The organism is Pseudoclavibacter sp. AY1H1 (assembly GCF_002931055.1).
In the GTDB taxonomy this organism is placed as follows: Bacteria; Actinomycetota; Actinomycetes; order Actinomycetales; family Microbacteriaceae; genus Pseudoclavibacter.
The window spans coordinates 1-57,671 of record NZ_PSXX01000018.1; the positions used below are offsets into that span (position 1 = coordinate 1).

At 67.4% G+C, this 57,671-nt stretch carries 47 protein-coding genes and 1 tRNA gene (1 of these 48 running past the window's edge); 21 read left to right on the forward strand and 27 right to left on the reverse strand.

The genetic code is table 11. From position 1 onward, the window contains the following. Nucleotides 1–157: 157 nt before the first annotated feature. Nucleotides 158–1,627: an NAD-dependent succinate-semialdehyde dehydrogenase gene (locus tag C5E05_RS18760; protein ID WP_104242822.1), complete on the reverse strand. Its 1,470-nt coding sequence runs from the start codon at nt 1,625–1,627 to the stop codon at nt 158–160. Nucleotides 1,628–1,780: 153 nt separating this feature from the next. Next, a complete protein-coding gene (locus C5E05_RS18765; protein WP_104342786.1) occupies nt 1,781–2,815 on the reverse strand; it encodes an LLM class flavin-dependent oxidoreductase in 1,035 nt (344 codons plus the stop codon). A 341-nt stretch (nt 2,816–3,156) separates the two neighbouring features. Between C5E05_RS18765 and C5E05_RS18770 the strand changes: the two genes are divergently transcribed. Beyond that, nucleotides 3,157–3,822 carry a GntR family transcriptional regulator gene (locus tag C5E05_RS18770; RefSeq protein WP_181059744.1) on the forward strand — a complete coding sequence of 222 codons (666 nt, stop codon included), beginning with the start codon at nt 3,157–3,159 and terminating at the stop codon, nt 3,820–3,822. Here C5E05_RS18770 and C5E05_RS18775 read toward each other — a convergent pair. Beyond that, nucleotides 3,819–4,757, reverse strand: a complete 939-nt coding sequence (locus C5E05_RS18775; protein WP_104342787.1) for an NAD(P)/FAD-dependent oxidoreductase — start codon at nt 4,755–4,757, stop codon at nt 3,819–3,821. The genes C5E05_RS18770 and C5E05_RS18775 overlap by 4 nt on opposite strands. 58 nt (nt 4,758–4,815) lie before the next feature. On the opposite strand from C5E05_RS18775, the gene C5E05_RS18780 reads away from it, so the two are divergent. The 3 genes from C5E05_RS18780 (at nt 4,816) to C5E05_RS18790 (ending at nt 8,898) form a co-directional block, all read left to right on the forward strand. Beyond that, a complete protein-coding gene (locus tag C5E05_RS18780; RefSeq protein WP_104242830.1) occupies nt 4,816–5,457 on the forward strand; it encodes a helix-turn-helix domain-containing protein in 642 nt (213 codons plus the stop codon). A gap of 166 nt (nt 5,458–5,623) precedes the next feature. Next, nucleotides 5,624–6,400, forward strand: a complete 777-nt coding sequence (locus tag C5E05_RS18785) for an HAD family phosphatase (protein ID WP_104242832.1) — start codon at nt 5,624–5,626, stop codon at nt 6,398–6,400. Beyond that, nucleotides 6,397–8,898: a glycoside hydrolase family 65 protein gene (locus C5E05_RS18790; RefSeq protein WP_104299604.1), complete on the forward strand. Its 2,502-nt coding sequence runs from the start codon at nt 6,397–6,399 to the stop codon at nt 8,896–8,898. Before C5E05_RS18785 ends, C5E05_RS18790 begins: the two co-directional genes overlap by 4 nt. A 941-nt stretch (nt 8,899–9,839) precedes the next feature. Here the strand turns inward: C5E05_RS18790 and C5E05_RS18795 are convergent. Continuing rightward, nucleotides 9,840–10,682 (reverse strand): CPBP family intramembrane glutamic endopeptidase, encoded by an 843-nt coding sequence (locus tag C5E05_RS18795; protein WP_104242837.1) that lies wholly within the window; start codon nt 10,680–10,682, stop codon nt 9,840–9,842. 461 nt (nt 10,683–11,143) lie between these two features. Here C5E05_RS18795 and C5E05_RS18800 point away from each other — a divergent pair, with 461 nt between their 5' ends. Genes C5E05_RS18800 through C5E05_RS18810 form a run of 3 tightly spaced genes read left to right on the forward strand, consistent with a single transcriptional unit; the run spans nt 11,144 to nt 14,326 of the window. Continuing rightward, a complete protein-coding gene (locus C5E05_RS18800; RefSeq protein ID WP_104299607.1) occupies nt 11,144–12,412 on the forward strand; it encodes a glycine betaine/L-proline ABC transporter ATP-binding protein in 1,269 nt (422 codons plus the stop codon). Then, nucleotides 12,409–13,386, forward strand: a complete 978-nt coding sequence (locus C5E05_RS18805) for a proline/glycine betaine ABC transporter permease (protein WP_104242840.1) — start codon at nt 12,409–12,411, stop codon at nt 13,384–13,386. The genes C5E05_RS18800 and C5E05_RS18805 overlap by 4 nt, the downstream gene beginning before the upstream one ends. A 43-nt stretch (nt 13,387–13,429) precedes the next feature. Further along, complete coding sequence (locus C5E05_RS18810) at nt 13,430–14,326, forward strand: glycine betaine ABC transporter substrate-binding protein (protein WP_104242842.1); 897 nt, start codon at nt 13,430–13,432, stop codon at nt 14,324–14,326. Between the two features lie 120 nt (nt 14,327–14,446). On the opposite strand, the gene C5E05_RS18815 is transcribed toward C5E05_RS18810, so the two are convergent. Both C5E05_RS18815 and C5E05_RS18820 read right to left on the reverse strand, forming a co-directional pair. Further along, nucleotides 14,447–15,118: an HAD family phosphatase gene (locus tag C5E05_RS18815; protein ID WP_104242844.1), complete on the reverse strand. Its 672-nt coding sequence runs from the start codon at nt 15,116–15,118 to the stop codon at nt 14,447–14,449. Further along, a complete protein-coding gene (locus C5E05_RS18820; RefSeq protein WP_104242846.1) occupies nt 15,115–16,551 on the reverse strand; it encodes a GH1 family beta-glucosidase in 1,437 nt (478 codons plus the stop codon). Before C5E05_RS18820 ends, C5E05_RS18815 begins: the two co-directional genes overlap by 4 nt. A 268-nt stretch (nt 16,552–16,819) precedes the next feature. Between C5E05_RS18820 and C5E05_RS18825 the strand changes: the two genes are divergently transcribed. After that, complete coding sequence (locus tag C5E05_RS18825) at nt 16,820–18,856, forward strand: Ig-like domain-containing protein (protein ID WP_181059746.1); 2,037 nt, start codon at nt 16,820–16,822, stop codon at nt 18,854–18,856. A gap of 183 nt (nt 18,857–19,039) precedes the next feature. On the opposite strand, the gene C5E05_RS18830 is transcribed toward C5E05_RS18825, so the two are convergent. Both C5E05_RS18830 and C5E05_RS18835 read right to left on the reverse strand, forming a co-directional pair. After that, on the reverse strand, nt 19,040–20,860 hold the full coding sequence (locus C5E05_RS18830) for a DEAD/DEAH box helicase (RefSeq protein ID WP_104242849.1): 1,821 nt from the start codon (nt 20,858–20,860) through the stop codon (nt 19,040–19,042). Next, nucleotides 20,850–21,485, reverse strand: a complete 636-nt coding sequence (locus C5E05_RS18835) for a TetR/AcrR family transcriptional regulator (protein WP_104342789.1) — start codon at nt 21,483–21,485, stop codon at nt 20,850–20,852. Before C5E05_RS18835 ends, C5E05_RS18830 begins: the two co-directional genes overlap by 11 nt. Before the next feature lie 82 nt (nt 21,486–21,567). On the opposite strand from C5E05_RS18835, the gene C5E05_RS18840 reads away from it, so the two are divergent. Both C5E05_RS18840 and C5E05_RS18845 read left to right on the forward strand, forming a co-directional pair. Next, a complete protein-coding gene (locus tag C5E05_RS18840) occupies nt 21,568–22,608 on the forward strand; it encodes an agmatine/peptidylarginine deiminase (protein WP_104342790.1) in 1,041 nt (346 codons plus the stop codon). Further along, nucleotides 22,605–24,320 carry an amidase gene (locus C5E05_RS18845; protein ID WP_104342791.1) on the forward strand — a complete coding sequence of 572 codons (1,716 nt, stop codon included), beginning with the start codon at nt 22,605–22,607 and terminating at the stop codon, nt 24,318–24,320. The genes C5E05_RS18840 and C5E05_RS18845 overlap by 4 nt, the downstream gene beginning before the upstream one ends. A gap of 118 nt (nt 24,321–24,438) precedes the next feature. Here the strand turns inward: C5E05_RS18845 and putP are convergent, their stop codons facing one another. After that, nucleotides 24,439–25,956, reverse strand: a complete 1,518-nt coding sequence (putP, locus tag C5E05_RS18850; RefSeq protein ID WP_104342792.1) for a sodium/proline symporter PutP — start codon at nt 25,954–25,956, stop codon at nt 24,439–24,441. A gap of 136 nt (nt 25,957–26,092) precedes the next feature. On the opposite strand from putP, the gene C5E05_RS18855 reads away from it, so the two are divergent. Then, entirely contained in the window at nt 26,093–27,013 is a 921-nt protein-coding gene (locus C5E05_RS18855; protein ID WP_104342793.1) for a LysR substrate-binding domain-containing protein, read from the forward strand. A 28-nt stretch (nt 27,014–27,041) separates the two neighbouring features. On the opposite strand, the gene C5E05_RS18860 is transcribed toward C5E05_RS18855, so the two are convergent. The 5 genes from C5E05_RS18860 to C5E05_RS18880 form a co-directional block, all read right to left on the reverse strand. After that, nucleotides 27,042–27,959 (reverse strand): DUF808 domain-containing protein, encoded by a 918-nt coding sequence (locus C5E05_RS18860; protein WP_104242861.1) that lies wholly within the window; start codon nt 27,957–27,959, stop codon nt 27,042–27,044. Nucleotides 27,960–28,036: 77 nt separating this feature from the next. After that, nucleotides 28,037–29,653 carry an ABC transporter ATP-binding protein gene (locus tag C5E05_RS18865; protein WP_104342794.1) on the reverse strand — a complete coding sequence of 539 codons (1,617 nt, stop codon included), beginning with the start codon at nt 29,651–29,653 and terminating at the stop codon, nt 28,037–28,039. Continuing rightward, the gene (locus tag C5E05_RS18870; RefSeq protein ID WP_104242864.1) at nt 29,650–30,573 is read right to left on the reverse strand and encodes an ABC transporter permease; all 924 of its coding nucleotides are present in this window, start codon (nt 30,571–30,573) and stop codon (nt 29,650–29,652) included. Before C5E05_RS18870 ends, C5E05_RS18865 begins: the two co-directional genes overlap by 4 nt. Further along, a complete protein-coding gene (locus C5E05_RS18875; RefSeq protein WP_104242866.1) occupies nt 30,570–31,535 on the reverse strand; it encodes an ABC transporter permease in 966 nt (321 codons plus the stop codon). The genes C5E05_RS18870 and C5E05_RS18875 overlap by 4 nt, the downstream gene beginning before the upstream one ends. An 82-nt stretch (nt 31,536–31,617) precedes the next feature. Continuing rightward, the gene (locus C5E05_RS18880; protein ID WP_104342811.1) at nt 31,618–33,147 is read right to left on the reverse strand and encodes an ABC transporter substrate-binding protein; all 1,530 of its coding nucleotides are present in this window, start codon (nt 33,145–33,147) and stop codon (nt 31,618–31,620) included. A 157-nt stretch (nt 33,148–33,304) separates the two neighbouring features. Between C5E05_RS18880 and C5E05_RS18885 the strand changes: the two genes are divergently transcribed. After that, nucleotides 33,305–34,048 carry a DUF1028 domain-containing protein gene (locus tag C5E05_RS18885; protein WP_104299619.1) on the forward strand — a complete coding sequence of 248 codons (744 nt, stop codon included), beginning with the start codon at nt 33,305–33,307 and terminating at the stop codon, nt 34,046–34,048. On the opposite strand, the gene C5E05_RS18890 is transcribed toward C5E05_RS18885, so the two are convergent. Continuing rightward, nucleotides 34,045–34,644: a helix-turn-helix domain-containing protein gene (locus tag C5E05_RS18890; RefSeq protein WP_104342795.1), complete on the reverse strand. Its 600-nt coding sequence runs from the start codon at nt 34,642–34,644 to the stop codon at nt 34,045–34,047. The two genes, C5E05_RS18885 and C5E05_RS18890, sit on opposite strands and share 4 nt — an antisense overlap. 113 nt (nt 34,645–34,757) lie before the next feature. Between C5E05_RS18890 and C5E05_RS18895 the strand changes: the two genes are divergently transcribed. The 3 genes from C5E05_RS18895 to C5E05_RS18905 all read left to right on the forward strand — a co-directional run bounded on the left by C5E05_RS18895 (nt 34,758) and on the right by C5E05_RS18905 (nt 37,703). Then, nucleotides 34,758–35,120, forward strand: a complete 363-nt coding sequence (locus tag C5E05_RS18895; protein ID WP_258064926.1) for a hypothetical protein — start codon at nt 34,758–34,760, stop codon at nt 35,118–35,120. 140 nt (nt 35,121–35,260) lie between these two features. Next, nucleotides 35,261–36,109, forward strand: a complete 849-nt coding sequence (locus C5E05_RS18900) for a CPBP family intramembrane glutamic endopeptidase (RefSeq protein ID WP_104342796.1) — start codon at nt 35,261–35,263, stop codon at nt 36,107–36,109. Between the two features lie 91 nt (nt 36,110–36,200). Beyond that, a complete protein-coding gene (locus C5E05_RS18905) occupies nt 36,201–37,703 on the forward strand; it encodes an FAD-dependent oxidoreductase (RefSeq protein WP_104342797.1) in 1,503 nt (500 codons plus the stop codon). Here C5E05_RS18905 and C5E05_RS18910 read toward each other — a convergent pair. Then, nucleotides 37,700–39,001 (reverse strand): dicarboxylate/amino acid:cation symporter, encoded by a 1,302-nt coding sequence (locus tag C5E05_RS18910; RefSeq protein ID WP_104342798.1) that lies wholly within the window; start codon nt 38,999–39,001, stop codon nt 37,700–37,702. The genes C5E05_RS18905 and C5E05_RS18910 overlap by 4 nt on opposite strands. A 245-nt stretch (nt 39,002–39,246) precedes the next feature. Here C5E05_RS18910 and C5E05_RS18915 point away from each other — a divergent pair, with 245 nt between their 5' ends. Next, on the forward strand, nt 39,247–39,987 hold the full coding sequence (locus tag C5E05_RS18915) for a FadR/GntR family transcriptional regulator (protein WP_104242878.1): 741 nt from the start codon (nt 39,247–39,249) through the stop codon (nt 39,985–39,987). 1,192 nt (nt 39,988–41,179) lie between these two features. Further along, nucleotides 41,180–41,539 carry a hypothetical protein gene (locus C5E05_RS18930; RefSeq protein WP_104242882.1) on the forward strand — a complete coding sequence of 120 codons (360 nt, stop codon included), beginning with the start codon at nt 41,180–41,182 and terminating at the stop codon, nt 41,537–41,539. Between the two features lie 208 nt (nt 41,540–41,747). Here the strand turns inward: C5E05_RS18930 and C5E05_RS18935 are convergent, their stop codons facing one another. Next, nucleotides 41,748–42,683: a helix-turn-helix domain-containing protein gene (locus tag C5E05_RS18935; RefSeq protein ID WP_104342799.1), complete on the reverse strand. Its 936-nt coding sequence runs from the start codon at nt 42,681–42,683 to the stop codon at nt 41,748–41,750. Nucleotides 42,684–43,177: 494 nt separating this feature from the next. On the opposite strand from C5E05_RS18935, the gene C5E05_RS18940 reads away from it, so the two are divergent. Next, nucleotides 43,178–44,023, forward strand: a complete 846-nt coding sequence (locus C5E05_RS18940; protein ID WP_104342800.1) for a hypothetical protein — start codon at nt 43,178–43,180, stop codon at nt 44,021–44,023. Between the two features lie 159 nt (nt 44,024–44,182). Here C5E05_RS18940 and C5E05_RS18945 read toward each other — a convergent pair whose 3' ends face one another. Beyond that, nucleotides 44,183–45,112 carry a helix-turn-helix domain-containing protein gene (locus C5E05_RS18945; protein WP_104242888.1) on the reverse strand — a complete coding sequence of 310 codons (930 nt, stop codon included), beginning with the start codon at nt 45,110–45,112 and terminating at the stop codon, nt 44,183–44,185. 602 nt (nt 45,113–45,714) lie between these two features. Here C5E05_RS18945 and C5E05_RS18950 point away from each other — a divergent pair. Further along, entirely contained in the window at nt 45,715–46,371 is a 657-nt protein-coding gene (locus C5E05_RS18950; RefSeq protein WP_104242890.1) for a hypothetical protein, read from the forward strand. Nucleotides 46,372–46,490: 119 nt separating this feature from the next. Here C5E05_RS18950 and C5E05_RS18955 read toward each other — a convergent pair whose 3' ends face one another. Beyond that, on the reverse strand, nt 46,491–47,120 hold the full coding sequence (locus C5E05_RS18955; RefSeq protein ID WP_104342801.1) for a hypothetical protein: 630 nt from the start codon (nt 47,118–47,120) through the stop codon (nt 46,491–46,493). A 348-nt stretch (nt 47,121–47,468) separates the two neighbouring features. Beyond that, a complete protein-coding gene (locus C5E05_RS18960) occupies nt 47,469–48,494 on the reverse strand; it encodes a helix-turn-helix domain-containing protein (protein ID WP_104242894.1) in 1,026 nt (341 codons plus the stop codon). A gap of 397 nt (nt 48,495–48,891) precedes the next feature. Between C5E05_RS18960 and C5E05_RS18965 the strand changes: the two genes are divergently transcribed. Further along, entirely contained in the window at nt 48,892–50,007 is a 1,116-nt protein-coding gene (locus C5E05_RS18965) for a hypothetical protein (protein ID WP_146081186.1), read from the forward strand. 166 nt (nt 50,008–50,173) lie between these two features. Here C5E05_RS18965 and C5E05_RS18970 read toward each other — a convergent pair whose 3' ends face one another. The 4 genes from C5E05_RS18970 to C5E05_RS18985 form a co-directional block, all read right to left on the reverse strand. After that, entirely contained in the window at nt 50,174–50,725 is a 552-nt protein-coding gene (locus C5E05_RS18970) for a type IIL restriction-modification enzyme MmeI (protein WP_308471593.1), read from the reverse strand. Between the two features lie 365 nt (nt 50,726–51,090). Continuing rightward, nucleotides 51,091–51,180, reverse strand: a tRNA-Ser gene (locus C5E05_RS18975). Between the two features lie 85 nt (nt 51,181–51,265). Further along, nucleotides 51,266–51,724, reverse strand: coding sequence for a hypothetical protein (locus C5E05_RS18980; RefSeq protein WP_104342802.1), 459 nt, complete (start codon nt 51,722–51,724; stop codon nt 51,266–51,268). Between the two features lie 152 nt (nt 51,725–51,876). Further along, nucleotides 51,877–52,833, reverse strand: coding sequence for a diacylglycerol kinase family protein (locus C5E05_RS18985; protein ID WP_181059748.1), 957 nt, complete (start codon nt 52,831–52,833; stop codon nt 51,877–51,879). A 121-nt stretch (nt 52,834–52,954) separates the two neighbouring features. Here C5E05_RS18985 and radA point away from each other — a divergent pair, with 121 nt between their 5' ends. Next, the gene (gene radA / locus C5E05_RS18990; RefSeq protein ID WP_104242905.1) at nt 52,955–54,283 is read left to right on the forward strand and encodes a DNA repair protein RadA; all 1,329 of its coding nucleotides are present in this window, start codon (nt 52,955–52,957) and stop codon (nt 54,281–54,283) included. Nucleotides 54,284–54,413: 130 nt separating this feature from the next. Here the strand turns inward: radA and C5E05_RS18995 are convergent, their stop codons facing one another. The 3 genes from C5E05_RS18995 to C5E05_RS19005 form a co-directional block, all read right to left on the reverse strand. Next, nucleotides 54,414–56,720: a 5'-nucleotidase C-terminal domain-containing protein gene (locus tag C5E05_RS18995; RefSeq protein WP_104242907.1), complete on the reverse strand. Its 2,307-nt coding sequence runs from the start codon at nt 56,718–56,720 to the stop codon at nt 54,414–54,416. 124 nt (nt 56,721–56,844) lie between these two features. Further along, nucleotides 56,845–57,492: a hypothetical protein gene (locus tag C5E05_RS19000; RefSeq protein WP_104342804.1), complete on the reverse strand. Its 648-nt coding sequence runs from the start codon at nt 57,490–57,492 to the stop codon at nt 56,845–56,847. A gap of 100 nt (nt 57,493–57,592) precedes the next feature. After that, nucleotides 57,593–57,671: the final stretch of an amino-acid N-acetyltransferase gene (locus tag C5E05_RS19005; protein ID WP_104242911.1), read on the reverse strand. 425 nt of this gene lie beyond the right edge of the window; only the last 79 of its 504 coding nucleotides appear in the window; its start codon lies off the right edge, out of view; it ends in the stop codon at nt 57,593–57,595.

Below are 57,671 nucleotides of genomic sequence, written 5' to 3' on the forward strand. Positions count from 1 at the left end.
ACTCTGCGCCGGGGGCGGGGCGGGGCGGGGCGGGGCGGAGGCAGACGGCGGAGGGCGGAGGGCAGACGGCAGAGCGCAGAGCGCAGACGAAGATCCCGCCGCCAGCTCTGGGCTGGCGACGGGATCTGCGTGCTGGGTGCTGGGTGCTGCGTGCTGCTTACGCGTAGGGGTTCGGCGTGAGCGTGTACTTCGTGTACAGGTACTCCTCGATGCCCTCGAAACCGCCTTCGCGGCCGATGCCGGACATCTTCACGCCGCCGAACGGCGCCGCCGCGTTGGAGAGCACGCCGATGTTGAGGCCCATCATGCCCGTCTCGATGCGGTCGATGAGGCGCTGGCCGCGCTTGAGGTCCTCCGTGAAGACGTACGAGACGAGGCCGTACTCGGTGTCGTTGGCGAGGCGGATCGCCTCCTCCTCGTCGGCGAACGTCGTGATGGAGAGCACCGGTCCGAAGATCTCCTCGCGGAAGATGTCGCTCGACGATGGGGTGCGGTTGAGCACGGTCGGCTCGTAGAAGGAGCCGTCGCCCTCCACGCGCTTGCCTCCGTGCAGGAGCTCAGCCCCCGCCGCCACTGCGGAGTCGACCAGCGAGGCGACCTTGTCGACGGCCTTGTCCTCGACCAGTGGGCCGATGATGACGCCGTCTTCGGTGCCGCGGCCGATCTTGAACGCGGCGACCTTCTCGGTGACCCGACGCGCGAACTCGTCCGCGACATCCGTGTGCACGAGGATGCGGTTCGCAGCCGTGCAGGCCTGTCCGATGTTGCGGAACTTCGCCGCGATGACACCCTCGACGGCCTTGTCGAGGTCAGCGTCCTCGAACACGACGAACGGGGCGTTTCCGCCGAGCTCCATGGATGTGCGGAGCACGTTCTTCGTGGCCTCCTTCATGAGGCCCTGGCCGACGCCGGTCGACCCGGTGAACGAGATCTTGCGCAGGCGCGAGTCGGCGATGATCGGGGAGGAGACCGCGGCGGTGCTGCGGGTCGTGATGACGTTGACGACGCCCTTGGGCAGGCCAGCCTCTTCGAGGATCTTCACGAAGTAGAGGGTCGTGAGCGGCGTGAGCGACGCCGGCTTCACGACCGAGGTGCAGCCTGCGGCGATCGCGGGCGCGATCTTGCGAGTCGCCATGGCGAGGGGGAAGTTCCACGGCGTGATGAGGAACGCGGGACCGACGGGGTGCTTCGAGACGATCATGCGTCCCGTTCCCTCTGGCTGCGTGCCGTAGCGGCCGTGCACACGGACGGCTTCCTCGCTGAACCAGCGCAGGAACTCGCCGCCGTAGGTGACCTCGCCCTGCGCCTCAGCAAGGGGCTTGCCCATCTCGAGGGTCATGATGAGCGCCATCTCGTCGCGGCGCTCCTGCAGGATGTCGAACGCGCGTCGGAGGATCTCCCCGCGCTCGCGCGGTGCCATCCGGGCGAAGTCCTCCTGCGCGGCGACGGCGGCGTCGAGCGCCTGGATGCCCTGCTCTGGGTTCGCGTTGGCGATGTGCTTGAGCGGCTTGCCCGTCGACGGGTCGTTGACCGCGAACGGCTCATCCGCGCCGTCGACCCACTCGCCGCCGATGAACAGCTGGCCGGGGACCTTCGCAAGCAGTTCCGCTTCGTTGGGGTACGTCATTGTGCAAACTCCTCGGTTGTTGGCGAGCTCGCGCTTCCCGGGCCCCGAGTCTCGGGCGCGGTGGCGATGGATGATCCAACGCTACTCGGGCGGGCTGGGCGCTTCACGAGCATTTCGCCCAGCCCGGGGAGCCGAGGTAGTGCATCCGCACAATCAGGCCAGCAGGTCCCTGACCATCGGGATGACCTTCGTGCCGTACAGCTCGATCGCCTTCATGCTGTGCTCGTGAGGCAGCGTGCCTGCGCTGTACTTGAGGTCGAAGCGCTGCAGGCCGAGCACCTTGACCGTGGCGGCGATCTTGCGCGCGACGGTCTCTGGCGAGCCGACGTAGAGCGCCCCGCGCTCGCCGGCTTCCTGCTCGTACTGCGCGTACTGCATGGGCGACCAGCCGCGCTCCTTGCCGATGCGCATCATCATGGTGCGGTAGTTCAGCCAGTGCTCTTCACGCGCCTGCTCGTCGGTGTCCGCGATGTGGCCAGGCGAGTGCGCGCCGATCGGGCCGTTCGGGTGGCCGAACTGCTCGTTGGCCTGCCGGTAGAGCTTCGCGAACGGCGCGAAGCGCGCTGATTCGCCGCCGATGATCGCGAGCATGAGCGGCATCGAGTACTGAGCGGCCCGCACGACGGACTGGGGCGTGCCCCCGACGGCGGCCCACGTGCGCAGGCGGCCCTCCTCGAGCTGCGGATGCACGGTGACGTCGTTGAGCGCACCCCGGACGGTTCCGCTCCAGCTGACGGGCCCACCCGCCGCGATCTTCATGAAGAGGTCGAGCTTCTCGTCGAAGAGCACCTCGTAGTCCTGGAGGTTCAGCCCGAAGAGCGGGAACGACTCGGTGAACGAGCCCCGCCCGAGCATGACCTCTGCACGCCCGCTCGAGATGGCGTCGACGGTGGAGAACCGTTGGAAGACCCGTACGGGGTCATCGGAGCTGAGGACCGTGACCGCGCTGCCGAGACGGATGCGCTCGGTGCGGGCCGCGATCGCGGCGAGCACGGTCTCTGGCGTGGAGATCGCGAAGTCGTCTCGGTGGTGCTCGCCGACGGCGAAGGCGTCGATGCCGACGTGTTCAGCCAGGACGCCTTCCTCGACGACGTCGCGGATGACCTGCGCGTGCGAGCGCGGGGTGCCGTCGAGGTCGTTGGTCGCGTCTCCGAAGGTGTTGAGGCCGAACTCGATCGTGCCGGTCATGGCAGCTCCATCCATTTCAATGCGTTTACATGAACTCTAGTCGCAAGAAAAAGCGCCGCCCCGGGGGAACACGGCATCCCCGAGGCGGCGCAGCTTGTGGTCGAGTGCAACGACGGGCAACGCGGGGCCAAGGGCGGCGTTCCATGCAATCGAATGAAGTTCGATGATCGTGCCAAAAATGCCATGGCGCGTCAACTCAGGCACCCCTCCCCGCGCAGAATGATCACGTTTCGCGGTTCACTTGTCGGTGGCCAGCAGATGCACGCGAAACCGTATATCGTCGCCCGTATCCCCCACCCGAATAGCCCACCCGAGACACCGAGAGGCCGAGCATGACAGGCGTGGCGGAGACCCTTGACCCGAGCCCCTCCGGCAAGACCCAATTGGCCTACGAGTTCATCGAGCAGCGGATCTCGGACGGCACCTTCGCCCCGGGCCACCGACTTGTCCTCGGCGCGATCGCAGGCAAGATCGGCGTCAGCACGCTCCCTGTGCGCGAGGCTCTCCGAATGCTGGAGGCGGAAGGCGCAGTCACCTACGAGCGCTACGTCGGCGCGCACGTGACCGGACTCGAGCCGGAGCGCTACTGGCAGGCCCTGGAATCACTTGCCATCCTCGACGGCTACGCGACCGCGAGCGCCGCCCGTCACCTCACGGAGGACGTGCTCAGCGAGGCCCGCAGCGCGAACGCCGAGATGGGTCGGATGCTCGTCGATCCCGACGACCCGACGTGGCTGCATTCGAGATTCCACCACCTCCTCTTCCGACGGAGCCCGAACACGTATCTCGTGGACCTCGTCGAGCGAACCTGGCGACACCTCGACCGCCTGAGATCCTCGGCGCCGGAATCCGACATCCGCATCACGCCCGCCACGATCGCCGAGCACGACCACCTCCTCTCCCTCCTCGAGATCGGGGCGCCAAGCAGCGTGATCGAGCAGGCGGTCCGCGACCACCACCGGGGGACGTCGCGAGCTCACACGAGCGAGGTGCCCGAGACGGCCTAGACCCTGCCTGCTCCTGCGATCTCGTCCATGAGCAGCGCGAGGGCGATGTCACCGCCGGCCGCTGCACCCTGGCCAATCGAGACCGGCACGTTGGCGCGAGGGTCCCCCGCGTTGCCGACGACCCAGACCCTGGACTCGGGATGCTCTGGGCCGCGGACATCCACACCGTCGAGCATCCCGGTCAGCGGCACGAAGCTCGGGTTCGTGAAGATCGCCTCGAGCTCGAGCTCTCTGCCGTCAGCGAGACGGACTCCGCGAAGCCGTCCGTCGACACCTGCGAGCACCTCGTCGACCCCGGAGCGCTCGATCCTCACTCCGCGGGCGACGAGTGAGCGCGCCTCCGCCTCACCGAGCGCGAAGGAGCCGTTCACGAGGAGCACGAGGTCGCCGCTCCACTGCCGAAGCATGTGCGCCTTCAGATCCGAGTGCTCGCCGTTGGCAAGAACGGCGATGGGTCGATCGCGGTGCTCGTAGCCGTCGCAGAAGGGGCAGGCGTAGACGCCTCGCCCCCAGAGGGCGCGGAGTCCCGGCACGTTGGGCAGCTCGTCACGGAGGCCCGTCGCCACGACGACCGCTCGCGCCCGGAAGCCCCGTCCATCCTTGGTCATCACCTGCACGCGTGCGCCATCCTCGCCGGCGACAGAGGTGACGCTCGCCACTTCAGCCTCGGCGAAGACACCCTCGTGGGCTTCGACCTCGGCGCGACCCAACCGCCGCAGCTCACCGGGCGCGAGACCCTCGTGGCCGAGGACGCCGTGCATGTGGTCGGTGAATCGATTGCGGGGAACTCCGTGGTCCAGCACGAGCACCCGCCTGCGCCCCCGCGTGAGCATGAGCGCAGTGCTCAGACCGGCGGGGCCGGCGCCGATCACGATCGTGTCCCAGAGCAGGTTCTCGTTCTCTGCCGCGTGCTGCGGCACATCCAGTTGTGTCATGGGTCGAGTCTCCGGCGGGACTCTCGCGTTTCGCAACCGAGTTTGCTAGTTTCGCAACATGACGGATGCAGCGACGACGGATGCGGCGACAAGCGATCCAGACAGCCTTGACGACCCGACCACCGGAATCACCGAGGCGCTCAGCCGCGTCGCGCCCCGACTCCGAGAGATCAGACAGGCCCGCGGCATGACGCTCAGCGAAGTCGCCGAGGAGACGAGCCTCAGCGTCAGCACCCTCTCGCGGCTCGAATCAGGCGGCAGACGCCCCTCCCTCGACGTGCTCCTGCCGCTCGCGCGCTGCTACCGCGTGCCGCTCGACGACCTCGTGGGCGCACCCTCGACCGGCGACCCGCGCATCCACCCCAAGCCCGTGAAGCGCGGCGATCGCGTCTACCTCGCGCTCTCCCGCGCCACGGACGGCATGCAGGCCTTCAAGGTGCTCGTCGCGCCGCAGAAGCCCTCAGAACGAGACAAGCCGGTCACCCTGCGCGTGCACGAAGGCACCGAATGGTGCTACGTCCTCGCCGGAAGACTGCGCCTGCAGCTCGACGACGACGTCACGATCCTCGAACCAGGCGAAGCCGCGGAATTCGACACGACGCGCCCCCACTCCATGACCAACGACGGCGACACGACGCTCGAGATCCTCTCGCTCTTCAGCCGGCAGGCCGAGCGCAGCCACATCCACGAAACCGGCTGAACGGATCGTCCGAATATCGGCGCACCGAATACCCGGGAACCCCTACGATATTGAACATCGCGGTGGGGCTCTGCGGTGCGTATCGAGGGCGGAGCGCACCGGGGAATTCCGCCGTGCACCATAGAACGGCGTCACGGCGCCACCCAACGATGCAAGGTTGGATGCAATGATCGCTCCTCGTCTCCGAGACGTGACACAGCTCACCAGTTCAAAGGCCATACTCTTCGACCTCGACGGCGTCATAACGCCAACCGCCGAGGTGCACATGCGCGCATGGGCGCGGCTCTTCACCGACTACCTCGCAGCCAAGGGCGCCGGTCCCGCCTACACCGACGACGACTACCTCCGCTACGTCGACGGCAAGCCCCGCTACGACGGAGTCCGCTCGTTCCTCGCCTCCCGCGGCATCACGCTCGAGGACGGCACGCCCGAGGACTCCCCGGAGCTCGAGACCGTCTGCGGCCTCGGAAACCGCAAGAACGACACCTTCAACGCGGAACTCGCCGAGACCGGCGTGCAGGCCTACCCGGGGTCGCTCGAGTTCCTCGACGCCGCCGTCCGGCACGGCCTCCGCGTCGCCGTCGTCTCCAGCTCCCGCAACGCCGTCCCCGTGCTCACCGCGGCCGGGCTGCTCGACCGCTTCGAGACCGTCGTCGACGGCCTCGTCGCCGCCGAGAACGGCATCGCCGGCAAGCCGGCCCCAGACACCTACCTGTACGCAGCGCAGCTCCTCGGGCTCACCGCCGCCGAATGCGTGGTCGTCGAAGACGCCCACTCCGGCGTGCAAGCCGGCCGCGACGGCGACTTCGGCCTCGTCATCGGCGTCTCACGAGAAGCGAGCCACGAAGAGCTCATGTCCTCAGGCGCGGACACCGTCGTCGACGACCTCGCCGAACTCGTGCCGGTGTTCCCGCACTCAGACCTCAAGGAAGATCACGCATGAACCTCTCCACGGAAGACCCCCTGGACCGCCACCGGTTCCCCCTCGACGAGTGGGCGCTGGTCGAGCACGAATTCGACGCCAACTCGCAGGGCCTCGTCGAGACGCTCTTCGCGACCGGCAACGGCTACCTCGGCATGCGCGGCAATCTCGAGGAGAGCCGCGACGGGTACATGTACGGGACCTTCATCAACGGCTTCCACGAGACGTGGCCCATCCGCCACGCGGAGGACGCGTTCGGGTTCGCCCAGGTCGGCCAGACGATCGTCAACGTGCCGGACGCGAAGATCATCCGCCTCTTCGTCGACGACGAGCCCCTCGTCATCAGCGAGGCAGACCTGCTCTCCTACTCGCGCGTCCTCAGCTTCAAGGACGGCATCCTGACGCGCGAGCTCGACTGGCGCACGCCCTCCGGCAAGCACGTGCGCATCCGCTCGCACCGCCTCGTCTCCTTCACGGACCGCCACTACGTCCTCCTCGACTACGAGGTCGAGATGGTCGACCGCGGCGCATCCATCCTCCTCTCGAGCCAGATCATCAACCGCCAGGACGGCGGCGACGAGTTCCAGCGCGGCAAGAAGGAGACCGAGGTCGCCTTCGACCCGCGCAAGGCGGAGTCGTTCACTGACCGGGTGCTCCAGTCCCGCATCGCGCGCGAAGAGGGCCTGCGCTCGATGCTCGCCTACCGCACGACCCACTCGGGCATGACGATCGCCGTCGCGGCCGACCACGACATCATCACCGACAACGAGTGGGACGCCACCACGCGCGTCGACGCCGACTTCGCCGAGACCGCCTTCCGCGTTCGCGCCGAGCCCGGTGTCCCCGTGCGCATCATCAAGCACGTGGCCTACCACACGTCCAAGAGCGTCCCCACCCGCGAACTCGCGGACCGCGCCGACCGCACCCTCGACCGCATGCGCGAAGTGCCCGTCGAGGACGTGTACCGCTGGCAGCGCGAATGGCTCGACGACTTCTGGGACCGCAGCGACATCGTCATCCACGGCCACCCCGTGTACCAGCAGGCGACGCGCTGGAACCTGTTCCAGCTCGCCCAGGCAACGGCCCGCACCGACGGCGGCGGTGTCGCAGCGAAGGGCGTCTCGGGCTCCGGATACGGCGGGCACTACTTCTGGGACACCGAGGTCTACGTCCTCCCGTTCCTGAGCTACACGGCGCCGAACGTCGCCCGCAACGCGCTCCGCTTCCGTCACCAGATGCTCGACGCGGCACGCCAGCGCGCGCACGAGATGAACCAGAAGGGCGCCCTCTTCCCGTGGCGCACCATCAACGGCCAGGAGTCCTCCGCCTACTACGCCGCAGGCACGGCGCAGTACCACATCGACGCGGACATCTCCCACGCGCTCGTGCAGTACGTGGCGGCCACCGGTGACGACGAGCTGCTCGCGCAGGGTGCCATCGACATCCTCGTCGAGACCGCGCGGCTCTGGGCCGACCTCGGCTTCTGGCGCACGGGAGGCGACGACCACTTCCACATCCACGGCGTCACCGGCCCAGACGAGTACACGACCGTCGTCAACGACAACCTGTACACGAACGTCATGGCCAAGGCGAACCTGCGAGCGGCGTACGACGCGTGCGAGCGTCTCCGCGAGACCGACCCCGCCTCGTTCGAGCGCCTCACGATGCGCCTCCACCTTGCAGAGGAGGAGCTCGTCGAGTGGGCTGCCGCCGCCGAGGCGATGTTCCTCCCCTTCGACGAGAAGCTCGGCATCCACCCGCAGGACGCGCAGTTCCTCGAGAAGGAGCTGTGGGACCTCGAGAACACGCCCTCATCGCAGCGCCCGCTGCTGCTGCACTTCCACCCGCTCGTCATCTACCGCTTCCAGGTCCTCAAGCAGGCCGACGTGGTGCTGGCGCTGCTCCTGCAGGGCAACGAGTTCACGCCGGAGCAGAAGCGCAAGGACTTCGAGTACTACGACGCCCTCACCACGGGAGACTCGTCGCTCTCCGCGGTCGTCCAGTCGATCATCGCGGCCGAGGTCGGGTACGCGGACCTCGCCGAGCACTACTTCTCGACGGCGCTGTTCGTCGACATCGCGAACCTGCACCACAACACGAGCGACGGCATCCACATCGCGTCAACGGGCGGCATCTGGAGCGCGCTCGTCTACGGCTTCGGCGGCATGCGCGACCACGGGGGCAAGATCACCTTCGACCCGCGCCTCCCCGCCGACTGGCCGCACCTCGAGTTCCGCATCACCCTGCGGGATTCGCGCATCCGCGTCGATCTCGAGCAGGACTCCATGACGTTCACGGCGGAGACCGGCTCGGGCGCCGAGGTGTTCGTGCGCGGACGCCGCGTCGCGGTCGCCCCGGGTGAACCGACGACCGTCAAGCTGGGTGCCGTTGAGGAGCTCGCCGGCTACCCGACGCTGAGCGACATCGAGGGCTCGATCCGCGAGGACGGGTCCGTCATCACAGCCTCGATCCCGACGATCTCCGTCGACCACGCAGTGCTCGACGCCGGTCTCGACTGACGCGAGCCTCGCATCCACGAACGCCGACGCCGTCTGCTCCTGCAGGCGGCGTCGTCGTTCTCTCAGCGGCCCGCACCCCGGCCCCGCCGATCGCTGCCCGGCGTTTCCCCCTCCGGTGCGTCCTCCAGAGGGGGATTCGGCTGGCAGCGATCACGGGCGAAGACCTCGCTCCGCGAGGGCGAGGCGGATGCAGGAGCTGCGTTTCCTTCGGGGACTCCGATCCTGACCTCGAAAGCTCGAGCGCGGAACGGAGAGTCGCCGCCCCGAGGCGACCCTTCCACTGTCGCGCGGTCATGGTGAGCTCCTCGAGCGTGTGCATCGGGACGAGCTGGCTTCGACCCGGGTAGTGCTCGAACGACGTGCGGAGTGCATCCGCGAACACCACCGCCTGCCTGAGGGTGAGGCGCGCGGCAAGCTGCGCCAGGAGGGGCGCGAGGGTCGGGATGCCCGACCGGCCTGCCAGCACGAACCGCTTCGGGTCCAGGCGATATCCGCGAATCAGCTTCCAGGGCAGCGGAAGCCCCCCCAGCAACGAGCACCCGAGGCTTCGGCAAGCACTTGGCCGGGCCCGAGGCGCGCTCGAACGAAGCTCAGATCGAGGTCACGTGGCGCGAGGGTCCGAGCCGATACCCGGACGCCGTGGTGCGTGGCGACGAGGTCGCTGGCTTCGAGCCGTTTCCTCGGCACAGTGAGCGCCATCGCGGCTGATACGGAGAGCCCCTCATCCCTCGTGAGGTCATCGGGCTACGGGCAACGGGCAACGGGCGAGGCAACGGCATGCCGAGAAGATAGAAGCGCACGGCGCTCCGACCGTCAGCTGCGTCTCCGACTGTGGACGAGCGTCTCTCCACAACCCCGCCGCCTCGGGAGTCGGTGGAGCCGTCCACCGCGCACCCGCAGAGGGCGAAACGCCGGGCAGCGATGAACGGGAGGGGCGGAGGCTAGTACAGGAAGATCGGGAGCCAGGCGGGGTGATGGGCGTGGACGATGACGAGGAACACGACGAGGTCGAAGAGCAGGTGCACGCAGATGACGTACGTGAGCGACTTCGTCTTCGTGAAGATCCAGCCCTGGATGAGCGCGAACGGCAGCGTCAGGAGCGGACCCCATGACTGGTAGCCGAGCTCCCACAGGAACGACACGAACACGATCGACTGCAGCGCGTTGGCGACCCAGAACGGGAAGTGGCGGAGCAGGAGCGTGAAGACCGTGCAGATGAAGAAGAGCTCGTCCCAGATGCCGACGAACCCGACGCCGACGAAGAGCCGCCCGATCTCGGATGCCGTCGTGACGGCTGGCCAGTTCTGGTACACGCCGGAGGTGATGAAGTAGAACGGCAGGATGAGCCAGCCCAGGACCAGCACGAGGCAGAGCCAGATCTTCTCTGGTCGCGACCACGGAGTCCCTCGACGCAGCGGGAACCGCACAGCGTGGTCCTTGTAGACCCACCTCGAGATCGCGTAGGGGACGGCGACGGCGAGCGACAGCACGGTGCCCATGACGAAGATGTTGCCCCACGAGATGTCGGCTTTCATCGAGTGGAGGCTGATGATGCCCATGCCGATTCCGACGAGCAGCAGATCGCGCCCGAGGCTCCGGTCCGCGACGAACCCGAGGGCCACCCCTGCGGCGAGCGGAAGGTAGCCGAGGTCGTTCTCCAGGGCGAAGAGGACGGTTGCGCTGCAGACCACCAGCAGGGCGGCGACGAGGTGCAGGAGTCGGGTGCGCGGGGGCGCTTGTTCGGGGGTGCCAGTGACGGGCGGATCCTGCGCTCGTTCGCTCATTCACCCATCCTCGCAGGCCAACTTGGGCGGATGATTGGCCCAGATGGACCCAACGATGTAACGCTCCGGTAACTATCCCGGTTCGCGCCGCGATCCGCATGAGCGTAGGCGAGACGCCAGGTTGACACCCGGCGAATGCACCGACTTTGGCGGAAAATCAGGCCTCTCAGGCGATACCCGGGGAACCCACCTTGCTACCGTTGACTCTCGGAGCAATCGCCGCCACACCGGTTCGGCGCCGCGATTCCCCGCGAAAGACCAACCCAGAGCGCTTTATCCGCTGCCTCAGTTAGGCAATTTTGATCGGCAGCGCGCGCCTGGGGCGACATCCGCGCCCAATCGACATTCTGGCGCTGATCCGCCTGGTACTCCGCCGCCACCGCGACGACCTCCCCCATCGAGGCACCGTCGAGAAGTGCTGCGAGCTTTCGCGTCCGATCCATCTACCGCAGGGAGAACGCGTGAACGACACAGCTGTGTCTGTGAAAGGCCTCACCAAGGTCTTCGGGCGCAAGCCCAAGGAAGCCGCGAAGCGACTGAGCTCCGGAACGCCGAGATCTGAACTCGGCGCTGGAGTCACCGCGGCAGTCATCGACGCCACCTTCGACGTCAAGCAAGGCGAGATCTTCGTCGTCATGGGCCTCTCCGGCTCGGGCAAGTCCACCCTCATCCGGACCCTCAACGGACTGCTGGAGCCCACCGCCGGCAGCATCGTGATCCACGGCACCGACCTCGCGACGGCCGACGCCGCCGAGGTCCGCAGCGTGCGACAGAACCACGTCTCCATGGTGTTCCAGCACTTCGCGCTCTTCCCGCACCGCACGGTGCTCGAGAACGCCGCCTTCGGCCTCGAGGTCCAGGGTGTCCCCCGCGCAGAGCGGAACGAGCGAGCCCGCAAGGTGCTCGAGCGCGTGAGCCTCGGGCAGTGGGCCGACTCGCTGCCGTCCGAGCTGTCCGGCGGAATGCAGCAGCGCGTCGGCATCGCCCGCGCTCTGACGGCCGAGACCGACATCCTGCTCATGGACGAGGCGTTCAGCGCCCTCGACCCGCTCATCCGTCGCGAGATGCAGGAAGAGCTCGTCGAGCTGCAGGCCGAGCTCGGCAAGACCATCATCTTCATCACGCACGACCTCAACGAGGCCATGTTCCTCGGCGACCGGATCGCAGTCATGCGGGACGGCGCGATCGTGCAGATCGGGACGCCGGAGGAGATCCTCACGGACCCGGCCAACGACTACGTCGCGCAGTTCGTCCAGGATGTGGACCGGGCTCGTGTGCTCACGGCCGGCAGCGTCATGGAACCCGCGCGCGCCGTCGTCCCGCAGAGCGCGGGACCACGCGGTGCGCTTCGCGTCATGCGCGACACGCAGACCGGCGGAGCGTTCATCACGTCAACGGGCCGCAAGCTCGAGGGCGCCGTCATCGACCGCCACGTCATGCGCCTCGTGAAGGACGGCCAGCCCGACCTCGCGAGCGCCATCAAGCGCGACATCGCGATGGTCTCCCCCGAGACGCCGCTCTCCGACCTGTTCGAGCTGTCCGTCGACTCGACCCTGCCGATCGCGGTCGTCGACGAGAACCAGCGCCTCCTCGGTGTGGTTCCCCGCGTCACGATCCTCGCCTCGCTCGCCAACGTGCCGAGCACCACGGGCCTGCTCCCGATCATCGACCCCGTCACGAGCGTCAGCCCGGCGGACATCGCAGAGACTCTCGAAGGGAGCCACGCATGATCGCGGCCACCGCACTCACGACCCTGCCGGCCACGTTCCGGCTTCCTCTCGGTGACGGGGCGGAGGCGGTCGTCGACTGGCTGACGAACGCACTCTCCGGCGTCTTCACCGTCATCCGCTCGCTCTTCCAGGGCATGTACGAGGGCGTCTACTGGGTACTCGAGACGCCGCCGTTCTGGGCGATCCTCATCCTGGTCGTCGCGATCGCGTACTTCGCGAAGGGCTGGAAGCTCGCTGTCGGCAGCCTGCTCGGCTTCCTCGTCATCGTCGGCGTCAACCAGTGGGAGAACGCCATGGCGACGCTCGCGCTCGTGCTCGTCGCAAGTGCGCTCGCGATCCTCTTCAGCATCCCGCTCGGCATCTGGGCTGCGAAGTCGGATGCTGCATCGAGCGCCATCAAGCCGGTGCTCGACTTCATGCAGACCATGCCAGCCTTCGTGTACCTGATTCCCGCGCTCATCCTGTTCCGCGTTGGCGTCGTCCCCGGCATCGTGGCGACGATCATCTTCGCCATGGCACCCGGCGTGCGCATGACCGAGCTGGGCATCCGCGGAGTCGACAAGGAAGTGGTCGAGGCCGGCCGCGCGTTCGGCGCGACCCCTGGCCGCATCCTGCGTCAGATCCAGCTGCCGCTCGCGATGCCGTCCATCATGGCCGGCGTCAACCAGGTCATCATGCTCGCCCTGTCGATGGTCGTCATCGCCGGAATGGTCGGCGCTGGCGGTCTCGGCGCGCAGGTCGTGCAGAGCCTCAACCGGATCGACGTGGCCCTCGGCTTCGAGGCGGGCATCTCCGTCGTCATCCTCGCGATGTTCCTCGACCGGGTGACCGCCGCATTCGCCGGGCAGAAGCGTCGTGTGCCGTCGTTCCTCCGCTCCAAGCGCACCCAGAAGCGCGAGGCGGCCGGAGATCTCGAGCAGGTCGACACGAGCTCCACCCCGACTCAGGCGCCGGTCGCGGCCGGCACTGCCTGACCCACAGACCTCAACTCCCCCAACCAGAAACGAAAGGACGCGCATGCGTACCAAGAAACGAATCATCACCGGGATCGCGGCGGCTTCCGCCGCGGCGCTCGCCCTCACCGCATGCTCCGGCGACACCGCCGCTGAGACGCTCGAGAACGGCGACCAGAAGGACATCACGATCGCCGTGTTCAACGGCTGGGACGAGGGCATCGCCGCGTCCGAGCTGTGGAAGGCGATCCTCACCGAGCAGGGCTACGACGTCGAGCTCGAGTACGCGGACCCGGCTCCGGTCTACTCCGGCCTCTCCACGGGCGACTACGACCTGACCCTCGACACGTGGCTGCCGGTCACGCACTCCGACTACGTCGCCGAGTACGGCGACGACATCGTCGACCTGGGCGCGTGGAACGACGAGGCGTCGCTGACCATCGCGGTCAACGAGGACTCCCCGATCACCTCGCTGGAGGAGCTCGCCGGCTCGGCCGACCAGTTCGGCAACACCATCATCGGCATCGAGCCGGGTGCTGGCCTCACGCGCGTCACGCAGGAGGACGTCATTCCCGGCTACGGCCTCGAGGGGATGAACTACCAGACCTCGTCCACCGCTGCGATGCTCACCGAGCTGCAGACGGCGACGAACAACGGCGAGAACATCGTCGTCACGCTGTGGCGCCCGCACTGGGCCTACGACGCGTTCCCCGTGCGTGACCTCGAGGACCCGAAGGGTCTCCTGGGCGACGCCGAGGGCATCCACTCGTACGGCAAGGCCGACATCGTGGAGACGCACCCGACCGCGGCTGCTTGGATCCAGAACTTCAAGATGGACTCCGAGCAGCTCTACTCGCTCGAGAACCTGATGTTCAACGAGAACGAGACGGACGACTACGCGCCGATCGTCGAGCAGTGGATCTCCGAGAACCAGGAGTACGTGGACTCGCTCACGGCGTAGCCCGCACTCCGGTCTCGCGGAGCCCGCGAACCACACGAGCCCACCCCGATCTGTCGGGGTGGGCTCGTCTGCGTTCTCGGCGATATGCAGGATGCTGGCTCGAAGCGGAGCCAGCACCCTTCACGGGCGCTGCTGGCGGTCCCGGATGAGCGCCGGGAGCTCGGCCATGCGCTCGAACGTCTGGGCACCGGCATCTTCGAGCCACGCTCGCGGCGTGAGGCCGCCCGCGAAGCCGTAGGCGTGCATCCCGGCTGCCACCGCTGCCTGCACGCCGTACGCGCTGTCCTCGACGACGACGCACGTGGCGGGGTCGACGCCCATGCGGTCGGCGGCGTGGAGGAACAGGTCGGGTGCCGGCTTCCCGTTCTCGACTTCGGTGGCGCTGTAGATGCGCCCCTCGAAGCGCGGGTGAAGCCCGGTGTGCCCCAGCGTCTTGCTGAGCTTCGCGTGGTCTCCGCTCGAGGCGACGCAGCTCGCGAGCCCCAGCTCATCCTGGATGACGGCAAGCGCCTCCGGCAGGCCGTCGACCGCCGTCAGCTCGGTATCGAAGGCACGGAAGAGCGTCTCGCGCTGCAGCGCGAACCACCCCTCCGGCACGGGGCGCCCCAGCCCTTCCTGCAGCTTCCGCTCGAAGGTCGCCTGCGACGTGCCGAGGAATCGGGCGACGTGCTCATCCTGTGTGAGCTGCCAGCCGAGCTCGGCGAGCATCTCCCGCTCGATCCGCACCGCGAGCACCTCACTGTCGACGAGCACCCCGTCGCAGTCGAAGATGACGAGTTCGACCGGGCTCATGCACCTGCCCCTGGGAGGGTGCGCGTGGCGATGAGCTGCTGGTACCAGCGCCCCGAGTCCTTCCAGGTGCGCTCGAGCGTGTCGTAGTCGACGCGGAGGATGCCGAAGCGCATGTTGTAGCCGAACGCCCACTCGAAGTTGTCGAACAGCGACCAGGCGAAGTAGCCGCGGACGTCCGCCCCGGCGTCGATGGCGTCCGCGATGGCGGCGATGTGGTCACGGTAGTAGGCGACACGCTCCGGGTCGTGCACGAGCCCGTCCTCGCTGACGACGTCGGGGAAGGCCGCGCCGTTCTCGGTGACCATGAGCGCCTGCCCCGGGTAGCGCTCGCTGAGCGACATGAGGAGCTCGGTGAGGCCGTCAGGGAAGATGCTCCACCCCATCGACGTGTACGGCGCCCCCTGGTCGACGAAGTCGATGTCGGTGACCCCCACCCAGGGGCTCGCCGCGGACTCTCCGTGGCCGTCGTTGCGCGAGCGCTCCCCCGTGCCCAGGTACTTCTTGACGCGGAACGTCGTGTAGTAGTTCACGCCGAGCACGTCGATGCGCTGGTGGATGAGCTGGGTGTCGCCCGGCAGCACGAACGCCCAGTCGGTCACGTGGCGGGTGTCGTGGATGAGGTCCTCGTCGTAGTGCCCCGAGAGCATGGGGCCGAGGAACACTCGGTTCGCAAGTGCGTCGATCTGGCGGACGGCGTCTCGGTCGGCGGCGGACTCGGGGTCGTCCGGGCGGATGACGTGGAAGTTCAGGGTGACCGAGACCACGGCGTCTTCGCCGACCGCCGCGCGAATGGCCCGTGTGGCGAGGCCGTGCGCGAGGTTCAGGTGGTGGCAGGCTGCGAGGGCTGCGGCTGGCTCGGTGCGCCCAGGTGCGTGGACACCGGAGGCGTAGCCGAGGTAGGCCGTGCAGAACGGCTCGTTGAGGGTGGACCACGTGTGCACGCGGTCGCCGAACTCGGCCGCCATGCGGGCCGCGTACTCCGCGAAGGCGTACGCGGTGTTGCGGTTCGCCCATCCGCCCTCATCTTCGAGCTCCTGCGGCAGGTCCCAGTGGTAGAGGGTCGCCACGGGCTTCACACCGGCCGCCACGAGCGCGTCAAGGAGCTCGGAGTAGAAGCGGATGCCCTCCTCGTTGAACTCGCCGGAGCCGCCGGGCTGCACTCGCGACCAGGAGATCGAGAAGCGGTACGCGTCCAGACCCATCTCCCTGATGGTCTCGACGTCATCGCGCCACCGGTGGAAGTGGTCGATGGCCACGTCGCCGGTATCGCCGCCCTCGACCTTGCCAGGCGTGTGCGAGAACGTGTCCCAGATCGACGGGGTCCTCCCGCCTTCTGCCGCACCGCCTTCGATCTGGTAGGAGGCGGTCGCAGAGCCCCAGACGAAATCGTCCGAGAAGACTCGAGGGGAAGATGCCGCGGTTGGTTCAGGCACGATACTCCTTGGCTGAGTGGGACGCGCGTCGTCGCGCACGCCAACTCTAGCGAAGCGGTGGACGGCGGCCGTGGCGTTCACCACTGCCCGCTGTTCACGGAGGAGACCACCCCCAAGCGACGGTGAGATGTCTGCAACCAACAGAACGAGCAGTCAACGGCAGGGAATGCTTGTTTACATGATCTCAATCCGTCGGCAGATTGGACCGGGCTATAGTCTGGTTCTTCGTGCTGCGCCAAGGGGCCAGCAGACGGGGGAAAGACGAGAAGTGAAACGCACATTCCGAGACACCGCGGGGGCGGCTCTCAAGACACTGCTCGTCGGAGCACTCGCAGTCGCAGGCCTGACGTTCGCAGCACAGAGCGCGGCGGCAGCAACCGTGCAGCCGACGACAAGCGGCGTCACGTTGACCAACGCAGCTGGCGAGGCCGTCGACACGGTTTCGCCGAACCAGCCCTACAAACTGGGCTTCAGCTTCAACATGCCAACCGGCGTCGAACCGGGCGATTCGTTCGATGTGACGCTGCCAGACGGCTTCGCCGTGGCATCGACCGAAAGCGTGGCACTCGGCCAGATCGCCACTGCTGTCCCGAACGGCACCGGAAAGGTCACGGTGACCTTCACCGACGACGCTGCCGGTGCCGCCAGCCTCTCGGGTGGCTTCGAGTACGTCATCACCTACGTGAAGATCCCAGATGAGGGCACCCCCGTCGACAACCAGGTCATCATCGGTGGCGAGACGGTGTACTTCCCCGTCGTCAAGTTCGGAGCCGCTCCCGGCGAGAACCCCATGATGATCACCAAGTGGTCGGGGAACAGCAGCGACTCGGTCAACCTCCAGCAGAAGCTGAAGCTCGATTCCTTCGCGTACGACTTCGCGTGGATCCAGCCGGCGAACAGCGGCCAGATCTTCGCGCAGTGGTTCGTGGAGCTGAACAACTGGCAGTCTGGCGAGCCCACGGCCCTGGGCCAGAACATCATCCTGAAAGACAAGCTGCAGAACCTCGGTGGCTTCGCGCCCGAGATCAAGCAGGACCCGGACGACGGACGACGGACGCTCACCGCGGCCGAGCTCGACGGCCTGCTCGCTGGCCCGTACCTGAAGGACTTCCTCACGCTCAACGTCCGCGACGGCGGCACAACGCAGTCGTTCTCCGGCCTTGCCGACAGTGAGTTCCTCACCTTCGCCGCTGACCCGGACGGTTCGACGACACTCGAGCTGCGCATCAGCGACTACCTCGCGTCGCAGGGTGTGAAGCCGAGCGACAAGGCCCAGTATGCGCTCTCCTACCGCACGGTGCTCCCGAAGATGAACGCCGAGATCAAGAACTCCGCGAGCATCACTTCCACCGAGATCGAGGGCGAGGTCGTCGACGGCGGTTGGTTCAAGTTCGTGAACGCCTCAGGTTGGGGCGAGACCGAGTTCGCCGAGCAGCCCACGACCTCTCTCATGCTCAAAAAGGAGTGGGCGGGCAAGTCCGAGGCCGGCGTGAGCGCCGGAACAGGAACCTGCCCTGCGGCGCCGCCCGCGGGCCCGCTCGACGTGCCTGCCGCGACATTCAAGCTCCTAGCGAACGGCGCACCCGCCGTCGGCCTCGACGGTGCCCTCCTAGCGGACCAGACGGTGACTCTGGAGCCCGGTACTCAGCACTACGTGTGGCGGAACCTGCCGACGCAGCTCACCCCGGGCGAGCCTGTCACGTACACGATCGAAGAGGAAGCCGTCGCCGGTTACACATCGGTTGTATCCGGGCCGTATTCGGTCGACCTCACGAAGTCGAACGCCTGCGGAGTGATCGCGGTCACGAACACGCCAACGCCGACCTCAACACCGGAACCGACGCCGACGCCAACCGTGACGCCCGAGCCCACAGCTACGCCGACATCGACGCCCGAGCCGACCGCAACACCGGAACCAACGCCGACGCCGACGCCAACCGCGACGCCAGGGCCCACCTCGACACCAACACCGACGCCCACGCCCACGCCAACGCCAACGCCAACGCCGACTCCGAAGCCCACGCCCACCGGAACGCCTGCGCCGACCCCGACGCCTGAACCGACCGCGACACCGACACCCACGCCCACCGCGACTGAGCCCGCAGTTCCTGCCCAGCCGCCGACGACCCCAGACACGCCGACGACGCAGCCGGGCAAGTCCGCGCCACCTACGCCGCAGAGCGGCGGAAGCCTCGCCACGACGGGAGGAGAGATGCCGACCTGGCTGATTCCGGCTGCGGCCCTCGTCACCCTGTCCGGCGGCGCGCTCTTCCTGCTGAAGCGGCGGCGCACCGCGCGCGACTAGTCTCCGCTGAGGAGTCCAAGCAGGAAAGGCGGGTCACTCTCACGAGTGGCCCGCCTTTTCGCCTGCACAGAGACAGGGACCGCCAGAGGGGAAGCAAACACCTCGATACGAGCGAGCGACAACGTGGACGAAGCAGAGATGCCCCTCGCCGCATGGGCGAGGGGCATCTCACGGAGTCGCGACTCAGCTGTCGTAGCGCTTCTTGTAGGGGCGGTCGCCCGAGTCGCGCGACGGTCCGCGGTCTGGGGTCAGCTCGATGAGCTTGCCCGAGATGCGCGTGCCGGTCAGCTTGTCGAGCACGTCGTTCGACAGGTCGGCGGGCAGCTCGACGAGCGAGAAGCCGGGGCGGATGTCGATCGCACCGAAGTCGTCGCGGCTCAGGCCGCCCTCGTTCGCGAGCGCGCCAACGATCTGGCGGGGCTCGACCTTGTGGCGCTTGCCGACGGCGAGGCGGTACATGGCCATGGGCTTGCCGTTCGAGCGCGGGCGGCGGGGTGCACGCTCTCCGCCGCTCTCACGACGGTCGCCACCGCGCGAGCCACGGCTGTCGCCGCCGCCTTCGCGGTCGCGGCGCTCCTTGCGCTCCGCCTGCTCGCGCTGGTTGCGTTCGAAGCGCTCCTTGCGCTCTGCTTCCGCGTCGAGGAGCAGGGGCGTCTCGCCCTGGGCCACGATCGCGAGGGCAGCAGCGACGTCGGCTTCCGGCACGTCGTGGTGGCGCACGTAGTGCTCGATGATGTCGCGGAACTTCTCGACACGGTCGGACTGCGTGAGCGCCTCGCTGATGGCGTCGTCGAAGCGCGTGAGGCGCGTCGTGTTGACGTCGTCGACGCTGGGGAGCTGCATCTGCGTGAGCTCCTGCTTGGTCGCCTTCTCGATCTGGCCGAGCAGGTAGCGTTCGCGCGGCGTGATGAAGCTGATCGCGTCGCCGGTGCGACCGGCACGGCCCGTGCGGCCGATGCGGTGCACGTACGACTCGGTGTCGGTCGGGATGTCGAAGTTCACGACGTGGCTGATGCGCTCCACGTCGAGACCGCGGGCAGCGACGTCGGTCGCGACGAGGATGTCGAGCTTGCCCGACTTCAGCTGGTTGACGGTGCGCTCGCGCTGCACCTGAGCGACGTCGCCGTTGATGGCGGCTGCCGAGTAGCCGCGTGCGCGGAGCTTCTCGGCGAGGCCCTCCGTCTCGTTCTTCGTGCGAACGAAGATGATCATGCCTTCGAAGTTCTCGACCTCGAGGATGCGAGTGAGCGCGTCGACCTTCTGCGCGTAGCTCACGATGAGGTAGCGCTGCGTGATGGTCGACGAGGTGGTGGTCTTCGTCTTGACCGTGATCTCGGCGGGGTCGTTGAGGTACTTCTTCGAGATGCGGCGGATCTGCGACGGCATGGTCGCCGAGAACAGCGCGACCTGCTTGGTGTCCGGGGTGTCGGCGAGGATCGTCTCGACGTCTTCCGCGAAGCCCATCTTGAGCATCTCGTCGGCCTCGTCGAGGACGAGGAACTTGAGCTCGCTGAGGTCGAGCGTGCCCTTCGAGAGGTGGTCCATGATGCGACCCGGGGTGCCGACGACGATGTGCACGCCGCGACGCAGCGCGGAGAGCTGGACGCCGTAGCCCTGGCCGCCGTAGATGGGCAGCACGTGGACGCCGCGCATGCGGGCCGCGTACTTCTCGAACGCCTCGCACACCTGGAGTGCGAGTTCGCGGGTCGGTGCCAGCACGAGCGCCTGAGGCGTCTTCTGGTCGACGTCGAGCTGGGAGAGGATGGGCAGCGCGAACGCGGCCGTCTTGCCGGTTCCCGTCTGCGCGAGGCCGACGACGTCGCGGCCTTCGAGGAGGGTGGGGATGGTCGCGGCCTGAATGGCGGAGGGGGTCTCGTACCCGACGTCGCTGAGGACCTTGAGTACGGGCCCGTCAAGACCGAGATCGGCGAATGTAGGCAGGGCCTGGGCCTCTTCGGAGGGAGCCTCGGCCTCGGTCTGAACGGAAGAATTGCTAGAAGTCACGCTTTAGACTAGTCGTTTCTGTAGGAATTTGGGCAGTTTCAGTTCTGAGTATCGCATCAAGCACTGAGCGAAGCAGATCAGCGCGGTCTGCATCGCGCCCCCAGCGCACGAGCGCGTGGGCGTTGAGGCCGTCGATCATGCCGAGGATCTGCCAGGCGACGGCGTCCGCCTCGCGCACCCGGAACTCCCCCGTCGCGCTTCCGTCGACGAGGATGCGCGTGATGGCGGCGTGCCATCTGTCCATCTCGGCACGCACCCCCTCGGCGAGGATCTCGTTGCGCCGCCCGAGCGACCATCCGTCGACCCACACGTGCGTCACGGCATCGCGGCTGCCGTCGAGGAGGGTGCTCACGAGCAGGTCCAGCTTCTTGGATGCCGACGAGACGGGCGCGAGCTGCACTTCGAGCTCGTCGAGCTCACCTCCCACGATGGCCCTGAACGTGGAGGTGACGAGCTCGTCCATGTTGGGCTCGTAGTGGGCGACGAGGGCTGGGGCGACGCCGATTCGCGTGGCGACGGCGCGCATGGTGATACCGGCGAGCCCCTCTTCGAGGGCGAGGTCGATCGCGGCCGCGGTGATGTCGGCGCGGCGCTCTGCTGCTGGCTTCCTGATGGCTCTTGACACGATGTCCCGAGTCTACGTACTCTTCGAGCACTTGTTGATCACATGATCAACAATGCTCGCTTCGAGTTCTGGAGGACCGGATATGGCCTGGAAGATGCCCGCCGAGACGGCACCGCACGATCGCACGTGGATGGCCTTCCCCCGCGAGGGGATCACGCTCGGCGACACGGCCGCGCAGCGCGAGGCCGGCTACGCGGCCTGGACCGCGGTCGCGCACGCCGTCGCGCGCTTCGAACCCGTCACGATGGTCGTCGATCCCAGCGAGCTGCATCGCGCCCGCCGGATGCTCGGCGAGGAGATCGAGATCCTCGAGGCACCCCTCGACGAGTTCTGGATGCGCGACATCGGCCCGACCTTCGTCACCGACGACGAACGGCCCGGCGTCCTCGGCGCCGTCGACTGGATCTTCAACGGCTGGGGCGCGCCGGCGTGGGCCGAGTGGCAGAAGTCGGCGGGGATCGGCCGCTTCGTCGCAGAGGCCAGCGGTGCTGAGCTCGTGAGCTCTCTGCTCGTCAACGAGGGCGGCGGCATCCATGTCGACGGCAAGGGCACGCTGCTCGCGACGGAGACCGTGCAGCTCGATCCGCGACGCAACCCGCTCGCCGACAAGTCGCGCGTCGAGGCCGAGTTCGCGAGGACGCTCGGCGCGACGCACACCATCTGGCTGCCACGGGGGCTCACCCGCGACTACGACGAGTTCGGCACGAACGGGCACGTCGACATCGTCGCGACCCTCACCGCACCTGGCACGCTCCTCCTGCACGAGCAGCTCGACCCCGAGCATCCGGACCACGAGGTCGTGGCCGGACTGCGCACGCACCTCGCGGGCCAGCGGGATGCCGCCGGCCGAGAACTCGAGATCGTCGGCATCCCTGCGCCGAGCACGCTCCGCGATGAGGAGGGCTTCGTCGACTGGAGCTACGTCAACCACCTCGTCACGAACGATGGCGTCATCGCGTGCGGCTTCGACGACGAGGCGGCAGATGCGCGGGCGCGCGAGGTGCTCGAGTCGGTCTACCCCGGCCGCACGGTCGTGTCGGTGGATGCCCGTGAGCTGTTCGCGCGCGGGGGCGGCATCCACTGCATCACCCAGCAGCAGCCCACGCTCGGGGGTGCACGGTGAGCTTCGACGTGGTCGAGGCGCCGATCGCGCAGCTCCGGGCCGCGCTCGAGGACGGGCGCGCGACGAGCGCCGGCCTGGTCGAGGCCTACCTGGAGAGGATCGCGGCCTACGACGCGAGCGGTCCGAAGCTCAACGCGGTCGTCGTCCAGAACCCGGATGCGCTCGAAGAGGCTCGCGCCTCGGACCGGCGCCGCGCGGCGGGGCACCTGCTCGGCCCGCTCGACGGCATTCCCTACACGGCGAAGGACAGCTACCTCGTCGAGGGCCTGACCGCGGCGTCCGGGAGCCCCGCCTTCGCGGGCCTCGTCGCGCAGCGCGACGCGTTCACGATCGAACGCCTCCGCGCTGGGGGTGCGATCTGCCTCGGGCTCACGAACATGCCGCCGATGGCGAATGGCGGCATGCAGCGCGGCGAGTACGGCCGCGCCGAGAGCCCGTACAACGCCGCGTTCCTGACGAGCGCGTTCGGCTCCGGCTCCTCGAACGGCTCGGGAACCGCGACGGCGGCGAGCTTCGCGGCGTTCGGTCTCGGCGAGGAGACGTGGTCGAGCGGTCGGGCCCCGGCTTCGAACAACGCGCTCTGCGCGTACACGCCATCACGGGGCGTGATCTCGGTGCGCGGCAACTGGCCGCTCGTCCCGACGATGGACGTCGTCGTCCCCCACGCCCGCTCCATGGCCGACCTCCTCGAGGTGCTCGACGTGGTGGTGGCCGACGATGCGCAGACGCGAGGCGACTTCTGGCGGGCGCAGCCGTGGGTGCGCATCCCTCCCGTCTCGGAGGTGCGTCCCGCCTCGTATGTCGCCCTCCTCCCGTCGAACCAGGCGGATGCGCGTGCCGGCCTCGCGAGCACCCGCATCGGCGTGCCCCGCATGTACATCAACGCCGACCCGGACGCGGGAACGTCGTCCGAGCCGGGTATCGGCGGTCCGACCGGCCAGAAGATCGACACGCGTCGATCCATCGTCGAGCTCTGGGAGGCGGCGCGGGCCGACCTCGAGGCGGCGGGCGCGACCGTCGTCGAGGTCGACTTTCCTGTCGTGTCGAACTACGAGGGCGACCGGCCGGGAGCTCCGAAGATCCACACGCGCGGGCTCGTCTCCCCCGAGTACCTCAAGCGCGAGATCGTCGACCTGTCGGCATGGGGATGGGAGGACTTCCTCTCGGCGAATGCCGACCCGCAGCTCAACTCCCTGACCCAGGTCGACGGCTCGCGCATCTTCCCGCACCCCGAGGGGGCACTCCCTGACCGCTACACGGGCTTCGACGACGACATCGCCACCTACCCGGACCACGTGCGCGAGCATCCGGTCGCCTCGTTCGCCGACATCCCGGAGCTCGCCGCCGGCGTGCGCGGCCTCGAGGAGACTCGGCGGGTCGACCTCGAGGAGTGGATGCTCGCCCAGCGCCTCGACGCTGTAGCCTTCCCGGCGGTGGCCGACGTGGGCCCAGCCGACATGGACGTCGACGTGGCCTCAGCCGACCTGGGCTGGCGCAACGGCGTCTGGGTCGCGAACGGGAACCTCGCCATCCGCCACCTGGGCATCCCCACCGTGACCGTGCCGATGGGCACGATGGCGGACATCGGGATGCCCGTGGGGCTCACCTTCGCGGGGAGGGCCTACGACGACACGGCGCTCCTCCGCCTCGCCGCGGCCTTCGAGGCGACGGGAGAGCGCCGCACGGAGCCGCCGCGCACGCCGCGGCTCTGACGTCTCGCCGCGCCTCGGTCCCGACAGAGTTGTGGCCCGGTGCGCCTCCCGAATCCGGGAAGCGCACCGGGCCACAACTTCGTGCGACTGGGTGGCGGCAGGGCGCGGCTCGCGGCCGCTACGCCTCGACCTTCTCGTCCTCGACGGCGTCGGCCTTCTTCACGACCAGCGTCTTGGCCTGATCGAACTCGGCATCGATCTCGGGGTCGCGCTTGTACGTGAGGAGGCTGACGACGACCGAGGCGATGAGGCTGACGACGACGCCAGGAACGATCTCGTAGAGGTCGGTCCCGAGGGCGGACCAGGCGAACACGGTGATCGTGCCCGCGACCATACCCGCGAGCGCTCCCCAGTTGGTGAGCTTGCGCCAGTAGAGGCTGAGGATGACGGCGGGGCCGAAGGCCGCGCCGAAGCCGGCCCAGGCGAAGCCGACGAGGCTGAGGATGGTGCCCGTCCGGTCGAAGGCCAGGACGCCCGCGACGACCGCGACGGCGAACACGCACGTGCGACCGAGGATCACGAGCTTCTGAGCGGAGGGCTGCCTCTTCGCGATGACCATGTACAGGTCCTCGACGAGCGCCGACGAGCACACGATGAGCTGGCTCGACATCGTGCTCATGATGGCGGCGAGGACAGCGGCGAGGATGAAGCCGCTCACGATGGGGTGGAACATGACCTGCGCCATGACCAGCGTGACCGCCTCGGGGTCGCTCAGCTCGATGCCGTTGCGCTGGATGTAGGCGACGCCCACGATTCCTGCCGTGACGGCTCCGACCATGGAGAGCGTCATCCAGGACATGCCGATTCGGCGTCCCGCCTTGGCCGAGCCCGGGTCGCGCATCGCCATGAACCGGACGATGATGTGCGGCTGGCCGAAGTAGCCGAGGCCCCAGGCGAGTGCCGAGACGATGGCGAGCGTGGTCACCCAGTCGAGTCCGTCGCCGGGGATGAGCCCCGTGTGCTCGATGCCGGACGCGACGATGGCCTCGGAGACGCCGCCGAAGCCCCCGAGCGTGAAGATGGCGACGACGGGGATCAGGACAAGCGCGAGCATCATCATGAGCCCCTGCACGACGTCGGTGAACGACGCCCCGAGGAACCCGCCGAAGAGAGTGTAGAGCAGCGTGACGCCCGTGACGAGGAGCATCCCGACCAGGTAGTCGCCGCCGAATGATCCCTCGAAGAACACGCCGCCGGCGACCATGCCGGACGAGATGTAGAAGGTGAAGAAGATGAGGATCACGACGCCGCTGACGATGCGGAGGAGGCGCGAGCGGTCGCGCAGGCGGTTCTCGAAGAAGCTGGGGATGGTGATGGAGTTCTTCGCCACCTCCGTGTAGGCGCGGAGGCGCGGGGCGACGAAGCGCCAGTTGAGGTAGGCGCCGATCGTGAGGCCGATGGCGATCCAGGCCTCGATGAGTCCGGAGATGTAGATGGCTCCGGGGAGTCCCATCATGAGCCAGCCGGACATGTCGGAGGCCCCGGCGCTGAGCGCTGCGGTGCCCGGGCTGAGGTTGCGGCCGCCGAGCATGTAATCCTCGTGATCCTTGGTCTTGCGGAACGCGTAGAGCCCAATGCCCACCATCGCCGCGAAGTAGATCGCGAGGGCGATGAGCTGGAAGGTCAGATCGGACATCGGCATTGACTCCTTCTGGAAGCGACGCGTCGACCCCGGTGGATACGCGCCCTTTCCAGTGTTGCTGGCGTGATTGCGGACGAATAGCGAAGATAGTCGAAACGAACTCATCGATGAAATCGAAAGGTGGCGCAAGATGTGGGACCTCCGCCGCCTCCGCCTGCTGCGAGAGCTGCAGCTGCGAGGCACCATCACTGCCGTCGCGGCCTCGCTCAACTTCAGCGCGTCGACCGTCTCGCACCAGCTGGCGCAGCTGCAGCGCGAGGTGGGCGTTCCCCTGCTCGTGCAGGATGGCAGGCGCGTGCGGCTGACGCCGCAGGGGGTGACACTCGCCGAGCACGCCGCGCGTGTGCTCGACCTGGAGACCCGCGCTCGCGATGAGCTCGGCGCGATGCGCACGGGCACCGAGCGGGTGCGGGTGGCCGCGCTCGAATCCGTCGTCCGCGCGCTGCTCCCCCGGGCCCTGACGCTCCTGGAGCAGACCCGTCCGGACATCCGGGTCGAAGTGGACGCCGTCTCACCTGAGGAGGGGCTCTTCGAACTCGAGGCGCACCGGTACGACCTCGTGGTCGCCGAGGAGTATCCAGGCCACACCAGGCCCCACGCGGAGGGCATCGAGCGTGAGGTCCTCGGGTTCGACGCGATCTCGCTCGCGACCGCCGGAACGTCTGGAGCCACCTCGATCGCCGACTTCCGCGGCAGCCCCTGGGTGATGGAGCCCCCGGGCACCGCCGCGCGTGACTGGGCGGAGCAGCAGTGCAGGGCGGCGGGATTCGAACCGGAAGTGCGGTACGTGGCCAGTGACCTGCACACGCACCTGCGCCTCATCGCCGCGGGTCACGCGGTTGGCCTCGTCTCCGAGCTCGTGGGCGCCGCATCTGGCGGCGGGCTGCGCTTCCTGGACCTCCCGGGGCGGCCCCACCGGGACATCTTCACGGCGACGCGTGGGGCGCTCCGCGATCGAGACAGCGTGCGTCTCGTCAGGGATGCGCTTGGCACCGCGTTCTCGGAGCTCGTCGCGGCAGGCGCCTCGACGGAACCCGGCGTGCCGGACTGAGCCGACCATCCGGCCCCGCAATGCGTCGTTAGTGCTTCTCGACGCCGGGAGCTTCTGCGGTCGCGGCCGCCTTGGGCTTCTTCGGCAGGATGCGTCCGACGAGCAGCGTGATGCCGACGACGACCAGGCCGACGACGAGACCGACGATGGCGGAGATGAGCGTGTCGACGAGCCAGACGACGACGGCACCGGCGTTCATGAGGGCGTGCTCGATCTCGTGCAGCAGGTCTGCAGGCGCGTGCCAGCCGACCTCGCCGACGTTGATGATGACGAGGTGGCCGCCCACCCAGAGCATCGCGACGGTTCCGACGATGCTGATGACCCGGAAGACGGCGGGCATGGAGCGCACGATGCGCACGCCGAGGTGGCGGGTGCGGCGGTCGCGGCGGGTCGCCATGTGCAGGCCGACGTCGTCGATCTTGACGAGCAGCGCCACGGCGCCGTAGACGAGGGCCGTCATGGCGAGCGCGATGACGACGAGGGCCGCCAAGCGCATCCAGAACCCCAGCTCGGGGTCGAGGTTCGACAGCGAGATGAGCATGATCTCGGTCGAGAGGATCAGGTCGGTGCGCACCGCTCCCGAGACGAGCTTCTTCTCGTCACGCGGATGGTCCTCGTCGAGCGCGTGATGGTGGCCGAACCACTCGGTGACCTTCTCCGCGCCCTCGAAGCACAGGTACACGCCGCCCACGATGAGGAGGTAGGGCAGCACCCAGGGCGCGAAGGCCGTCAGCAGCAGCGCGATCGGGATGATGATCACGAACTTGTTGAAGAGGCTGCCCTTGGCGATGTTCCACACCACCGGCAGCTCCCGTGCTGGCGTGATGCCCTGCACGTACTGCGGAGTGACGGCGGCGTCGTCGATGACGACTCCCGCCGACTTCGCCGAGGCCTTCAGCGCAGCGGTGAGGATGTCGTCGACGACGGCGAGCAGGCCAACGGGCACGGTGTTCTCCTTGGTGTTCTGGTGCAGCGCGGAACGCGGCAGACAGAGCTTACCCGCGGTGTGCGAGAGCAGGGAGGTCAGGACGGATGCGCGTTCAGGCTTCTCGGGAGCTCCGGCGGGATCGCCGCGAGCAGCTGCTTCGTGTACTCCTCCTTCGGGGCGCCGAAGATCTCGTCGGCAGGGGCATGCTCGACGATTCGCCCGCGCTGCATGACGAGCACATCGTGACTCATCTCCTCGACGATCGCGAGGTCGTGCGCGATGAAGAGGTAGCTGAGCGAGAGCTCGTCCTGCAGCCTACGCAGCAGCTCGAGGACGCGGGACTGGATGGACACATCCAGAGACGCCGTCGACTCGTCGAGGATGACGATGTCGGGCTCGAGCGCGAGTGCCCTGGCGATCGAGACCCGCTGCCGCTGCCCGCCGGAGAGCTCGTGCGGATACCGGCCGATGAAGTCCCGCGGCAGCTCGACGAGGTCGAAGAGCTCGTCGATGCGCACGGAACGCGAACCGCCAGCGGGGAGGCGGTGGACGCGCAACGGCTCGGCGACCGACTGGCCGACGGACATGCGGGGGTCGAGCGAGGAGAACGGGTCCTGGAAGACCATCGCGATGCGGCGCCGCAGCTGGTTGTCGGCCTTGAGCACATCGAGGCCCTCGAGCGTCGCTGTGCCGCCCGTCGGCTTGACGAGGCCGGTGAGCGCGTTCGCGATGGTCGACTTCCCGGAGCCAGACTCGCCGACGATGCCGAGCGTCGTCCCCTGGCGCAGCTCGAACGAGACGCCGTCGACGGCGTGCACGTGGCTGCGGCCCTTGGGGGTCTGGATGGGGAAGCGCACGTCGAGCTCGGAGACCCGGAGGATCGTCGTCGCGTCCGGCCTCGCTGGGGTGGGCTTCGCCTTGCCGAGCCGGGGCCTCGCTGCGAGCAGCTCCCTGGTGTACGGATGCCGTGGCGCCGTGACGAGGTCGATGGCGCTGCGCCGTTCGACGGCCTCGCCGTGACGCATCACGAGCACCTCGTCCGCGACCTGCGAGATGACGCCCATGTCGTGGCTGATCCAGATGACGGCGGTGCCGTGCTCATGCTGGAGCGTGCGGACGAGATCGATGATCTGCGCCTGCGTGGTCACGTCGAGGGCGGTGGTCGGCTCGTCGGCGACGAGCAGGCCGGGGTCGCAGGAGAGCGCGATGGCGATCATGACGCGCTGCCGCTGCCCGCCGGAGAGCTCGTGCGGGTAGGCGTCGAAGCGAGCTTCGGGCTCTGGGATGCCGACGGATTCGAGGAGCTCGATGGCCTTCGTGCGCGCGGCGCGGCGCGAGAGGCGTCGGTGCGTCTCGAGCGACTCGGTCAGCTGCCGGCCGAGGGTGAGCAGCGGGTTGAGCGAGGTGCTCGGGTCCTGGAAGACGAAGCCGATCCCGTTGCCGTGCACGCTCCGCAGGGTTCGAGCGGATGCGCCGATCAGCTCGACCTGCCCGAGCTTCTGGTCGTTGAGCGTGCTGGTGCCCGTGACGCGGGCGCCTGGCGCGTCGAGGAGTCCGGTGGCGGCGAGGACGGTCATCGACTTCCCCGATCCGGACTCCCCCACGATGCCGAGCGTTCCGCCCGGCTCGATCGAGAAGTCCAGACCCCTGACGATGTCCTTGCGGCCGATGGAGACCCGCAGGTCGGCGACGCGGAGCGCTGGAGCGGTCATCGCTTCCTCCTTGACTCGATGAGGGTGCGCTGCTTGGGGTCGAGGACGTCTCGCATCCCGTCGCCGAGCAGGTTGAAGGAGAGCGCCGTGATGAAGATCGCGACGCCGGGGAAGAGGCTCATCCACCAGGCCTGGCTGATGAAGCCCTGCGCGGCGAAGAGCATGCCGCCCCAGGAGGGGGCCGGCGGCTGGATGCCGAGGCCGAGGAAGGAGAGGGCCGATTCGGCGAGGATCGCGAAGGCCAGGGAGAGCGAGGTCTGCACGATGATCGGGCCGGTGATGTTGGGCAGCACGTGGCGGCCGAGGATGCTCGCCCATGGCGTGCCCATCGTGCGGGAGACCTGGACGTACGGCTCGACGCGGACCGAGAGCGTGCTCGCTCGGGCGACCCTCGCGAAGATGGGCGTGTAGACGATGCCGATCGCGAGCATGGTCGTCGCGAGGCCTGGCGCGAGGATCGCGACGATGGCGAGCGCGAGCAGCAGCACGGGGAACGCGAACATGACGTCGACGAGGCGCATGAGCACCGTGTCGAGGAGTCCGCCCGCGTAGCCGGAGATGACGCCGACCAGCACGCCGACGACGAACGCGAACGCGACGGACACGAACGCCACCTGCAGGGAGACGCCAGATGCGATCATCACGCGGCTCAGCACGTCCCGTCCGAGGTCGTCGGTGCCGAACCAGTGCGCGGCGCTCGGCGGCTGGAGCTGGTTCGCGACGTCGACGTCGTTGACGCCGTATGGCGCGATCCAGGGGCCGAGCAGGGCGACGAACACGACGATGAAGAGGAGCACCGCGCTGACGACCGTCACGGGGTTGCTGAGGAGGAGGCGCCAGGCGGCGACGCGGGTGCGTTCCTCCGGTGCGGGCGGGCCGGTTTCCGCCTGCCGCGTGGCTTCTGGGTTCTGTGCGGTCATGAGAGCCGGATCCTCGGGTCGACGAGCGCGTAGAGCACATCCACGATGAAGTTCACGGCGAGGAACATCACGGCGATGAGCAACACGGAGCCCTGGATGAGCGGGTAGTCGCGGGAGGAGACGGCGTCGTAGACGAGGCGTCCGAGCCCTGGCCAGGCGAAGACGACCTCGACGACGATGACGCCGCCGAGGATCGTGGCGAGCTGGATGCCGGCGATCGTGAGGACGGGCACGAGCGCGTTCCGGACGATGTGGCGCATCGTCACCGTCCACGCCGAGAGTCCCTTGGACTTCGCGGTGCGGACGTACCCCATGGACGCCACCTCGAGCACGGCCGAGCGGATGTAGCGGGTCATGATGGCGCCAGCGACGAGGCCGACGGTGAGGCCGGGCAGGAGCACGTGCCTGGCCCAGTCGCCAGGGTCATCGCTGATCGACGAGTAGCCGCTCGAGGGGAGCCAGCCCAGCGTCGACGAGAACAGCCCGATGAGCAGCATGCCCATCCAGAAGTCCGGAATCGAGACGCCGAACTGGCTCGTGACGCGGATGACGCCGTCGCTCACGCGCCCTTCCCGCAGCGCCGACCAGATGCCGGCGGGCACGGAGATGAGGAGCGCGATCACGAGACCGACGCCGGCCAGCGAGAGCGTCGCCGGCAGGCGCTCGAGCAGCGTCGTCGTCACGGCGTCGCCGTTGCGGAAGCTCACGCCGAGGTTGCCCGTGAGGGCGTTGCCGACGTAGGAGAAGAACTGCTCGAGGATGGGCCGGTCGAGCCCGGACGCCGCCCGGAGCGCGTCGTACGCCTCCTGCGTGTACCTCGTGCCGAGCGCCAGCCGAACTGGGTCGCCCGGCACGAAGTGCACGAGGGAGAAGACGACGACGAGCACTCCGAGCAGCACGATCGCCGAGTAGAGCAGGCGCCAGCCGAGGAACGCGGCGATGGAGCCGAACGACATTCTCATTGGGTTTTCCCCTCGTGGACCCTGTGTCCTGGGTTGTTGTCTTGCTGTATTGCCGTCTCGCCCGGTTGCTGGGCGGGGCGGGCTACGGGGTCAGCGTGGCGTCGCGGAACCGCGTCGCCCGGTCAGCGCGCGCCTCGTAGTCGCCGAGGGTCGGGCTCCACACCTGGATCACCGACGGGTTGTACAGGTAGATGTAGCTGGCGTCGTCGGCGATGATCGTCGCGGCCTGCGCGTACAGCTCCTTGCGCGCAGCCTGGTCGGTCTCCGTGCGGGCCGAGTCGAGCAGCGCGTCGACCTCCGGGTTGGAGTACTTCTGGGCGTTGCTGCCGCCGTCGCTGTGGTGCTGCGAGTAGTAGAAGTCGTCCGGGTCGATGTTGCCGAGCCAGCCCATCATGAGCATGTCGAAGTTGCCGGAGTTCTGCTCGTCGAGCCAGGTCGAGAAGTCGGGCTGCCTGATCTCGACGGTGATGCCGAGCGGCTCGAGGTTGGATGCGATGATCTGCGCGGCCGTGACGGTCTCGGGGTACTCGCTCGTCGCGAGCAGGTCGAGCGTTCCGCCGGTGAAGCCGGCCTCGCTGAGGAGCCGCTTCGACTCCTCGATGTCGGTCGAGTACTTGTCGTATTCCGTGTACCAGATGCTGTCCTGCGGGATGGCGAGCTGGTTGGCCTCGGCGGTGCCGTAGCTGACCGCCTGCACGATGGCGTCGCGGTCGATGGCGTAGGCGATGGCCTGGCGGACGCGTGGGTCCTGCCACTGCTCCTTGCCCTCGTTGAGCGCCAGGTACCAGTAGTCGCTCGACGGGTTCTGCCCCAGCTCGATGGACTCGTCGCCGCTGAGTTCCTCGACCTGCTGGGCGGGGACGACGTCGGTCCACTGGATCTCACCGCTCTTGAGCGCCGCGAGCGCCGTCGAGGGCTCCGAGATGAACTGGAACTCGACGCCGCCGATGCTCGGGGCGCCGTCCCAGTAGTCGGGGTTGGCGGCGAGTTCGATGCGGTCGCCGCTCGTGTAGCTCGCGAGCGAGAAGGGGCCGGTGCCGACAGGCGCGTTCGCGATCTCGCCGGATTCGACGTTGGACTGCTCGACGATCGCCATGCCCTTGAACCCACCGAGGTTGGAAAGCAGGTTCGGGGTCGGCTGCGAGACGGTGATGACGACCGTCGAGTCGTCGGGCGCCTCGACGTTCGTGACGGCGTCGAACTTCCACGCGTTGGCGAGCTCTTCGTCGATGATGCGGTTGTACGAGTAGACGACGTCCTCGCTCGTGAAGTCGGAGCCGTCGTGGAAGGTGACGCCGTCGCGCAGCGTGAAGGTCCAGGTCAGCTGGTCGTCGCTGGTCTCCCAGGACTCCGCGAGCGCGGGCTGCATCTCGAGGTTCTCGTCGGGTTCGACGAGGGTGTCGTAGACGTTCTCGAGCACCTGGAACGAGAAGTAGGAGGACGTCTTGTGGGGGTCGAGCTGGTCGGGTTCCCCGCCGATGGCCGCGTGGAGCACTTCGCCTTCGACGGCGTCTCCGCCACCGAGGTCGACGCTCTCGCCGGCCGAGCATCCGCTCAAGACGAGGAGCGCGCCGATGGCCGCGGCTCCGATCCCTGCACTTCGTCGTTGCATGATGCACTCCACTTCGTTCATTTTCGTGAATGTTTCATCAGTATGTGGCACGCTTGGGCGAGGTACAAGGCCGCAGGGCGGCCGAAACAGGATCGTCACAAACGATTCCAGTGCCCGGGGTTCCCCCTCGAGGCGCGCTGCTGAGACGAGGACGAGCATGACCTTCACACTGCTGGCACGCGATCGCACGGCGGGCCTCCTCGGCGCCGTGACCGCAAGCCGATCCCTCGCGGTGGGCAACGCCGTGCTCGCCATCGATCCGACCGTGGGGGTCGTCGCCAGCCAGGCGTGGACCAACAGAGCCCTGCGCGGCCGCATGCTCGACGCCCTGGCGGCCGGCGAATCGCCCGACGCCGTCGTCGGCCGCATCGCCGAATGGGACGAGGCTCCCCAATACCGACAGACGGCGGCACTCGACCTGAGCGGACGCACGGGCGCGTGGGTGGGCGACCTCACGAGCCCCTGGACGGGGCAGCGCCACGGCGCAGGCTACGTGACCGTCGGCAACCTGCTCACCGGGCCAGAAGTGCTCGACGCCATCGCCGACTCCTTCGAGCGCAGCGCCCCGGAACCCGGGTCCCCCGAGCTCGAGCAGACGACCGCGATCGCCGTGTTCGCGAGACGACTGCTCGTCGCGCTGCACGCCGGCCAGAGCGCGGGCGGGGACGCGCGAGGCCGGCAGAGCGCGGCGATCCTCGTCGCCACCAGTCAGGAACGTCGCATCCACCCGCCGGAGCTCGCGGTCGACCTGCGCGTCGACGACCACACCCACCCGGTCGACGAGCTCGACCGCCTGCTCGAGCTGCGCATCCACGACCTCCACGAGGCGCTGGTCTCGAGCTCGTCCGTCGACGCCGAGCCGGAGAGCTCCCGCAGGGGCGAGGGCTCGACGCAGGCCTAGCGCTCGAAGGGGCTCACGGCTCCGATCACGACCGTCTCGCCCTCGTGCTCGTTCGACCACCAGTGGGCGGTCGAGCAGGCGTAGGTCGCGGTGTCCCCCGCCTCGAGGACAACCCGCTCCTCGCCGTGCACCACCATGAGGCGACCCGAGAGCACGGTGACGCTCTCCGTTCCGATATGCCGGAACGGGCGGCCCGCGTTCGTGAAGCGCGGCGGCAGCACGGACCGGATGAGCTGCAGCGTCGACTCGCTGCGGGGCGTCAGCAGCTCACGGACCGCGCGCTCGTCCTCCGGGACATCGGTGGGAGTCGGCAATCGCAGCCGTCGGTCGTGGGTGACGACGGCGAAGTCGGGTGCCGGCGGTTCCAGGAGCTGCGTGATGGGCACGCCGAGCGCGGTCGCCAGTCGCTGGATCGAGCCGAGCGACGGATTGCCGATGCCGCGCTCGAGCTGGCTGATGAGCCCGAGGCTCACCCCCGCCTGCTTCGCGAGCGCGTGCACGGAGAGGTCGAGGCGCTTGCGGCCGGCACGGACCGCGAGCCCGAGCGAGGTGACCGCGAACTGCTCTTCGTCCTCGGATCCTCGCGGGTCTGCCATGCCGCGAGTCTACCGACGCAGCTTGCCTAGGCTGGGTGCATGCGTGATCGTGCGGTTCCCAATCTCCCCTCGAGGCATCTCGACGGCACGCAGCTGAACCTCATCGGAGCATCATGAGCAACCGCCCCATCGCCCAACTGCCAGGTGCCGCCCGGATGCTCTGCCTCAGCCGCCGCAGCGGCGAGATCTGCACGCGTCGCGCGGGCCACGCCGGCCTCCACAACCGGACGGGGTCGAGCATCCTCTGGGGCGACATCGACGCGGACGCGCCCCGCTGCCCGGCGAGCGGGTCGCCCGCGGTTCCGGCGCCGAAGCTCCCGGACGGCTACCCCCACGGCCGAGCCCTGTGCAGTGCCTGCTTCGCGTTCGTCACGCTCGACGACGGTGAACTGTCAGCACACGACTCGTGGCGCGGCGATGAGTCCCGCGAGGAGGCCGACCGGCGTCGAGAGTGGATGAACACACACGGCTGGTGAGCCTCGCACGGTGCGGGCGCGCAGTCCCCTCGCCTCCATCGCGGACCCACCGACTGGCTAGGATCTCGTGACGGGCCGAGCAACACCCAGAGGCGGCCCCGCCCCGACTCCCCTGATCCCCGACGACTTGGAGCGCGCCCATGAGCGGCCGAAGCGAAGACCCCTCAACGTCGACGTCGATCTCCCCCTGGAAGCGCTTCTGGGAGCGCGGCGGCTGGTGGAAGGCGACGCTGCTCGTCGTCGTGTACTACGCGCTCTACCAGCTCGGGGGCTTCCTCTTCGTGCCCTTCAGGGGCGACCCGGCACCCGGTTCCGCCTCCGCGCTGCTCTTCGACTACATCCTGCCGATCGCGTTCGGCGGTGCGCTGCTCGTCGCCTTCGCGCTCTCACTCGGCTGGCTGCGCGAGCTGTTCGCGCGGCAGCCGATCAACGGCAGGGGGTGGATGTGGATCGGCGTCGCCGTCGTCCTCGTCTTCAACGTGCTCCGCTTCGCGTCGCTCGACTACGCGGCGGCCGGGCTCGATGTCGTCGCGGCCTGGCTGGTCGCCGGCCTCTGCATCGGCTTCGCCGAGGAGGTGCTGACACGCGGCTACGTCGTGAATCTCATGCGCAAGGCCGGCCACTCGGAGTTCGCGACCGCGCTCGTCTCGGCCGCACTGTTCGCGGGACTGCACTCGGGGAACCTGCTCGGCGGGCAGAGCCTCTTGGCAACGGGCATCCAGGTCATCTACACGTTCGCGTTCGGCATCTGCATGTACCTCACGCTGCGGGTCACGGGTCACCTCATCTGGCCGATCCTCCTGCACGCGAGCACCGACCCGAGCATCTTCCTGCTGACCACGCACCCGGGAGACGGGCCCCTGGCGACGTTCGCCGGATTCGGGAACATCCCGGTCATCCTCTTCGGCCTCGTGGCGATCATCTTCATCCGCGGACGAGTCACTCCGCCCGCGGTTCCGGGACTGCCTGAAGGCGCGCCACGCGACTGACGGCGCGCACCCTCGTCGCGAGCTGAAGTCAAGGGGTCTGGAAACTCCAGGGGCACCTGCGACGCTCAACCGGATCACACCGGGAGCCCACATGACCTCGATCTGGCACGACACCACCGCTCGCCCCATCACGGACCCCTCCGACGAGTTGCCGAGCAGAAGCGACGTCATCGTCGCGGGTGCTGGCATCGCGGGACTGACCGCGGCGGTCCTCCTCAGCGAGGCCGGGCTGAAGGTCACCCTCGTCGAGGCGCGCACCATCGCAGCGCTCGCGACGGGCAACACCACCGCGAAGTTCTCGCTGCTGCAGGGATCGCAGCTCTCCAGCGTTCGAGCGCAGCGCGGCCACGAGATCGCGGCGGCCTACGTCGAGGCGAACAGGCTCGGACTCGACTGGGCGGCAGCGTTCTGCGCCGAGGAGGGTGTGGGCTGGCAGACGAGGCCGGCCGTGAACTTCGCCACGACGAGGTCCGGGGCGAGAAAGGTGGACGAGGAGCGTGCGGTCGCCGAGGAGCTCGGGCTGCGCGTCGAGACCGGCGGACACCACGGGCTGCCCTTCACGGTCGAAAACTTCTTCGCGGTCCCCGGCAACGGGCAGCTCGACCCGTACGAGCTGTCGATCGCGCTGGTCGCCAGGGCTCGCCGGGCAGGCGCGAAGGTCGTGGAGGGGCTGACCATCACCGCCGCGTCCCAGCACAAGGCGCACGTCGAGGTGCAGGCGACGAAGGCACCGAACGCCGACCTCGTCTCGTTCTCCGCGTCGCACCTCATCCTCGCCACCGGCTTCCCCGCGCTCGACCGCGGCCTGCACTTCGCGCGCCTCACCGCCCACCGCTCGCACCTCGTGTCGTTCAGATCGGAACGCGAGGTGCCGACGGGCATGTACCTGTCGATGGACTCGGGCGGCCACTCGTACCGACAGTTCCGTCGCGGCGACGACGACTACCTGCTCGTCGGTGGGGCCGGACACCAGGTCGGGGCCGCCGTCTCGTCCCGAGCGCTCGTCGACGCCCTCATCACCGAGGCGCACGAGCGCTTCCCCGGCCTCAACGAGACCCACCGTTGGGCTGCCCAGGACTACACGAACGTCGACGCGACGCCGCTGTCCGGCCCCATCGACCCGCGCGACGACCGCATCCTCGCCATGACCGGGTTCGCGAAGTGGGGCATGACCAACGGCGTCGCGGCCGCCCACGACCTCGCTGCACGCATCCTCGGCGGGCGGGCCGAGTGGATGAAGACCCTCTTCGATCGTGCCCCCAGCGCGAAGGGCGCCCTGGGGCTCGCTGAGCGCGGCGCACACACCGCGGCCAGACTCACGAGCGAATGGGGCAAAGCGCTGAGCCACGCCGACGACGCGGCACCCGCGGAGGGCGAGGGACGCGTCGGTCGGGACGGAGTGCATCCGGTCGCGACGAGCACCCTCGGCGGAACGACACGCACCGTCTCGGCAGTGTGCCCGCACCTGGGAGGTGTCGTCGTGTGGAACGACGAGTCCTGCTCGTGGGACTGCCCCCTGCACGCTTCACGCTTCGAGGCGGACGGGACCCGGATCGAGGGGCCCGCCACGACGGGCCTGCCCCGTGTTCCCTAGTCGACGGCGTCAGCCTTCTCGAACTTCCCCCTGAGCTCATCGAGCTCCAGAGCGTCCGTGGTGACCTGCTTCTTGTCGTCGTAGACGTCCCGGTCGATCTCGTTGGTGGCGTTGGCGACGAGCATGGCGACGAACGTGTCGCCGTTCACGTTGAGGAACGTGCGGAAGATGCCCGCGAACCAGTCGACGGCGATGAGGAGGCCGACCGCCTCGAACGGGAGGCCGAGCGAGGTGGCCAGGAACATGGCGACGACGGGGAAGCCGCCCGGCACGGTGATGGTGCCCATGTTCAGCAGGATGGCGAGGGCCATGCCGAGCACGATCGTGCCGAAGTCGAGGGTGATGCCGCCCGACTGCGCGAGGAACATGACGACGATCATGTAGTTGAGCACGGCGCCGTACGACCCCATCGTCAGGCCGACGGAGAGCGTGAAGTTGGCGACGGGCTGGCTGACGCCGACCTTCTCGATCGCCGTCTTCAGCACCGTCGGGTAGGTGACGGCCGAGCTGGTCGTCGTGATGGCGATCATCGTCTGGTCGCTGAGCTTGGCGGGAAGACGCGCGGGGTTGAGCCCCGTTCGCAGCCACACGACGACCACGAAGAGCACGAGCAGGATGAGCACCCCGATGAGTGTCGAGCCCAGGTACTTGAGTCCGCTCGTCACGACGGCGAACCCGACGGTGCCCGCGAGGTTCGCGAGGAGGCAGAAGACGCCGATCGGCGCGATGATCATGACGAAGCGGATCATCGTGAGGACGATCTGCTGGATCTGGTCGAAGAAGTCCAGCACGAGGCGGTTGCCGGTCTTGGCGATGAAGGCGTTGAGCGCGACGCCGAACAGCAGCGAGAAGATGATGATCGGCACCATCGTGGCCGTCGACATGGCCGCGAAGATGTTCGTGGAGACGAAGTTCACGACCGTCTCCTGCCAGCCCGTCGCCTCGGCCACTGACTCCTGCAGCGCTGGGTCGACCGCAGCGGAGAAGTCGATGCCGGCTCCGGGCTGGACCGCGGCGCTGATGCACCAGGCGAGGATCGCGGCGACGACGGAGAAGCCGATCATCCACGTGAAGGTGCGGGCGGCCATCCGCCCCATGCCCGAGCCGCTCATGGCTCCGGTCGCGACGATGACCGAGGTCATGACGAGCGGCACGATGGCCATCTGTATGAGACGGATGAAGAGGTCGCCGACGAACTTGAGGTTCGCCGCCCACTCGCCCACGAGCAGACCGAACACGATGCCGAGGATGGCAGCGGACCCGATCTGGAGGGCGGGATTCTTCAGAGTTCTCTTCACGGTGTCCTCCGGGCGACTGACGGTGAGCGGCGCAGAGCTGCGTCGATGCGACCCAAGCTAGGGCCGTCAGAAGCCGCATCTCAGCGAATTGGTAGGACCGTTACATGCTGTTCACGTGGCGCCTCAGGCCGTAACACGCTCTTTACAGGAGCGGGCATCTCCCGCCGCAAATGGGCCTCCAGTGCGTGCCACACTGAGGATGTGGTGACGGTCGCCACACCGCTCACGCGAGAACAGGTGGCCCCGTGACTGACACGACCGACCGAACCCTCGGTCCGCTTCCGCGCACGCGGGCTCTCATCGCGGACGACATCGTGCTCCACCTGGAACGCCTCATCGTCGGGGGCGACCTCGAGCCAGGAGCCCCCCTGCCCCCGGAGCGCACTCTGGCGCTCGAGCTCGGCGTCTCGCGCAACGCACTCAGGGAAGCCCTGACGCGACTCGAGGGCCTGGGCCTCCTCGAGCGCCGCCACGGGAGCGCCAATCGCGTCAGCCGTGCCATCCCCCTCACCGCCACGCTTGCCGGCAGGCTCCAGGCGGTGCAGGCGGACTACGACCATTCGGCGGAGTTCCGAGCCCTCGTGGAACCGCGCATCGCGCGGCTCGCGGCCGAGCGCATCGACCGGGAGCAGCTGACGACGCTCGGAGAGCTGCTCGCGCACTCGGCCGACGAGACCGATGCCGACCTCTCCGCCAGACTGGACATCGCCTTCCACACGGCCATCGCCCAGGCCACAGCGAACCCCCTGCTCGCGACGCTCGGCGAGCTCACGGCGTCCTGGACCGTCGAGGCACGCGTGCTCTCGCACCTCGAGGGGGAAGGACGCAGGGTCTCCCACGAGGGCCACTCGCGCATCTTCGCCGCCCTCTCCGCTCGCGACTCGGAAGCGGCCGAGTACGCCATGCGCATCCACCTCTCGGAGATCCGGGACGTGATCGAGCAGGCTCGGAGCGAGGATGCCCACAGCACACACCCGCAGCGGTAGGGGGCCTCGAGGACCGTGTTGGTCCAACCAATCTCAGGCCGTCGAAGAGCTGAGCCAGCCGAGGCGACGCTGCCCTGAACAGCAGAAAGGCCCCGGCTTCACTGCGATTGCAGGGAAGTCAGGGCCTTTCGAGTGGCGGTGACGGTGGGATGTGAACCCCTATCGCATCCCAATGGCGGGCGGCTCGGATGCCGACTTGCCAGCAAATTAGGCACATCTGCGCACAGCTATTCGCAGTGCGAAACACCTGCCAACAACTCAACCTTTGTCAGATTCTTGTCGGATGAGGCTTTCGGCACGCTGCCGGTCCAAGGCCTCCGCGACGTCGTTCAAGTCGTCCTCAAACAGGTCGGCATAGCGGTCGAGTGCCATTGCCGCGCTGGCGTGCCCCACGCATGCGCTGCACCGCCTTCACGTTCGCTCCTGCGCTGATCGCAAGTGATGCCGCCGCGTGGCGGAGATCGTGAGGTGTCACCCTTGGCATGATCAACGGCTCAGGCCTCTTCGCCTCCTTCGCTGCGGCAGCTGCCGTCTCGTCCTCGGCCCGGATGCGCTTGACCGCGCTGGTGAACCAGCCGGACACAGCGTTGCCAGGACGCAGGTAACCGCCCATACCGGCGGCCCAGAGGATCGCGTCGCCGGTCTTACCCTCGGTTGCCTGCCCTATGGCCTCATCGAGAAATGCTGGGTACGTTCGAGCCCCGGGAGCACCCCGTCGACAAGGGTGTCAGGCTCGTGGCCGCAGAGACTCGGCACGTCGGCGGTGAGGAGTTGCTCGAGAGTGACCGCCGGCCCAGCGATCGGCGTACTCGAGGCTGTCTCTGCCGGAGCGGGCGGCCAATCCACCACGGTTTCCGTCGTGCACCCGACGAATGCCACGGTCAGCGCGAGAAGGCCAGTGAGCACTCCTGCCCGGTGCGAGATTCGCTGCATCGTCACGTGGCGGCCTAACGTCGATTGGGAGCAAGCCGAGCCATCCTGAAGAGAGCATCCAGAACGACCTCATGCGGCTCAGCCTATTGGTGCAGCCCTCTGCGTTTGCGCTGACCAAGGAGCATCTGAAGCGCATCCCGGAGCTCACAAAGTGAGCCGAGTGTGCATTTGCTGAACTCGCCTGCACCCGGATGGGAGCATCGCCCTACGGACGGCCGAGTCACCTTGGAATGTCGGTGATACCTCCAACACTGCACGTATGTTCGAAGCACACGACCCAGGCGGCGAGATCAGCGTTGCCGAACTGGTTCCCTCCACCGAGGCCCTCGAGGCACTCACCCTGCGATGCGCCGAGGTGCGGTATCGCGGCATGCATGACCAAGAGCTGACCCGCGAGGTCACGTGGATGCCGCTCGTGACAGCACCTCGAGATGCTGCGTCATGGCTCCTGTGGTCGAGAGTCCCGCCGTGCTATCCGGACGAGAGCCCGATCTTGCCGGTCCGGGGGTTGGGTGAGATGCGCGTCGTCGTCGATGGTGTCGCTTACCGATCTCGGCGCTACAACTATCTGACTGCGCGATGGGATGAGCTCCCACAGGGCGGGTGGATGGCGTCGTGAAGGGAAGTGCGTCCGCAAGACCAACCGAGGGCTGCGGTTGCTCGGCGCTGTTTGTCTCCTGGCCCTCTCTCTGGTCGTCACGATCCTTGTGAGTGCCGTTCTCTCGACGGGACGAGTCAGGACTGGCATCGACGCCGAGATCTGATGCATGCTGACGGTCCTCGTGATAACCGCGCGTGCGCGGGAGGCAGCTGGCTTCAGCGCCCTGTCATGGCGTGGTCTCCTGGTCGGCGGTCTCGGCAGCGATGGCGCGCCTCATGGTGACGGGGCTTGCGAAACCGCTGCGCAGTGCGACTTCGCTCAAGGGCAGACCAGGCATCTCGCGCTTCAACTCCAGTGCCTTCTGCACGCGTCGGGTACGAAGCATTCGGCCAGGAGTCGCCCCGGAACCGCGCAGTCGGCGTTCGAGGGCCCTGCGAGAGAGACCGGCTTCACGTGCGATTGCGTCGACGGAGAAGCTCGGGTCATGGAACCGGTTCTCGACGATCAGGTGAACGAGAGCGAATGTGTCTGTGTCTTCCTGGTTGGAAGAGTCTCTCGACTCGACGACCAAGGCAGTGGCTGCGGTCCTGAGGAGGGCGCGTAGAGAACTCGATGACTGCGGATTCGATGGTTGTGGTCTCTTCGCGGCAGCTTCCAGAAGGCCGAGCACGCTCTGCCGTACGATGCCGCCAGCGGAGTGGTGCCAGCTCAAGTGCGTGGAGTCCACTTCGCTCACGTCGAACGAGAAGAGCGTGACTTCGAACCCTCGATCCGCGTGCATGACGACGCGTTCGGTGCCGGGCGGCACGATCGCCAGCTGCTTCGCCTCAAGCTCGATGCTGCGGTCTCCGGAGGTGATCACTAGCGACCCACGCTCGAGGAAGACGGCCAACCCCCGCCCGTGGGACCAGGAACGCTCACGCTTCCAAATGAAGTCGACAGGCGAGCACCTCCAATGCGCGACAACGTACTGGTCGAAGCGGAGGATCGTCACCTCCGTTGTGACGGATCCGGTCGGAGCGAACAGGTCAACGCCCGCTCTGAGCACCGAGTCGATAGAAGGAGGCAGCGGTCCTTTGTGCCGGAAGGAGTGTGCCTGATAGCCCGGAAACGAGCCCCAACCTCGGTCTTCGTCGTACTTGACGTTCGCGTTCTGCTCCATTGACTCTCCTGGCACAATCGAATCCCGCGCACGGGGACAGCTCAACACCTGAGCATGCTCGCGCCCCCGCTTGGCGGGCAATGTTCGCGGGTGCTCAGCCGAAGAGTTGCACAGATATCGGCCGAGCGCGGACCTGGTTCCAAGCGCGTACGCGCCGAGTCGTCATCGACAGCGCCTAACACCCGTGATGGCTTGCGCTCATCCTCCCTGGTCAGGCGCATCATCGCGTCCAGTCCGCTTCTCACTCGCTGATTCACTCGTGCTGCGCTTCCTTCTCACCAGTTCTTCTCACGGCCTCTCCCAGTCGCGCTGCGCTTCCTTCTCGCCAGTTCTTCTCAAGAGCCCATTCGCATGTTCCTGGCTTCCTACGATTCATTGCGGACCTAAATTTCGACGTGCAGCGCCAAGCGCTGGCACGGGCATCGATCTCCCCTCCCTCATCCCACGCGAGTGCGCCCGAAGCGGCGCTCGTTCTCGTCCTCGAAAGGACTCCGATGTCAGACCCCACCCAAGACCCGACACCACGCACCTCCCCGGCCATCGTCGGGCGGCGCACACTCGTCGCCGGAGCCGCCTGGTCAATCCCCGTGATGGCCGTGGCCACCGCCGTGCCGCTCGCAGCAGCCTCAACCTGCCCGACAGCCGTCTTTGACGCTGCGTTCGTGACGAACTCGGACACTGGGTCGGTGAAGGTGCTGAACGCGACGAGCCCCGACACAGCTGACACGTACACCGTGCGGATCACGTCAACGCTCGCCCCCGGAACGACGACCACGCAGAATGGCCAGTCCTACAACTTCAGTCAGAACGGCTCCGGCTGGAACGGCGACAATCCGGAAGACGGCAGCGGCGACTACACCTACTCCGGGTTCGGCCCGGCCGGCGCGATCGTGCTGAACCAGCGCAAGGAAGGCACCACCGCGCCCATCGGCCCGGGCACGGACAGCCAGACGTTGACCTTCGAGTTCTTCGACGCAGCCGGTGCGCCAATCTCCGCCACGAACGTCGCGATCGACGTCTTCGACATCACCTCAGTTGTAGGGCAGATCTGGCGCGCGTCTTACTGGGACGCAGTTGGTTTCAGCGTCACGCCTGCGTCGATCGTTTCGGAGCCGACGCTCGATCAGGGCGCAGGAACCGGTACGCTCGCCGACCCGTTCCGGAGAAGCGGCGGGCTCTTCCCCACCAACCCGATGGGGCAGGCGCAGTACCAGGACGAGTTCCGCTTCGACTCGTTCCCGAACGGCAGCACCATGGACTACACGTCGTACAACGGTTACCAGGGATGGCATTTCATCGCCGTCAGCTCGATCAGGTTCACCGCGCAGATCGCCTGCTAAGCCTTGGCTCCAGCGCTGAGCACCTCCCCCGGGTATCCCGTGCCGTAATGCAAGAGCCGCCCCGACGCATCGTCGGGGCGGCTCTTGGTACATGTGGGGCTTCTGGCACGACATCTGAGAACAACTGTCCCCGCATCCCGCCAGGGCGGTGAGCAACGGTCAGGACTCGAGGCTGGTGCGCTGCGAAGCGAGCGCTCGCCGCAGGGTCACAGGCGAGGAGAATCCGCTTCGCAGCGCGACCTCTCGAGCAGGTAGTCCCGGCTGTTCTCGCATCAGGGCTTCGGCGTTCTGGACGCGTCGCTCGCGGAGGATCGCGGCGGCGCTCGCGCCACCTGCCTGGAGGCGGCGCTCGAGGACTCTGCGTGTGAGGCCAGCTTCGCGGGCGATGCCGTCGACGGAGAAGCCCGGGACTTGGAATCGGTTCTCGACGATGAGCCTGACCAGAGCGAGCGTGTCGGTGTCTCGCAGGTTGGCGACATGCGTGGATTCGACCAGCAGCGAGTGAGCTGCAGCGCGCAGCAACGACCGCAGTGAGGTCGCGGCTTGCGGGTCCGAAACCGGCGTTGTTTTCGCGACTGCATCCAGAAGCGCGAGCACGCCCTGGCGAACCACGCCTCCGTCGGAGTGGTACCACCGGGTCTGCAGCGGCGCGAGCTCTGCAGCTGTGAAGGAGAAGATGACGCCGGCGATCTTCTCGTCGGCGTGGAGGACGACGGGGCCGGCACCCGGTGGCACGATCGCGATCTGCGACGCCTCGAGCCGAAGCCTTCGCTGGTCGGAAGCCACCTCCAGCGACCCTTGCTCCAGGAACAGCACCAGAGCTCGCTCCTGGGCTGAGGCGCGCTCTCGCTTCCAGACAAGGTCGATCGCCGAGCTCTCGCCACGCACGACCAGGTACCGGTCGAAGCGCAGCAGCGAGGCCTCGATCGTCGCGGTGCCCGCGGGCGCACGCAGGTCCACGCCGGCCTTGAGCTCCTTGTCGACGCCAGGGGGCAGCGGGCCCCGGATTCTGAACTGCTGCGTCCGGTATCCAGGAAAGGGACTCCAGCCGGTGGCTTCGTTGTAGTGGGCACGAGCGACGCGCTCCATGGGTCCTCCAGATCGATTCGAACGATGTGTCCCAGCGGTGTCAGTGACACTGGTCCCGCATTCACGCGGGAGTGATGGCGACAGGACTCAGCCGCGACGCGCGGCTCGAGCTGACCTGAGTCTCGGCTGCGTCAGAGAGAGGGACTCCCGCGGGCCAGCGAAGGGGTCCGTCGACCCGCAGGAGTCCAGCACGGATGGGTGGTGCGCGGATCTCCCCCGAGATCCCCGCGCGGACGCGGCTCCCCAGAGCACACCACCGACCGGCGGTAGTCAGAATGCCGCACGAATTGTTGCTCTCATTTCACAAAGGCCCGATTGACGCAAAATGAGCGCAATTCGCCGCAAAAGGATCGCGCGAGATTTCTCGCACCCGCACCTCTCCAAACCCCCGTGCAATTCGAGCGGAGCCGTCGCGAATGCTCGCGTACCATTTCTTCCGCCGTTCTTTCTCTGAGCGCACGCGGAGCGCGTGAAGTAGATACCGTTCGGATTGACGCCTGATTCTCGGCGTGCAATTCATAGAGCCACCTCGCGTGCATCGTGATCGGTATCCGCAGGAAGTTCCCGTTGGAATGCCGGGGCTCAACAACGAAAGGAAACTCATGTCGGATTCTCTCGACAGCTCGAGCCAGGCCGACGCGCCAGGATCGATGAAGCGGCGCACGATCGTGGCCGGCGCTGCCTGGTCCATCCCCGTGATCGCCGTCGCGGCCGCAGCCCCGATGGCAGCGGCGTCCCCACCGTGCCCGCAGTTTGCGTCGGCGGCGAGCTGGACGGCAAGCACAACCGGTCAGTTGCGAGTGCACTCCGATCCGACCTACAACAACCGAGTTGGTGGGACATACCTCGCGCTGCCCGAGAACAACGCGAACTCGTTCCTGTCCGTGCAGGACAGGAACCTGCAGGGCGGCACCACGACCGTGCAGTGGTCGACGGTGTTCGTCCCGGTCAGCGGGACGGCCTACACCTTCACGTTCGTCACGAGCACGAACACCGCGCTGACCGACTCGCAGACCCTGAACCTGCGCATCAACAGCACAACCCAGTGGGCAGGCATCACGAAGCCGACCGCCGGCGGCCCGACGAACAACCTCAGCGGCCTGCAGACCCACTCATTCACCTGGACGGCCCCCAGCAACGCCGCCGTGACGTTCGCGATCGCTTTCCTCGTGCCAGGGGTGACCAACAACCCCAACCGTACGAACGACGACATCCGGATCGGACTCCCCCGTATCTCCGCGGCCGGCTGCCGCTCGTAGCCTCGCAACGGGCATCTCGGGAACCGAGAAAGGGGGCCAAGACTGCTGCAGTCTTGGCCCCCTCTCTGGTCTCACTGGTCCGGGATCTGCTCGAGCGCTCTGGCTGTTGACGCCAGGAGTCACGGCGTGGGGTACGTCGTGGTGTTCGTGTTGTTGATCGGGGTTGGGTTCCTGAATACCTGGACTGGGGTGGTGTTGACCGTCACGTAGCGGCGCGTGATCACGGTCTGACCGCTGTAGTACGGGCTTGGTGAGCGGAAGAAGAAGTCGACCGGGATGTTGGTCGTCGCCCCTGTCGCGGTCACGGTGCCGGTGTAGCTCGAGCGATAGACGCGGTAGGTGACGCCACCGACGACGGTCGTCGTGCCCGTGTTGGCGAGTGTCGACCACGCGGTGTTCGAGCCAGGGATCGGCGCGAAGGTCGGGGCTGGCCACCCGGTGGAGATGAGCACCTCGTAGTAGATGTTCGAGAGCACGTCTCCGGGCTGTGTTCCTGCCACCCGCAGATACTGCCCCGGGCTCTTCGCGTCGTACTGGAGCGCGCCGTTGGTCGACGACCCCTGCGTCGCTGGATACCAACCCACGCCGAAGCCGGACTGGATCTCGAACGTTCGCGGCGGCGATGCCGCGAATGCTGGAGCTGCGGTGGTCATCGCGATCACCGGCACCGTCCAGGCCGCCGTCTGCAAGACCCGACGACGCGTCGTGTCCCCGGCCGCGCCGTGGTTCTCAGAGGTGTTCTTTGTCAATGTGTGCTCTTTCTCTGTCGCTGAAACGAGGTCGCGAATAGACCACGGCGGTCCACTTGAACGAGACCGTGAGGGATTATTGGCAAACTGCCATCGGTCGGAGATCCCAGGTCATTACTGCATTGCATCTCGGCACGAACGCAAGTTCGCTACCACCAAGCGCGAGGTCTGCTTTTGATGAAACCGCAACCCCTCCTGCAAGCTATCCGACCAGTCATCGAGCTTCAATCTGGGAGAAGAATCAGCACTCAGATTGAGAAGCACTGACCACATGAGCGGTTCGCTTTCTGATAACGACCGACTTTCCGGTCGGTCTTTCTCAGCGAGTGGGAATGTGAGCGTCAGCGCTCAGATCCGAGCGATGCCAGACTCGCCTGCAGAGATGTCCGACTGGGCTTCGCTCTCGCTGTCCGAGAGCCCATCGAGGGCGCGACGCATGGCACGCACCGAGCCGAAACCGGCAGCCGCAGCGATGCGCTTCAGATCTTGGGTGTCGACGTCACCGAACTCCCCCGGTGCCTCCAACAGGTCTCGCGCGAGCCGAGTTCGAACCCGTCGAAGCTGAGAGGCCGGCGTCAGGTTTGTGTCTTCGTAAGCCCGATACAGACTCGCCGTGGAGACTCCGAGGTCGCGTGCGAGCCTGCCAGCGTCGAAGGTGACGTCGCTAGCGGAGGCTTCGATGCGCTGCGACGCCCGCCGCAGCAACGATGTCGTGACCCCAGGACTGCTGCGCCCTGTTCCCGAGGAGCCAGCTCGACGGCTTCGCGTGGCGCGAGCCGGGACATCATCCGCCAGCACGCCGGCGAAGAGATGATCCAACCCCGCTCGGACGCGATGGAACCCGGCTCCGTCCACGGCCGTCAGAGAGTTCAACGCAGAGTGCGCCGCACTGGTGAAGATCTCCTTGTGGGCATTCGAGGACCCGAAGAGTCCCGACTTCGGCAGGGGTGCGTGCCCCTCAGCGTCGCGGAGGTCCGTCCACTTCGACACGAAGAGCAGACGAGCGGCTGGCTCGTGCGCGGTGATCCCCAGGGGCTCATTGAACGACTGCACGTGCATTTGACCTGGGCTGAGCTGCACCTGGGCTGCGTCCGACGTCACCGTCTGCGTCCCTTCGATACCCACCACAGCGTGGAACATGGAGTTCGGTGCGCTGCTGGTTGCAGTGAAGGAGAAGGCAGCCGGAGTGTGCCAGATCCTTCCGATCGCGAAGGTATCCGTCCGGATGAGGTCGGCGACCAACTGGAAGCGCGAACTCAGCGGCGCAACCTCCCACCCGAGGGACCCGATCCACTGGATTGCCGCGTCCCCGTCCAGGATGAGCTCCCGCGTGACGGTGCCTGTCGGGGGGACGAGACGGCTCGCATCGTGCACCTTTCACCTCCAGTGAGAAGTTCTGGCAAGCGTAAGTGTCGGAAAACGCATGTTTCGGGTCCGAATGCGAGCGCTGACACGGAATCCGTCACGTGCGGGTCTGTTTTGCGTCACATGTGCGTCCGATGTGGCGCAAAATGGCTGGTCGTGCATGACTCGACCAGTCCTTCTCAATTTTGTGACAGTTCTTCTCAAGCGCCACATACACAGTCCAACAATCCCCGAGATCGCTTGACGAGGTGGCGGCGACGCAGGTAATGGATCCGCCGCTCAGGGGACGCCCCTGGCACGTCCTGGCGACGATCCACGTCGTGCCGCGCAGTGGGCCGCCCTTGAAGAGCGTCACAGACCGAGCCACAGACTCACACCCCTGGAGCAGGCCCAATAAGGTGTCGCTATGTCTGACGCAAGGAAGCCGACGCCCCGATGGTCCGACCCGGTGTGGACGAAGGACATGAGCTATCGCTTCGTCAACGTTGGGGATGCGCCTGCGTTCGATGTCGTCATTCTGGGCGAAGCGCGCGTTGACCCGTTCTCGGGCTTCCCTCCGAGCCACGTCCCGAAGACACACATCGGCATGGTCCCGCCGGGTAAGTCCATAGATGTCACCGCGCAGGTGGCCGACAACACCTGGGGCGATCGACCAGCGGAAGCGAGCAAGGGATCTGTGGGCTGGCCGCCGATAGCACCCCTCCTGACACTCGCATGGAACACCGACCGTGGCTGGAAACCCGACCGAACTGAGGATGAGCCCCTACTTCCATACGGGCTGCCGGATGACCCGCGACAGTGCTACCGGCAAATGATCATGCCGATGAATCAAATGCCGGCGAAGCAATCGCGCGTCCGGCGAACGAGGGCATCAGCGCGACGGGACGCGGCGGAGGAGCAGTTCGTGCAGTTCGAACGAGTGCTCAACGTCTTTCTTTCGAGCGCGGACGCGTTGAGCCGTGCCCTCGAGGACTGGTCGGCCAACACCCCGCACGGTCGTGCACTCCTGGGCGACGACGCCGAGGCGCAGTCTCGAGCTCGGGCCAAGCTGCGCCAGGACCTTGACGGCCCGACGCTCGCGATGTTCACCTCGTTGGCAATGCTGCGCGATCATGCCAAGGCGCTGCGCGCGTACTGCGATGAGGATGCTCGAGCGGAGATCCAGAGCACCCATGACAAGGCGCGACGCGAGCATCCGTTCAGCCACCACGCCGAGACCGTTCGGAACTTTCTGGCCCACAAGGCGCTGTTGGATTGGGTTATCAGCTACGCGTACAGCACGCAGCAGCTCGAGATAGAGGTCGACTTGCAACCGATCCTCGACTGGGCGAGAACCCGCGACCGGAATCGCACGGAGGCTGCAAACGTGATGTTCGCGGAGTTCATCAAGGACTACGGCGATTCTGGCTGGGGTCCGAACGTCTCGTTCCAGGAGTGGATCGATCAGACTCTTGGCGGAAACAAGCACGCCATGCTGCTCACGTATCGACGCGCTTGGGAAGCGGTTGCACAGATGCCCTGAAGCTAGCCCCCGAGGCGCGCTCGCTCCGTGCGAGCGCGGTCAGCGTGTGCGCCGGCGGCGAGTTTCCTTGGCACCGCGAATACCGTGCTGCTTTCGCTCGCGCTTCGTGCGCCCGAGGTTCGCGTACGGCAATGCGAGGGCACTGTCGATCAGTGCAGCCCTCACGTCAGCGCGTAGCCCGGAGGTGAATGCGTCGAGCATGTCCAACTCCGCTGTTTGGGGGTCGGGTGTCGCAGCGTAGTGCGCCCAGAGCTGGTCCGGATCGAGGAGCTTGATCGGCCACCCTCCGCCGTGCGGTGTTCGCGCGCGGAGCCGGTGATCGTAGAACGGCATGGGACTCAGCGACGTACTGGGCCTTCTCCATGCCGGCCCACGGCAGGAAGAAGGTGAAGTGCTGGTCGATCTCTCGGATCGGGAAGCCGATCGTCTCCTTCGTCTTCGTGTCATGCGCGATCAGATCGGCGTAGTCGGTAACGATGACGAAGCGAGTACTGAAGCGCACGACGGCGGGTGTGGCCTTGAGATCCTCAATGAGAGTCAATGGGTCGTTGCCGGTTTTTTTGAAGTACACGATGCTCTTCTGCGCAACCTCCTGAGCCGAATCGACAGCCACGTTGAGCGACCCGTTGCGAAGCCTCGTGACGCTACTTTGCGACCTTCCGTAGGCGAGCAGCAGATCGAACATGAACTCACGATCGTAGCTTTCCCGGCCAGCCAACGGGGCGACTCGCTCCTCTCCTCATCTCTGAGGCACACCAGCTCTCGCGAGCAACCATCAACACCCACTGGGGCATGTCTTGATCTGCGGCACTGTACCGCCCCCTCGCGGCGACCTGACGTCACAACGAGGACTGGGCGAGTGACTGCCAAGCCTGCGGCACATGCGCAGACTGCGCCGGCGCTCGACAGCCATCACGGCACTACTCTCGTCAAACCGACGAGGCACAACCAAAGCTCCTTGCGGCCCCTGCGCCTCCCAACCGAGCTCACATAGGTCTTGCCAGATTCTTGTCGGACGACCGTTCGCGACAAAGCGAAAGGCCCCGACTCCACTGCGATGCAGGGAAGTCAGGGCCTTTCAGATGGCGGTGACGGTGGGATTTGAACCCACGGTAGAGTCGCCCCTACACAACATTTCGAGTGTTGCACCTTCGGCCGCTCGGACACGTCACCGTGAGGAATCTTATACCGAGACCAGGGGTGCGCCGCAAATCGAGCCGCCCAGGCGTGTTCTCGAGAGGCCAGCCGGAGCGGACTCTTAGACGATCGGGATCTGGAACGTCTCGGTGAAGGGCGGCAGCGCCACCGTCGACACGTAGGAGACGTTGGCCCCTGACGGTCCGGTGACCCGGAAGTTCGCGACCAGTGTGGTGACGCCGGAGTCGACGGTGGCGGTGAAGCTGCCATCTCCGTTGTCCGTGAGGACACCGCCCGTGATGGCCGTGTTCACGATCGTGACGCCGGCATCCGGCGTGATGACCACCTTGGAGTTGTCGGGGAGTACGGAGTCGTTGCCGTCTCCGTCATCGCCCGTGAGCGTGAACCGGGCGACGTTCCCGCTCACGACGCTCGTCGACCCACCCGTGTACCAGGTGTTCGCGAGAGGAACGGGCGTCGAGGCCACGGCGATGGGCGCGGCGACCGTGATGGCCACGGCCGGGACGGACCAGGCTGCGCCGGCCAGAAGGGTACGACGGGAAGTGCTGTCAGCAGACACGAGGATCCTGTTCGAGAGGGGGAAGCACGCAGGGGGCTGGACGAGTCGGCAGATGGGGAATCGGCTCGGCCAGGTGGATAATCGCACGCGCGAGAGGGTTCGCGTTACCCCTTGCATTTCGACGTCACAAAACGTATGCGGCCTCGACCGGTCTACCGACGCGTTTCGGTCTCGATCAGGCGCACAGCTCCCGCGTCGATGCGGAGATCAAGCGTGCAGGCGGCCCGGCCCGGGCCGCGGAGCTCCTCGCCGTCGGCGTAGACGAGCACGCCCTTCGGCACCAGCACGCGGATGCCCGTCAGGCGCTCGAAGGTGACGGCCGGGAGGCGCGTGTGCAGGCCGGCCATGGCGAGTGGGAAGAGCGTGAGCAGGCCGATCCTCGGGAGCCCGCCGACGACGAACAGGTCGAGGAGCCCGTCGTCGATGACCGCGTGCGGCGCGACTGCGATGCCGCCGCCGATCGACGAGCCGTTCAGCACCGTGAGCATCTCGGCGGTGACCGACTCGGCAGGGCCGCCATCGATCCGAACACCGAACTCGAGCGGCTCGAAGTGCCGCACGGACTCCAGCAGGGCGGCGATGTAGCGGGCCGTTCCCGGCAGACGCCGCAGCTCGTTGGCGCGCCGATTCACGACGGCGTCGAAGCCGACGTTGACCGAGTTGATGGCCACATGCTCGGCGCCGTCGAGCACCAGTCGCATCGCGTCGACGCTCCGGGTGCTCGCGGTGCCGGTGCGCAGCGCGGTGAGCATCCGCTCGATGCCGACTGCTGGCACGCCGCGTTCGATCCCGGCGGCTCGAGCGAAGTCATTGCCTGTGCCAGATGGCACGACCCCGAGAGGGACCTCGGTGCCCGCGACGAGGCCGGCCCCCATCGACACCATGCCGTCCCCGCCCTGCACGATGAGCGCATCGGGGCGACGCTCCCCACCGAGCTCGGCCGCGGCCTGGCGTCGCAGCTCCTCGAACGAGTCGGCCGCCACGAGCACGACCTCGAGATCCGGCGAGGAGGCGGCGCCAGCTCCCCCGGCGAGGCGCCTGCCGAGGTGCGCGGATGCGCCCAGCCCAGCCGCCGGGTTCACCACGTACAGGACTCTCTGCGCTCGCACGAGCCCATTCTGCACGCTCCCGGTCCCCGCGCGACCTCACCCCGCAGTTCAGCGCCCGGGAATCGCGCCGCCACGGGCCCGCTGACGCGCCAGTGTCGGTGGTGCCGCCTAGCCTTGGCACATGCCTCCCAAGACCAAGCAGCAACCAGCGTTCAAGTGCACCGAATGCGGCGCAGCGTCGCTGAAGTGGTTCGGGCAATGCCCCGAGTGCCAGGCCTGGGGCACCCTCGTCGACCGCTTCGAATCGCAGACCGCTGGCCGCATCCAGGCGGCCACGATCAGCGAGTCACGCGCCGCACGACCGATCACCGAGGCGCCTATCGACAACGTCGCCCACCGCCCGACGGGCATCGGCGAGTTCGACCGCGTGCTCGGCGGTGGACTGGTGCCTGGCGCCGCCATCCTGCTGAGCGGCGAGCCCGGCGTTGGCAAGTCCACGATCCTCCTCGAGCTCGCGTCACGCGTCGCCGCGAAGGGCACGACCGTGCTGTACGCATCGGCAGAGGAGTCCGTGAACCAGGTGCGGATGCGCGCCCAGCGCACCAACGCGCTCCACGACACCCTGTACCTCGCGAGCGAGACCGACCTCTCGACCGTCCTCGGCCAGATCGAGCGCCTCGACCCTGGCCTCATCATCGTCGACTCCGTGCAGACCGTCGCGAGCGATACCGTCGACTCGCTCGCCGGCCAGCCCAGCCAGGTGCGCGAGGTCGCATCCGCCCTCATCCGAGTCGCGAAGACCAGGGGCGTGCCCGTCATCATCGTCGGCCACGTCACGAAAGACGGCACGATCGCGGGGCCCCGACTGCTCGAGCACCTGGTCGACGTCGTCGCCCACATCGAGGGCGACCGCCACACGGCGCTTCGCTTCGTGCGCACCATCAAGAACCGCTTCGGCCCCACGGACGAGGTCGGCTGCTTCGAGATGACCGGCGAGGGAATGACGGAGGTGCCAGACCCCTCAGGACTCTTCCTCAGCGAACGCCCCGAGCCGGTCAGCGGCACGTGCGTGACCGTCGCGCTCGAGGGGCGACGCGCCCTCCCCGTCGAGATCCAGGCGCTCGTGCAGAAGACCAACGCCCCGAACCCTCGCCGCGTCACCAACGGCGTCGACACGAGCCGCGTCGCCATGCTGCTCGCCGTGCTCGAACGACGCACCAAGCACAAGCTCTCCGAGTACGACGTCTACGTGTCGACCGTCGGCGGGGTCAAGCTGCAAGAACCCGCGGCCGACCTCGCCATCGCCATCGCCATCGCCTCCTCCATCCGCAACCGGCCCGTGCGCGACGGCACCGTCGTCTTCGGCGAGGTGAGCCTCGCCGGAGAGATCCGCCGTGTCGCATCCGCCAACCTCCGAGCGGCCGAGGCCAAGCGCATGGGCCTCGCCCACGTCGTCGACCCTTCCATCGGCAGCATCGACCGCGCCCTCACGGCCGCGCTCGGCAACTGACCGCAGACCTCTCACTCGGAACGCGAGCCACCCGAAGGCTCGAGGAGTCCAGAAACGCGAGTAGGCCCGGAGCGATGCTCCGGGCCTACTGCTCATCGACCGCTGGCCGAATCAGTGCTGCGTGCGCGTGCTACGCGTCGCTGCCCGCGCGTCGGCGGAGCAGGATCGCGGCGCCACCGGCGACGAGGAGCGCAAGCGCGCCCGCGATAGCCGCGAACATGGCGTTCTCGTCAGCTCCGGTCGTGGCGAGGGCACCGTCTCCGGCGTCCGCCGTCGGAACCGGCGCAGCCGTGGCGCTTGCCGTCGGCTCGACGGTCGCGGTCGGGGTGACGGAGACCGTCGGTCCCGGCGTCGCGGTCGGCGTCTCAGCGGCCGCCTGAACCGAGACCGGCACGGCGACGGATGCCGCAGACAGGTCCGCGAGGAACGTCAGCGTGCCATCCCCCACCGTCGAGTCGACGGGAACGGTGAAGCTCACATCGACGAGGTTCGCGTCAGCAGCGACGTCGACAGACCCGATGCCGATCTGCTCATCGCCGAGCCACACCGTGACCGAAGAGCTCTGGATGAATCCCACCGACTGCAGGTTGAACTTCGCGACCTTCAGCGAGTAGCTCTCACCTGCCTGGAACTTGTTGTCCGTGGGCAGGCCGACGACCTCGAAGCCGTTGCGCTGAACATCCGGGACGACACCAGTCGATCCCGCGGCAGTCTTCGCGCGAACCCAGTTGACGAACGCGTCGAGATCGATGAGGCCCGTGTCCTTGACGCTCTCGGCGTTGTTCAGCGAGTGGAAGTTGTCGCCACCCGCGGCGAGGAACGTCGGCATCGCCACGTTGTAGACCTGGCCGCTCGAGACGGGCTCACCGTTGATGGAGAGCGACACGATGCGCTCCATGCGCGGCCGCGAGCTGTCGAACGCGTACGTGAAGTTGTCGCTCAGCCCGAGCTGCAGGTAGTCGCGCGACGGCACCTCGCCGCCAGCGGTGAGCTGCCACTGCTCCTCGAGCACGTTCTTCAGCTCCGCGCCGGAGATGCTGACGACCGACAGGTTGTTCGCGAAGGGAAGGACCGTCGCGGCTTCCTTGTACGTGATCTGACCGTCGTTGTCCAGCAGGTCAGCACGGAGACCACCCGGGTTGATGATCGCCGCGTCGACGTCGAAGCGGCCCGTGTCACTGATCGACTCGAGCATCGACTGCGCGACGATGCCACCCAGCGACGACTCCTCCGCACGGTTGTCCTGTCCGCCCTCGGCGACCACACCGGTGGTGGAGCCATCCTCGGCCATCTCGATGGAGTCGGGGACGAACGTCTTCGCCCTGGAGATGTCACCCTGCTGGGTGCCGATGACCTCAGCCCCAAGCACGTCGGCCGTCGCGATGGCTGCGTCGAGCTTCGCCTTGATGTCGATGATGCGCTTGTCGTTGACGTACTCGATGGGCGCCGGGTTCTTCGGCGGGGCAGCGTCGGGCTTCAGCGTCGCTGGGTCAATCGAGTCGTAGACGGGCACGATGGAGCTGTCCGAGGCGGTCACGTTGCCCGCGGCGTCGACCGTGAGCACGACCTGCGCGAGGTTCTCCGCGTACTGCCCGGCCTGCACGATGGGACGGGTCGATGCACCGTTCGGGGCGTCGTAGGCGTAGGTCTGGTGCGTGTGCGCGTTGAAGATCGCGTCGACCTCGGGGGCCGTGTCCTCGGCGATGGAACGGAAGGTGCTGCTCTCCTGGTTCTCATCGAGAGGAGCGTCGGACTTCGGCGCGCCCTCGTGGTAGGAGGCGATGATGACGTCGGCCGACTTCGCCGCCGTGATCTCGGCAGCCACCTCGTTGACCGCCTCGACGGGGTCGCCGAAGGTGACGCCCGTGATGCCGTCGGGCGAGACGAGTGCCGAGGTCTCCTCCGTCACGGCCCCGATGACGGCGACCCTGACGCCGTCGACATCGAAGATGGCGTGCGTGTCGAAGGGGTGGCTGCCGTCCGCGAGCGTGACGTTCGCGGCGAGATCGGGGCCGTTGGTCGCCGAGGCGAGCCGGCCGGTGGCGTCGTCGATGCCCTTGTCGAACTCGTGGTTGCCCTGCGTCCACGCGTCCACGCCGATCGCGTTGAGCAGGTCGATCGTCGGCTGGTCCTGCTGGATCGAGGACTCGAAGAGGCTCGCGCCGACAGCATCGCCGTTGGAGATGACGAGGCTGCTGTCCTCGCCGAACTCCTTCTGCGCCTCGAAGACGGAGGCGGCGAACTTCTCGCCGTTGAGGATCCGACCGTGGAAGTCGTTGAAGCCGATGAGGTTGATCTGCTTCGCGCCGTCGGTGGGCGTGATGAAGCTCGGCGAGAGGACGGCTGCTTGAGCTGGTGCCGCGAAGGCAGACACAAGAGCTGCCGTGCCGAGAACGGCAGCGGCAGCGGTGGCGCGCTTGCGAGTGGGCGTCGTCATGAGTCTCCTGGCGATCGACGAACGGACGGAATCGTGCGGAACGTGAGGATGCTCTCAGCTCACACTGTCTTCAAGGTTAACGTTCAGGAGATTTTCGCGAAAGCCCCCGGGCACCCCGCGCGAGTCAGTCGAGAACGAACGTCGCCGGCTGCGACGCGATGCCGTTGACGCTCACGACGAGCTGGTAGTAGGCACCCCCGGCCACCGCATCCGCCCGGTCGGTCCCGCACGTGTCGAGCGAGGAACGCTCGCGCACCCAGGTGATGGGAGGGGCTGTCACCGACTGCCCGGCACCGATCGTGACGATCTCGTCAGCTGGGTCGGTCTGGCAGTGCGACGACACCCAGATCACGTCGGCGCCGCTCGAGATCGTGTAGACCTGCACGGCCGTGCCGACGTTCATGACACACGCTTCGCCGCCCGTGTTGGCGATCGAGAGCGACAGCTGAGGCTGCGCGTCGGGCGCGTAGCTCGTCGCATCGAGCATCGCCGAGACGACAAGCTCAGGGGCTGCGCACTCGGCGGGCCCCGTCGGAGTCGGAGTGGGCGTCGGTGTCGCCTCGGCCGCCCCACCACCGTCGCTTGACGCCGTCGCGGCGGACGACGCCGTCGGCGCACCGGATGCGGAGGCTTCGCCGGGCTCGCCGGAACCCGCCCCGAAGAGGCTCGCGATTCCCCAGATGAGCGCCCCGATGACAAGCACGCAGACGATGAGGAGCGCCAGCCGCCGACGGCGGTAGACGGCCTTGCTTGGTCTGCGGGTCGAACTCACTCGCCAAGGGTACGGACCCGTCCTTGGGACTCCCGTGAGGCGCACCGTGCGACCACTGCGACGCGCCCGAAGAGCCCGTCGCGGCGGCGGAGACTGGCTCTTAGAGCACCTTCAGCATGCGCGTGTTGCCAAGCGTGTTGGGCTTGACGTGGGCGAGGTCGAGGAACTCCGCAACGCCC

What these genes read in the sequence shown, in the direction of transcription:
- C5E05_RS18760 (WP_104242822.1), bottom strand. Translation starts at nt 1,627, where the DNA reads ATGACGTACCCCAACGAAGCGGAACTGCTTGCGAAGGTCCCCGGCCAG.
- C5E05_RS18765 (WP_104342786.1), bottom strand. Translation starts at nt 2,815, where the DNA reads ATGACCGGCACGATCGAGTTCGGCCTCAACACCTTCGGAGACGCGACC.
- C5E05_RS18775 (WP_104342787.1), bottom strand. Translation starts at nt 4,757, where the DNA reads ATGACACAACTGGATGTGCCGCAGCACGCGGCAGAGAACGAGAACCTG.
- C5E05_RS18780 (WP_104242830.1), top strand. Translation starts at nt 4,816, where the DNA reads ATGACGGATGCAGCGACGACGGATGCGGCGACAAGCGATCCAGACAGC.
- C5E05_RS18785 (WP_104242832.1), top strand. Translation starts at nt 5,624, where the DNA reads ATGATCGCTCCTCGTCTCCGAGACGTGACACAGCTCACCAGTTCAAAG.
- C5E05_RS18790 (WP_104299604.1), top strand. Translation starts at nt 6,397, where the DNA reads ATGAACCTCTCCACGGAAGACCCCCTGGACCGCCACCGGTTCCCCCTC.
- C5E05_RS18795 (WP_104242837.1), bottom strand. Translation starts at nt 10,682, where the DNA reads ATGAGCGAACGAGCGCAGGATCCGCCCGTCACTGGCACCCCCGAACAA.
- C5E05_RS18805 (WP_104242840.1), top strand. Translation starts at nt 12,409, where the DNA reads ATGATCGCGGCCACCGCACTCACGACCCTGCCGGCCACGTTCCGGCTT.
- C5E05_RS18810 (WP_104242842.1), top strand. Translation starts at nt 13,430, where the DNA reads ATGCGTACCAAGAAACGAATCATCACCGGGATCGCGGCGGCTTCCGCC.
- C5E05_RS18815 (WP_104242844.1), bottom strand. Translation starts at nt 15,118, where the DNA reads ATGAGCCCGGTCGAACTCGTCATCTTCGACTGCGACGGGGTGCTCGTC.
- C5E05_RS18840 (WP_104342790.1), top strand. Translation starts at nt 21,568, where the DNA reads ATGGCCTGGAAGATGCCCGCCGAGACGGCACCGCACGATCGCACGTGG.
- putP (WP_104342792.1), bottom strand. Translation starts at nt 25,956, where the DNA reads ATGTCCGATCTGACCTTCCAGCTCATCGCCCTCGCGATCTACTTCGCG.
- C5E05_RS18855 (WP_104342793.1), top strand. Translation starts at nt 26,093, where the DNA reads ATGTGGGACCTCCGCCGCCTCCGCCTGCTGCGAGAGCTGCAGCTGCGA.
- C5E05_RS18865 (WP_104342794.1), bottom strand. Translation starts at nt 29,653, where the DNA reads ATGACCGCTCCAGCGCTCCGCGTCGCCGACCTGCGGGTCTCCATCGGC.
- C5E05_RS18870 (WP_104242864.1), bottom strand. Translation starts at nt 30,573, where the DNA reads ATGACCGCACAGAACCCAGAAGCCACGCGGCAGGCGGAAACCGGCCCG.
- C5E05_RS18875 (WP_104242866.1), bottom strand. Translation starts at nt 31,535, where the DNA reads ATGAGAATGTCGTTCGGCTCCATCGCCGCGTTCCTCGGCTGGCGCCTG.
- C5E05_RS18880 (WP_104342811.1), bottom strand. Translation starts at nt 33,147, where the DNA reads ATGCAACGACGAAGTGCAGGGATCGGAGCCGCGGCCATCGGCGCGCTC.
- C5E05_RS18885 (WP_104299619.1), top strand. Translation starts at nt 33,305, where the DNA reads ATGACCTTCACACTGCTGGCACGCGATCGCACGGCGGGCCTCCTCGGC.
- C5E05_RS18890 (WP_104342795.1), bottom strand. Translation starts at nt 34,644, where the DNA reads ATGGCAGACCCGCGAGGATCCGAGGACGAAGAGCAGTTCGCGGTCACC.
- C5E05_RS18895 (WP_258064926.1), top strand. Translation starts at nt 34,758, where the DNA reads ATGAGCAACCGCCCCATCGCCCAACTGCCAGGTGCCGCCCGGATGCTC.
- C5E05_RS18900 (WP_104342796.1), top strand. Translation starts at nt 35,261, where the DNA reads ATGAGCGGCCGAAGCGAAGACCCCTCAACGTCGACGTCGATCTCCCCC.
- C5E05_RS18905 (WP_104342797.1), top strand. Translation starts at nt 36,201, where the DNA reads ATGACCTCGATCTGGCACGACACCACCGCTCGCCCCATCACGGACCCC.
- C5E05_RS18930 (WP_104242882.1), top strand. Translation starts at nt 41,180, where the DNA reads ATGTTCGAAGCACACGACCCAGGCGGCGAGATCAGCGTTGCCGAACTG.
- C5E05_RS18935 (WP_104342799.1), bottom strand. Translation starts at nt 42,683, where the DNA reads ATGGAGCAGAACGCGAACGTCAAGTACGACGAAGACCGAGGTTGGGGC.
- C5E05_RS18940 (WP_104342800.1), top strand. Translation starts at nt 43,178, where the DNA reads ATGTCAGACCCCACCCAAGACCCGACACCACGCACCTCCCCGGCCATC.
- C5E05_RS18945 (WP_104242888.1), bottom strand. Translation starts at nt 45,112, where the DNA reads ATGGAGCGCGTCGCTCGTGCCCACTACAACGAAGCCACCGGCTGGAGT.
- C5E05_RS18950 (WP_104242890.1), top strand. Translation starts at nt 45,715, where the DNA reads ATGTCGGATTCTCTCGACAGCTCGAGCCAGGCCGACGCGCCAGGATCG.
- C5E05_RS18965 (WP_146081186.1), top strand. Translation starts at nt 48,892, where the DNA reads ATGTCTGACGCAAGGAAGCCGACGCCCCGATGGTCCGACCCGGTGTGG.
- radA (WP_104242905.1), top strand. Translation starts at nt 52,955, where the DNA reads ATGCCTCCCAAGACCAAGCAGCAACCAGCGTTCAAGTGCACCGAATGC.
- C5E05_RS18995 (WP_104242907.1), bottom strand. Translation starts at nt 56,720, where the DNA reads ATGACGACGCCCACTCGCAAGCGCGCCACCGCTGCCGCTGCCGTTCTC.